General features: G+C 38.9%; 53 protein-coding genes (1 of these 53 only partly in view). 30 read left to right on the top strand and 23 right to left on the bottom strand.

The window, feature by feature from the left end:
* The first annotated feature begins 49 nt into the window (after positions 1–49).
* Positions 50–1,462, top strand: coding sequence for a Gfo/Idh/MocA family protein (locus F1E73_RS01555; protein ID WP_150450928.1), 1,413 nt, complete (start codon positions 50–52; stop codon positions 1,460–1,462).
* Positions 1,463–1,577: 115 nt separating this feature from the next.
* Here F1E73_RS01555 and F1E73_RS01550 read toward each other — a convergent pair whose 3' ends face one another.
* From F1E73_RS01550 to F1E73_RS01545, 3 genes are all read right to left on the bottom strand, one after another.
* Positions 1,578–2,396, bottom strand: a complete 819-nt coding sequence (locus F1E73_RS01550) for a DUF1853 family protein (protein ID WP_140157737.1) — start codon at positions 2,394–2,396, stop codon at positions 1,578–1,580.
* Between the two features lie 271 nt (positions 2,397–2,667).
* Positions 2,668–3,042: a hypothetical protein gene (locus F1E73_RS17830; RefSeq protein WP_223883334.1), complete on the bottom strand. Its 375-nt coding sequence runs from the start codon at positions 3,040–3,042 to the stop codon at positions 2,668–2,670.
* A 6-nt stretch (positions 3,043–3,048) separates the two neighbouring features.
* A complete protein-coding gene (locus F1E73_RS01545; protein WP_223883333.1) occupies positions 3,049–4,416 on the bottom strand; it encodes a hypothetical protein in 1,368 nt (455 codons plus the stop codon).
* A 399-nt stretch (positions 4,417–4,815) separates the two neighbouring features.
* Here F1E73_RS01545 and F1E73_RS01540 point away from each other — a divergent pair, with 399 nt between their 5' ends.
* Positions 4,816–5,964 carry a vWA domain-containing protein gene (locus F1E73_RS01540; RefSeq protein ID WP_086476788.1) on the top strand — a complete coding sequence of 383 codons (1,149 nt, stop codon included), beginning with the start codon at positions 4,816–4,818 and terminating at the stop codon, positions 5,962–5,964.
* 69 nt (positions 5,965–6,033) lie between these two features.
* A complete protein-coding gene (locus tag F1E73_RS01535; RefSeq protein ID WP_086476787.1) occupies positions 6,034–7,503 on the top strand; it encodes a sigma 54-interacting transcriptional regulator in 1,470 nt (489 codons plus the stop codon).
* 14 nt (positions 7,504–7,517) lie between these two features.
* Here the strand turns inward: F1E73_RS01535 and F1E73_RS01530 are convergent, their stop codons facing one another.
* Positions 7,518–7,922 carry a hypothetical protein gene (locus tag F1E73_RS01530; protein WP_140157736.1) on the bottom strand — a complete coding sequence of 135 codons (405 nt, stop codon included), beginning with the start codon at positions 7,920–7,922 and terminating at the stop codon, positions 7,518–7,520.
* A gap of 494 nt (positions 7,923–8,416) precedes the next feature.
* Between F1E73_RS01530 and truA the strand changes: the two genes are divergently transcribed.
* Both truA and corA read left to right on the top strand, forming a co-directional pair.
* Positions 8,417–9,202 (top strand): tRNA pseudouridine(38-40) synthase TruA, encoded by a 786-nt coding sequence (gene truA / locus F1E73_RS01525; protein WP_086476785.1) that lies wholly within the window; start codon positions 8,417–8,419, stop codon positions 9,200–9,202.
* 184 nt (positions 9,203–9,386) lie between these two features.
* On the top strand, positions 9,387–10,493 hold the full coding sequence (gene corA / locus F1E73_RS01520; protein WP_150450927.1) for a magnesium/cobalt transporter CorA: 1,107 nt from the start codon (positions 9,387–9,389) through the stop codon (positions 10,491–10,493).
* A 29-nt stretch (positions 10,494–10,522) separates the two neighbouring features.
* Here the strand turns inward: corA and cysM are convergent, their stop codons facing one another.
* Positions 10,523–11,407, bottom strand: a complete 885-nt coding sequence (gene cysM / locus F1E73_RS01515) for a cysteine synthase CysM (protein WP_150450926.1) — start codon at positions 11,405–11,407, stop codon at positions 10,523–10,525.
* Positions 11,397–12,191 (bottom strand): serine O-acetyltransferase EpsC, encoded by a 795-nt coding sequence (gene epsC / locus F1E73_RS01510; RefSeq protein WP_150450925.1) that lies wholly within the window; start codon positions 12,189–12,191, stop codon positions 11,397–11,399. The genes cysM and epsC overlap by 11 nt, the downstream gene beginning before the upstream one ends.
* Before the next feature lie 92 nt (positions 12,192–12,283).
* Between epsC and F1E73_RS01505 the strand changes: the two genes are divergently transcribed.
* Positions 12,284–12,982: a DUF2461 domain-containing protein gene (locus F1E73_RS01505; protein ID WP_150450924.1), complete on the top strand. Its 699-nt coding sequence runs from the start codon at positions 12,284–12,286 to the stop codon at positions 12,980–12,982.
* Here F1E73_RS01505 and F1E73_RS01500 read toward each other — a convergent pair.
* Positions 12,979–13,392, bottom strand: a complete 414-nt coding sequence (locus F1E73_RS01500) for a glyoxalase (RefSeq protein ID WP_086476780.1) — start codon at positions 13,390–13,392, stop codon at positions 12,979–12,981. The two genes, F1E73_RS01505 and F1E73_RS01500, sit on opposite strands and share 4 nt — an antisense overlap.
* 271 nt (positions 13,393–13,663) lie before the next feature.
* On the opposite strand from F1E73_RS01500, the gene F1E73_RS01495 reads away from it, so the two are divergent.
* Positions 13,664–14,053 carry an acyl-CoA thioesterase gene (locus tag F1E73_RS01495; RefSeq protein WP_150450923.1) on the top strand — a complete coding sequence of 130 codons (390 nt, stop codon included), beginning with the start codon at positions 13,664–13,666 and terminating at the stop codon, positions 14,051–14,053.
* Between the two features lie 167 nt (positions 14,054–14,220).
* On the opposite strand, the gene F1E73_RS01490 is transcribed toward F1E73_RS01495, so the two are convergent.
* The gene (locus F1E73_RS01490) at positions 14,221–15,510 is read right to left on the bottom strand and encodes a dipeptidase (RefSeq protein WP_086476778.1); all 1,290 of its coding nucleotides are present in this window, start codon (positions 15,508–15,510) and stop codon (positions 14,221–14,223) included.
* A 317-nt stretch (positions 15,511–15,827) separates the two neighbouring features.
* Here F1E73_RS01490 and F1E73_RS01485 point away from each other — a divergent pair, with 317 nt between their 5' ends.
* Positions 15,828–16,061: a hypothetical protein gene (locus tag F1E73_RS01485; RefSeq protein WP_140157735.1), complete on the top strand. Its 234-nt coding sequence runs from the start codon at positions 15,828–15,830 to the stop codon at positions 16,059–16,061.
* A 284-nt stretch (positions 16,062–16,345) separates the two neighbouring features.
* Here the strand turns inward: F1E73_RS01485 and F1E73_RS01480 are convergent, their stop codons facing one another.
* Positions 16,346–17,209 (bottom strand): sigma-70 family RNA polymerase sigma factor, encoded by an 864-nt coding sequence (locus F1E73_RS01480; protein WP_086476777.1) that lies wholly within the window; start codon positions 17,207–17,209, stop codon positions 16,346–16,348.
* 210 nt (positions 17,210–17,419) lie between these two features.
* Between F1E73_RS01480 and F1E73_RS01475 the strand changes: the two genes are divergently transcribed.
* From F1E73_RS01475 to F1E73_RS01445, 7 genes are all read left to right on the top strand, one after another.
* A complete protein-coding gene (locus tag F1E73_RS01475) occupies positions 17,420–17,929 on the top strand; it encodes a DUF6155 family protein (RefSeq protein WP_086476776.1) in 510 nt (169 codons plus the stop codon).
* A 284-nt stretch (positions 17,930–18,213) separates the two neighbouring features.
* Entirely contained in the window at positions 18,214–19,725 is a 1,512-nt protein-coding gene (locus F1E73_RS01470) for a DEAD/DEAH box helicase (RefSeq protein ID WP_150450922.1), read from the top strand.
* A gap of 15 nt (positions 19,726–19,740) precedes the next feature.
* The gene (locus F1E73_RS01465; protein WP_150450921.1) at positions 19,741–20,982 is read left to right on the top strand and encodes a glycosyltransferase; all 1,242 of its coding nucleotides are present in this window, start codon (positions 19,741–19,743) and stop codon (positions 20,980–20,982) included.
* An 81-nt stretch (positions 20,983–21,063) separates the two neighbouring features.
* Complete coding sequence (locus F1E73_RS01460; RefSeq protein WP_191088973.1) at positions 21,064–21,909, top strand: 1,4-dihydroxy-2-naphthoyl-CoA synthase; 846 nt, start codon at positions 21,064–21,066, stop codon at positions 21,907–21,909.
* A 214-nt stretch (positions 21,910–22,123) separates the two neighbouring features.
* The gene (locus F1E73_RS01455) at positions 22,124–22,741 is read left to right on the top strand and encodes a DEAD/DEAH box helicase (protein WP_150450920.1); all 618 of its coding nucleotides are present in this window, start codon (positions 22,124–22,126) and stop codon (positions 22,739–22,741) included.
* Positions 22,742–23,280: 539 nt separating this feature from the next.
* Positions 23,281–23,940, top strand: coding sequence for a peptidoglycan recognition protein family protein (locus F1E73_RS01450; RefSeq protein WP_150450919.1), 660 nt, complete (start codon positions 23,281–23,283; stop codon positions 23,938–23,940).
* A gap of 4 nt (positions 23,941–23,944) precedes the next feature.
* Positions 23,945–25,417 (top strand): M14 family zinc carboxypeptidase, encoded by a 1,473-nt coding sequence (locus F1E73_RS01445; RefSeq protein ID WP_150450918.1) that lies wholly within the window; start codon positions 23,945–23,947, stop codon positions 25,415–25,417.
* Positions 25,418–25,541: 124 nt separating this feature from the next.
* On the opposite strand, the gene F1E73_RS01440 is transcribed toward F1E73_RS01445, so the two are convergent.
* Together F1E73_RS01440 and F1E73_RS01435 are read right to left on the bottom strand one after the other, a co-directional pair.
* Positions 25,542–26,369, bottom strand: coding sequence for an OmpA/MotB family protein (locus F1E73_RS01440; RefSeq protein WP_086476771.1), 828 nt, complete (start codon positions 26,367–26,369; stop codon positions 25,542–25,544).
* 154 nt (positions 26,370–26,523) lie between these two features.
* On the bottom strand, positions 26,524–27,630 hold the full coding sequence (locus F1E73_RS01435) for a vWA domain-containing protein (protein WP_086476770.1): 1,107 nt from the start codon (positions 27,628–27,630) through the stop codon (positions 26,524–26,526).
* Positions 27,631–27,915: 285 nt separating this feature from the next.
* Between F1E73_RS01435 and F1E73_RS01430 the strand changes: the two genes are divergently transcribed.
* From F1E73_RS01430 to F1E73_RS01385, 10 genes are all read left to right on the top strand, one after another.
* Entirely contained in the window at positions 27,916–28,656 is a 741-nt protein-coding gene (locus F1E73_RS01430) for a 6-phosphogluconolactonase (protein ID WP_176328473.1), read from the top strand.
* Between the two features lie 97 nt (positions 28,657–28,753).
* Positions 28,754–29,215 carry a (2Fe-2S)-binding protein gene (locus F1E73_RS01425; protein ID WP_150450917.1) on the top strand — a complete coding sequence of 154 codons (462 nt, stop codon included), beginning with the start codon at positions 28,754–28,756 and terminating at the stop codon, positions 29,213–29,215.
* A gap of 90 nt (positions 29,216–29,305) precedes the next feature.
* A complete protein-coding gene (locus F1E73_RS01420) occupies positions 29,306–31,534 on the top strand; it encodes a xanthine dehydrogenase family protein molybdopterin-binding subunit (protein ID WP_150450916.1) in 2,229 nt (742 codons plus the stop codon).
* Position 31,535: 1 nt separating this feature from the next.
* Positions 31,536–31,790, top strand: coding sequence for a MoaD/ThiS family protein (locus F1E73_RS01415; RefSeq protein ID WP_086476766.1), 255 nt, complete (start codon positions 31,536–31,538; stop codon positions 31,788–31,790).
* Between the two features lie 15 nt (positions 31,791–31,805).
* Positions 31,806–32,789 (top strand): GTP 3',8-cyclase MoaA, encoded by a 984-nt coding sequence (gene moaA, locus F1E73_RS01410; protein WP_150450915.1) that lies wholly within the window; start codon positions 31,806–31,808, stop codon positions 32,787–32,789.
* Positions 32,790–32,807: 18 nt separating this feature from the next.
* Entirely contained in the window at positions 32,808–33,416 is a 609-nt protein-coding gene (locus tag F1E73_RS01405) for an NTP transferase domain-containing protein (protein WP_150450914.1), read from the top strand.
* A gap of 97 nt (positions 33,417–33,513) precedes the next feature.
* Positions 33,514–34,590 carry a HesA/MoeB/ThiF family protein gene (locus F1E73_RS01400; protein WP_150450913.1) on the top strand — a complete coding sequence of 359 codons (1,077 nt, stop codon included), beginning with the start codon at positions 33,514–33,516 and terminating at the stop codon, positions 34,588–34,590.
* Positions 34,591–34,745: 155 nt separating this feature from the next.
* Positions 34,746–35,945 (top strand): molybdopterin molybdotransferase MoeA, encoded by a 1,200-nt coding sequence (locus F1E73_RS01395; RefSeq protein WP_150450912.1) that lies wholly within the window; start codon positions 34,746–34,748, stop codon positions 35,943–35,945.
* A 2-nt stretch (positions 35,946–35,947) separates the two neighbouring features.
* Entirely contained in the window at positions 35,948–36,958 is a 1,011-nt protein-coding gene (locus F1E73_RS01390) for an XdhC family protein (protein WP_150450911.1), read from the top strand.
* Positions 36,958–37,584: a nucleotidyltransferase family protein gene (locus F1E73_RS01385; RefSeq protein ID WP_150450910.1), complete on the top strand. Its 627-nt coding sequence runs from the start codon at positions 36,958–36,960 to the stop codon at positions 37,582–37,584. The genes F1E73_RS01390 and F1E73_RS01385 overlap by 1 nt, the downstream gene beginning before the upstream one ends.
* Before the next feature lie 94 nt (positions 37,585–37,678).
* On the opposite strand, the gene recQ is transcribed toward F1E73_RS01385, so the two are convergent.
* Positions 37,679–39,802 (bottom strand): DNA helicase RecQ, encoded by a 2,124-nt coding sequence (gene recQ / locus F1E73_RS01380; RefSeq protein WP_150450968.1) that lies wholly within the window; start codon positions 39,800–39,802, stop codon positions 37,679–37,681.
* Between the two features lie 219 nt (positions 39,803–40,021).
* On the opposite strand from recQ, the gene F1E73_RS01375 reads away from it, so the two are divergent.
* The 3 genes from F1E73_RS01375 (at position 40,022) to F1E73_RS01365 (ending at position 42,865) form a co-directional block, all read left to right on the top strand.
* Complete coding sequence (locus F1E73_RS01375; protein WP_086476859.1) at positions 40,022–41,101, top strand: metallophosphoesterase; 1,080 nt, start codon at positions 40,022–40,024, stop codon at positions 41,099–41,101.
* A gap of 249 nt (positions 41,102–41,350) precedes the next feature.
* Positions 41,351–42,133: a hypothetical protein gene (locus tag F1E73_RS01370; RefSeq protein WP_086476758.1), complete on the top strand. Its 783-nt coding sequence runs from the start codon at positions 41,351–41,353 to the stop codon at positions 42,131–42,133.
* A gap of 393 nt (positions 42,134–42,526) precedes the next feature.
* On the top strand, positions 42,527–42,865 hold the full coding sequence (locus F1E73_RS01365) for a hypothetical protein (protein WP_086476757.1): 339 nt from the start codon (positions 42,527–42,529) through the stop codon (positions 42,863–42,865).
* Positions 42,866–42,981: 116 nt separating this feature from the next.
* On the opposite strand, the gene F1E73_RS01360 is transcribed toward F1E73_RS01365, so the two are convergent.
* From F1E73_RS01360 to F1E73_RS01335, 6 genes are all read right to left on the bottom strand, one after another.
* Complete coding sequence (locus F1E73_RS01360) at positions 42,982–44,919, bottom strand: CHRD domain-containing protein (RefSeq protein WP_150450909.1); 1,938 nt, start codon at positions 44,917–44,919, stop codon at positions 42,982–42,984.
* Positions 44,920–45,836: 917 nt separating this feature from the next.
* Positions 45,837–46,436, bottom strand: a complete 600-nt coding sequence (locus F1E73_RS01355; RefSeq protein ID WP_150450908.1) for a DUF6642 family protein — start codon at positions 46,434–46,436, stop codon at positions 45,837–45,839.
* Positions 46,437–46,869: 433 nt separating this feature from the next.
* Positions 46,870–47,061 (bottom strand): cold-shock protein, encoded by a 192-nt coding sequence (locus tag F1E73_RS01350; RefSeq protein WP_026814272.1) that lies wholly within the window; start codon positions 47,059–47,061, stop codon positions 46,870–46,872.
* A gap of 224 nt (positions 47,062–47,285) precedes the next feature.
* Positions 47,286–48,170, bottom strand: a complete 885-nt coding sequence (locus tag F1E73_RS01345) for a DUF4382 domain-containing protein (protein WP_150450907.1) — start codon at positions 48,168–48,170, stop codon at positions 47,286–47,288.
* 200 nt (positions 48,171–48,370) lie between these two features.
* Positions 48,371–49,417 (bottom strand): ArsO family NAD(P)H-dependent flavin-containing monooxygenase, encoded by a 1,047-nt coding sequence (locus F1E73_RS01340; RefSeq protein WP_150450906.1) that lies wholly within the window; start codon positions 49,415–49,417, stop codon positions 48,371–48,373.
* Between the two features lie 99 nt (positions 49,418–49,516).
* The gene (locus F1E73_RS01335; protein ID WP_150450905.1) at positions 49,517–50,830 is read right to left on the bottom strand and encodes a DEAD/DEAH box helicase; all 1,314 of its coding nucleotides are present in this window, start codon (positions 50,828–50,830) and stop codon (positions 49,517–49,519) included.
* A 476-nt stretch (positions 50,831–51,306) separates the two neighbouring features.
* On the opposite strand from F1E73_RS01335, the gene F1E73_RS01330 reads away from it, so the two are divergent.
* Positions 51,307–51,555, top strand: a complete 249-nt coding sequence (locus F1E73_RS01330; RefSeq protein ID WP_150450904.1) for a hypothetical protein — start codon at positions 51,307–51,309, stop codon at positions 51,553–51,555.
* 20 nt (positions 51,556–51,575) lie between these two features.
* On the opposite strand, the gene F1E73_RS01325 is transcribed toward F1E73_RS01330, so the two are convergent.
* Positions 51,576–52,958: a transglutaminase-like domain-containing protein gene (locus F1E73_RS01325; RefSeq protein WP_150450903.1), complete on the bottom strand. Its 1,383-nt coding sequence runs from the start codon at positions 52,956–52,958 to the stop codon at positions 51,576–51,578.
* Between the two features lie 363 nt (positions 52,959–53,321).
* Positions 53,322–53,861 (bottom strand): CIA30 family protein, encoded by a 540-nt coding sequence (locus tag F1E73_RS01320; RefSeq protein ID WP_223883332.1) that lies wholly within the window; start codon positions 53,859–53,861, stop codon positions 53,322–53,324.
* Between the two features lie 179 nt (positions 53,862–54,040).
* Here F1E73_RS01320 and F1E73_RS01315 point away from each other — a divergent pair, with 179 nt between their 5' ends.
* Positions 54,041–55,342 (top strand): MFS transporter, encoded by a 1,302-nt coding sequence (locus F1E73_RS01315; RefSeq protein WP_223883331.1) that lies wholly within the window; start codon positions 54,041–54,043, stop codon positions 55,340–55,342.
* A gap of 107 nt (positions 55,343–55,449) precedes the next feature.
* Here the strand turns inward: F1E73_RS01315 and F1E73_RS01310 are convergent, their stop codons facing one another.
* From F1E73_RS01310 to F1E73_RS01300, 3 genes are all read right to left on the bottom strand, one after another.
* The gene (locus F1E73_RS01310) at positions 55,450–55,974 is read right to left on the bottom strand and encodes a hypothetical protein (protein ID WP_191088972.1); all 525 of its coding nucleotides are present in this window, start codon (positions 55,972–55,974) and stop codon (positions 55,450–55,452) included.
* Positions 55,975–56,156: 182 nt separating this feature from the next.
* Positions 56,157–56,477 carry an Hsp20/alpha crystallin family protein gene (locus F1E73_RS01305; protein ID WP_223883330.1) on the bottom strand — a complete coding sequence of 107 codons (321 nt, stop codon included), beginning with the start codon at positions 56,475–56,477 and terminating at the stop codon, positions 56,157–56,159.
* A gap of 476 nt (positions 56,478–56,953) precedes the next feature.
* Positions 56,954–57,671, bottom strand: partial view of a zinc-binding alcohol dehydrogenase family protein gene (locus F1E73_RS01300; protein WP_150450901.1) — the 3' portion only. 296 nt of this gene lie beyond the right edge of the window; the window shows 718 of its 1,014 coding nt (coding positions 297–1,014); its start codon lies off the right edge, out of view — the gene reads right to left on this strand; its stop codon occupies positions 56,954–56,956.

Genomic DNA, 57,671 nt, shown 5'->3' with positions numbered 1-57,671 from the left:
CTATCTTGAGCACTTGGAATTTTGGAATAATTAACAACATAAATAGGAAATGAAGTCAAATAGGAGAGATTTTATAAGAAAATCATCCATTGCTGGTATGGGATTGGCAATGGCACAAGGATGGGCAAGCTCTTTGTCTAATAAAAATTTTAATGAAGCACCTACGCCAAGTTTAGGTGCTAAGTATATGGGTGGTTTTTCTGCTCCTAAATTGGATACAGTTAAATGTGCTTTTATTGGAGTAGGTGCTCGTGGTTCTAGTCACGCACATCAAATTGCTTCTATAGAAGGTACTGAGGTGGTTGCTATTTCCGATCTTTATGAGGATAACGCTCAAAGATCTGCAGATAAATGCAAGGAGAATGGTAAAGGTACCCGTCACCAAAAGATTAAATTATATACCAAAGGAGAAAACGACTGGAAGAAAATGCTGAAAAGGGAAAAGCCCGATGCAGTTTTCGTAAGTACTCCTTGGAAATTACACGCCCCTATGGCCATTGAGGCTATGAAAAGTGGAGCGCACGTTTTTGTAGAAGTCCCACTTGCCCTGACCATTGAGGAGATGTGGGAGATTGTAGATACTTCCGAAAAGACTCAGAAGCACTGTATGATGATGGAAAACGTTAACTACGGTAGGGAGGAGCTTTTATATCTAAATATGTGTAGGCAAGGCGTTCTTGGAGAACTTTTACATGGGGAAGCTTCCTATATCCATGAACTTCGTTTTCAAATGAATGAGGTAGAGCGTGGAACCGGTTCTTGGCGTACACCACACTATGCACATCGTAATGGTAATTTATATCCAACACATGGTTTGGGACCCGTTGCCCAATACATGAATTTAGCTAGAGGTGAGGATAACTTTAAATTTATAAATTCCTTTTCTTCACCAGCTAAAGGCCGACAATTATATGCCGCCAAAAATTTCCCAGCCGACCATAAATGGAATCAGTTAGATTATAAGGGAGGAGATATCAATACGTCTATTGTAAAGACCCACCTAGGTAGGACCATTATGGTACAGTGGGATGAGACTAGCCCTAGACCGTATACCAGACATAATTTAATACAAGGTACAAAAGGTACTATGCAAGGGTTCCCAACAAGAATTGCCTTAGAAGGCGGATTTGAAGGAGGTCCAAAGGATCACCACTCTTGGGGACAAGGTGAGCAGCTCGCAAAGATTTATGAGAAGTATGAGCATCCTTTATACCTTAGATTAGGAGAATTATCTAGGAAAATGGGCGGACACGGTGGAATGGATTTTATGATGCTCTACCGAATTGTAGAGTGTCTGCGTAATGGCCAGCCATTAGACCAAAACGTATACGAAGGTTGTTATTGGAGTGCCGTAGGTACTTTGAGTGAGGCCTCTGTAGCTCAAAATGGAGTACCGCAAGAGTTTCCAGATTTCACAAGAGGAAGATGGGAAACTACGGCGCCCTTAGATATTATAAGTTAATAGTTTAAGTGTTTTTTTTTAGTATAAGCCGTTTATTTCCTAAGGGAAGTAAACGGCTTTTTTATTTCCAATACCTATAAAGTCCGCCAGCAGTGCACCCTGTTTATGGGGATATCTAGGGAGTACGCCAAAGAATAAAAATCTTAGACAATTCCATGGCGCTTTTTTTAACCCATAACATGGGCGCACTGTTATTTTCCAAACGGGGTAAAATGCTATCCAATATATCTTTATAGGAACACCATTCCACCTCATTATAGGGTGGTAAAAGCCATTCTATTTTGGTGGGTAAATAATACTGATAGGATGTAAACTCTTCCCTTTCAAAATCCACATTGCTAATCCAGCTGCCCCTTATACAGTCGGAGTTAAATGGGGTTACATCCATCTTTGTACTATAGTAAGGAGTGAATAATTGAGATTTAAAACATACCAGCTTACTTAAGTCTTTGGCATCAATTCCATATTCCTTTAAGGTGTTTCTCCCTTCCTTATGGGAAGATAAAGGTAATTGGTGACTTATTATTCTTTCCTTCTTTTGCATGTAGGTATCCCTAAAATTAGGGCCAAGCAGTTGTTCTTCCATGGGAGTGTTTTGGACTCCCGTTACTATATAAAACTTGTAGGTGAGCTCTAAGTGAATGGGTTTTCCCGTAATCAAATCCCGGAGAATGAAGTCGAACTCCCCAAGCGTTATTTTATTCTTCCTAACGGGCACATTGGTAGCAAGTACCTTATACCTGTGATTATGCAATAGCAATTGATGAAATACAAACTCCAATTGATGACCTAGCCTAAGCTGCTTCGGAATGGGAAGCGGGGAAAAGTCCTGAAGATTGATCCCTGGAAAAACAAATTGCTCCAACCCCTCGTAGTTATCATACCACAAAGGAGGAGTTTTTTGAAAAGCATCATAAATAGAAAGTGTTTTCATGCTTGTTACCTTCTTAGCTTCTAAAAATAAGTTGGTATAATGGGCCTGCAAAACATTTTGTACCTAAACCAATCTGAGCTCACTAAAATTACTAAACGCCCCGTGGAGGCCTGGGTTCCCGCAAAAAGGTTCAATAAAACTACCTAACAAAATGGAACTCTTTTATTAAATAAAGGTAGCCCCTAGGTTTTGTCCACTAAACTAAGGGCTACCTTGTATGCAGAAATGAATCCAATCCAAAGTCAAAAGAACTGGCCGTTAAAACGTTTTCTTAAAAATCGGATTCGTCTTTTTTAGATGGTTCATCACTACCCCTAAAACGTTTATAGGGTATTGGGTTCCAGGTTCTATATTCCAAGCCTTTAGCTTGTACAGGAAGGGGAATGTCTTCTAATATTTTTTTGGCTACCTCCAATTCGCGAACAGCTTCCTCTTTATCTTGATACATAAATTCATCGGACGCCACGGGCGGGGCTTGCTCTAACTTTTCCTCCAGGTCTTGTATCACCATATTTTGTTGAGATCGTGCTGCTTCCCGGGCCTCTGTAATCCAAGCAGGCTGTAAGTTGCGATTGCTGTCCCCAAGACTGCTGTATTCATTAAATATGTCCCTATAGATTCGGTCTGCATTTAATCGGATATCCAAATTAACCTATTCCAGATCCCTTTTGGTTAAAGAATCCCAATCTAGAGGCTCACTTCGTTTTAAACCCCCTAAATTCTTCCTCTCAGAATAAAATGGAAATATGGCTTTAATGGTTTGCCCCACAGGGGAAATAGATTGGTCATTTTCGTCCAGTCCCTTGGATTGTATACCCTGTATGGCGATACGTGCCGATTCTGGCCTTATAATTTCCTTTGGCGGCAATATTCCATGACGCAGCATTTCCCTAATTCCTGTTCCGGATATATGTACTCGGTATTTTTCGTCATGTGGACAGGATTGGCCTGTTGCCAAATTACTACATCGGGTACAATGAAAAACTTCATGGAATAGTCTTATAGCTATCCCTAATTCCTTCGGGTCAAATTCATCGAAGACGGTATGACTGGCATACTTGTCATAGAATTCACCTATTCCGGCATGGTCCCGTCCAATTAACGCATGGGTACAGCCATAGTTTTTCATAATTAGTGCATGCAATACCGTTTCCCGGGGTCCGGCAAAAATATAGGTTACCCGTAAGGGAGAAAGCATGGATCTACCTTTAGGGTAATAAGTGTCCAAGACACTTCTATAGGATAACATCCTAAATTCGTGACGCGTATATTCCCTTTTCGCCATTTCCACGAGAGGTTGTATAAGTAGGCCATCAATTTCCTCCAAAGCATTCTTATGGATAAACTCGTGCCCTCTATGAAGCGGATTGGCACCGGTTATAAATCCGGCTACAGACCGGAAATTTTTCTCTTCATAAAACATCTTCCAAGTATCCTTGGGTTCTAGTCGTAATTTTTCAAAGGGACCCCAATCCATTCGTCCTAACAATTTAAGGGTACCTCCTAAAGCCGTATCGCCCATCCTACGGTAGATGGCATCTACCCCCGGATGGTTTCTACCCGTGGTGCCAAAAAGCTGTGAAGCCCTATACTCCCTATCGTAGGAGAATATATCGTTTAGGGTAAGAATGGCAATTGGGTTCCTTTTCTCGTCAATTAGGGTTACTTCTTCCCCTATGGCCAAAGATTTCACTACCTCTCGGTTTCGTTCGCCTGTAGGGGCAAAACTAAGGGGTACAGGCCAGATAAGACCATTCGTTAATCGACCTTTACTGAGGACCGACATATAGTTGGCTTCATCCATAAAACCCTCATTGGGAGATAAAACCCCGGTTGCGATCATCTCTACAGTAATCACCGCCTCCATGTCGATCATTATAGCAGGTAACTGTGCAGCTCTTTTAAGTGCCTCATCTAATTCCGCTCCTTTTAATACTAAATCGACCAATTTACCTCCATGTGGCTGCTGGGGATAGTTACCAAGCATGCCTTTCTTTGTTAGCATCATTTCTTGCTCCATTTGATATTTGATTTTAGAAGGTGATTCCCTGCCTTGTATTAGTGCTATTTTTTGCTGAAAAACACTAGGGAATCCACCAATAAATTAATAGCTGAGATCAATAGTTACCATAAGCTTAGTTGTAGTCCATAATAGCTTACGATAATTAAAAGATGAAGATACCCTATTTACTGTAGATCCCAAATTTCTCAATTTTTATGGCAGGAAACCTAGTGGGTTAGTGCAAAGAAGTTTACCTCGTGGAGGGCGAAGGTAGAAGGTTTTTAACAAGACAATCGTGAGCAAAGAAAGCCAACGGAATATTTAAAAGTTAGGGTGATCATTGTGGCCAAAGCGCCTTAATAGTTAAGTTTTCTTAAAATAGCAATGGATGTATCCCAAATGTATTAAATTTATGATATGTCAATAGAAAAAAGAAGAGGCTTTCGTTTTTCCAATTATGTTGCACCAGATCTAAGTCCGTTCGAAAAACTCTTTGAGATTTTCAAGGAATTAATCACCCATACTTCCGGGGATGTAGATGAGGCCTTAGATTGGTTACGCGAATTGGATAAGGAATATAGCCTAACCGATGAGAATTATACAATAGAAGACTTTATAGAAGACCTTAAAGCCAAGGGTTATTTACGTGAGGAGTTTGAGCTTGGGGACACAGACGGCACTGGAGAAGGCACTTCTAAGGCAGACTTGGCCATTACCGCTAAAATGGAGCGTGTAATCCGTCAAGCCGCCCTAGATCAGATTTTCGGTAAAATTAAACGCAGTGGCTCTGGAAACCATAAAACGGGAAAACCGGGTAGGGGAGATGAGCATACCGGGGAATATAGAGAATTTCGCTTTGGGGATAGTTTAGAACGTATCTCCATGACCGAAAGTCTAAAGAATGCCCAAATAAACCACGGTATCGGGAATTTTAATTTGTCGGAGGAGGACTTGGTTGTGGAAGACACGCAATACAAAGCCCAGATGAGTACGGTCCTGATGATCGATATAAGCCACAGTATGATTCTCTATGGGGAAGATCGGATTACGCCTGCTAAAAAAGTAGCCATGGCGCTTGCCGAACTAATAACCACTCGCTATCCCAAGGATACGCTAGATGTGTTGGTTTTTGGGAACGATGCATGGCCTATTTCCATAAAGGAATTACCCTATTTAAGAGTTGGTCCTTTCCATACCAACACCGTTGCCGGATTACAGTTGGCTATGGATATGCTCCGTAGAAAACGAAATACCAATAAACAGATTTTTATGATAACCGATGGTAAGCCAAGTTGCATTAAATTGCCTGATGGCACCTATTATAAAAACAGTGTTGGACTGGACGATTATATTGTGGAAAGGTGCTATAATATGGCGCAACAAGCCAGAAAATTACATATTCCCATCACTACCTTTATGATTGCCAAAGATCCATATTTAACGCAATTTGTTAGGCATTTTACAGAGGCAAATAGAGGCAAGGCGTTCTTCACAGGATTAAAGGGTCTGGGGGAAATGATATTTGAGGATTATGAACAGAATAGAAGAAAAAGATTAAAAGGTTAAATATTCTTAGAAAACCAATCTGGATAATAAAAGGATTTATTTAAACCAATAAAATAATTACTTAAACATATGAAATTGAATCACCAGGAAATTCTAACCCTAGGAGATCTTAAAAAATCGGGTTATAAAACAAAATCCATCAAGGATGAATTAAGGGATAACCTATTACAAAAAATTAAATCGGACGAAAATGCTTTTCCAGGGGTATGGGGCTATGAAAACTCCGTAATTCCCGAACTAGAGAGCGCCATCCTATCTCGGCATAACATCAATTTACTTGGACTTAGGGGGCAGGCGAAAACCCGTTTAGCGCGACTAATGGTTGGATTACTAGACGAATATATTCCCATAGTTTCGGGTTCTGAAATCAATGATGACCCTTTAAAACCAATATCGCGATACGCTTTAGAACAAATTAAAGAGCATGGGGAAGATACTCCCATCAGCTGGATTCACCGTAGTGAACGTTTTTTTGAAAAATTGGCCACCCCGGATGTAACCGTTGCCGATTTAATTGGGGATGTAGATCCTATAAAAGCAGCAAATTTAAGGTTGTCCTATGCAGATGAAAGGGTAATCCATTATGGAATGATCCCAAGGGCTAATAGAAGTATTTTTGTAATCAATGAATTGCCAGATTTACAAGCCAGGATACAAGTGTCGCTATTTAACATTTTACAGGAAGGAGATATACAAATCCGAGGATTTAAGGTGCGTTTACCCCTAGATCTGCAGTTTGTGTTTACTGCAAATCCAGAGGATTATACCAATAGAGGTAGTATTGTAACTCCATTGAAAGATAGGATAGGGTCACAGATTCTTACCCATTATCCAGAGGATTTGGAAACCGCACGTAAGATTACCGAACAAGAAGCTAAACTGGACGAACAACAGAAAGAAATGGTGTATGTTCCCGATATGGCAAAGGACCTATTAGAGCAAATTAGTATAGAAGCCCGTAAAAGCGAGTATGTAGATCCCAAAAGCGGAATTAGTGCCAGGATGAGCATCACGGCATTGGAAAATTTATTAAGTACAGCTGAGCGAAGAACCTTAAAAAATGGCGATGGTTATACCCAAGTCCGATTGATGGATTTTATGGGAATTATTCCAGCTATAACCGGTAAAATCGAGCTGGTATATGAAGGCGAACAGGAGGGCGCCGGCAAGGTTGCAGAAATCTTGATAGAAGAGGCCATTAAAACCCTTTTTGCGCAGTACTTCCCTATAATCCAAAAACTAGAACACAAGGATGAAGAAGGACCCTACGACCAGCTAGTTAGCTGGTTCTTTGATGGTGATGGATTTGAGTTGATGGATGACGACAAGGATCATGTTTACAAAGAAAAATTGGATAGCATTCCCGCTCTAAACCAATTAATACAGCAATACCAACCAGAAATGGAAGAAAAAGATATCTATTTCCTTAAAGAACTACTGCTTTGGGGGCTGGTGGGTTATAAGAAGCTAAGCAAACAGCGCTTTGTAAAAGGATATCAAATTAAGGATGTATACGGAAGTTTTATTCGCGGACTTTAGAGGAAAATAAAATCTTAATGGTCCGAATGCTCGTTTAGGTAGTCAAAATTATAGTTGCCTACTTTCTTTTTCCTGATGGAAAAAGACCAAATAGTACATACAGGAAGAAGAATTTGAAGGCTAATCTTAATAATTCCCAAGGGTAAAAAGGTAGTTGGAATTATATAGCCTTCAAATTTAGTGTATGTACCCAAGAGTAATGCTGTTTCAATTATTTTAAAGATATAGAATAACACTACCCCGTACATTGTATACTCTATATTTCTCATTATCGTATCTGGATATTCGTTTTCCGATACTTTAAACCATAGAATATAGAGATAGATAAAATGAATCACGGATATTATAGGAAATAAAAAGCGCTCTAATTGATTGAAATGAAAGTGGTTGCTGTACAAACCATAAAAACTAAATATCATCAATACCAATATAATACTAATCGATATAATGAGATTTTGCCTTATAGCCCCTATTTTTATTTTAACTCCCATATAGGTGTAATGCTTGTTAGAAAATTTTAGGCATAGTTACGGTATAATTATGGCTGACAGTTAAAATATCGACATAATGACGAAAATTAAAGTCAGAATATTCCCTTTTCCCAGCTACTCTATTCATATTTCTTCCTACAAAATAGGTAATTTAATTAATATGCTAGTTAAGAAATATCTACAAACCACTGGATAGATGATAAAAGAATATTGTAACAATGTCTTAGTCTAAGAACTGCCTTTACGAATGAGGAGGAGAGCTCACCGTTTAAATGTGTAAAATTTTTGATTGAAAGTAGTTCTTACTAAAGGTTTTTCCTTTATTATATAGGTTTCCTTAGATTGATTAGTAGTAATATTGTAATCTGGCCCTATGGAATATTACCCATAGGAATTGGACAAGAGTTTATTTAAAGGTTAATATGCATACTAAGAGATATTATTACCTAATTCGCATACAGTATTTAGGATTTAGGTTTAGTGGGTGGCAAAAACAACCCCAACATAAGACAGTAGAAGGGATGCTGACTAAAACGTTGAAATTTATTTTACCGGATACCAAGTTTAAAATTTTGGGGGCTGGGAGAACGGATGCCAAGGTTTCGGCCTTGGATATGGCCTTTGAGTTGTTTTTGTACGATGCCCCAATTGACAATGAGGAGGATTTCATTAAGGACTTTAATAGAAATCTGCCTTCCGATATTCGAGTAGTTGCTCTTAAAGAGGTAGACAAAGAGTTTAATATAATTAAGGATGGGACCCACAAGGAGTATGTTTATCTCTTTTCGTTTGGTGATAAAAACCACCCTTATTGCGCCCCATATCTCACCAATATTATAGAGGATCTAGATATTGAATTGATGAAGAAATGCGCTGAGATGTTTATTGGCACCCATGATTTCTCTGCCTTTACCGCTAGATTACAGCCCCATACCAAGGTGGTTAGGACTATTGACAGCTGTGTAATAAAAGAAAACACCATTTTAAAGGCTAACTTTTTTCCAGAGATAAGCTACGCCTTACATATTACCGGAGCTGGATTCATGCGATACCAGATTAGGATGATTATGGGAGCCTTAATCCAATTAGGTAAAGGGGAGCTTCTCCCATCAGATTTGGAAGAGGCGCTCCAAAACAAGCATTCAAAACCCTTAACTTTCGTAGCTCCAGGCTCGGGATTAATGCTTTACAATTTGGATTTCACTTAATAGCCCCATCCAAATACTTAGCTTATTGTGAGGAGCCTTGAAAGATGTGTAAGCCTTAATACGTACCATCTCGCTGTAGTACTTCGGTCATTAATGTCGTATTTATAATCGAATTCCTATATTGAAATGCTTACATTAGTAATCCAAAGACCCGCATAAGCTAGGTTATATACTAAGGAATTTTATGAGTAAAAAGAAAAAGCAGCAAAAGGCACCACCAAAACGAACCTCCAAACGCTCAAAAAAGATGGGGAAAGCTCCTGGAAGCGTCATCTATATGGGGAATAGGGAAGGGGCAAAAAGCAGTGTCCATGTGTTGGAATACAATGAAAATCAAATTGAGGAGCTAGATTTAGATGTGTATCAAGAGAAGGAATACAATAAAATTATAGCGCTCAAAGATAGTCCCTACATTTCATGGATAGATGTTATTGGTATTAGCGATGAAGCGCTGATAGAGAAGCTTGGAAAATCCTTTGATCTTAATATGCTTTCTATTGAAGATGCCGTGAATACCAATCAACGACCTAAGGTAGACGAGTACGATAATTACATTTTTAGTGTGTTTAACATGCTCTATTTAGATCAGAACAATGAATTGGTTCAAGAACATGTGGCCATTATCTTAATGGAAAATACCGTACTCGTTTTACAAGAACTTAAGGACGATGTTTTTGATGGTGTCTATAATAGGTTAAAAAATAAGATGGGTAGGATTAGGGCAAGGGGAGCCGATTATTTATTCTTTGCGCTGTTAGACGCCATTATAGATAGCTATTTTGTGGTTTTAGAGAATTTAAACGCGAAAATCGAAATATTAGAAGACGAGGTTTATGAACATCCTAGGCCCGAACACGGTAAGAATATCTTAGAATTAAAAAAGGAAGTTCTTAAAATAAGGAGGTGGATCTTCCCAGTAAAGGAAATGGTAAGTAAACTCATAGATTCAGAACACCCGCTAATCACTAAAGACACCAAGCTATTTCTAAGGGATGCCATGGACCATAGTACCGAAATAAACGAAACGCTTCAAGTATACCGGGAAATGTCCATGAGCCTTATGGATATGTACATAAGTAATATCAGTAATAAAATGAACGAGGTGATGAAGGTACTTACCATTATGGCCTCTATTTTTATCCCTATTACGTTTATAGCAGGTGTTTATGGTATGAATTTCGACTATATGCCAGAATTACAATTTAAATATGGCTACTTCTATGTATGGGGGTTAATGCTTCTGGTTTTTGTTGGCTTACTAGTTTTTTTTAAAAGAAAGCGGTGGTTGTAATAATATGCAGCCACCTAATGTTTATTAATTTACAGGAAAAGATCCGAAGATAGATAACGGTCTCCTCTATCACAGACTATGGAAACAATGACCCCACTATCTAATGTTTCTGCCAATCGTATGGCAGCTGCGGCGGCGCCTCCACTGCTCATTCCAGCGAAAATTCCTTCCTCTTTAGCTAAGCGTTTGGTTACGTCTATAGCTTCCAATTCACTTACCTCCAGTACGGTATCTACCTTATTAGGGTCAAATATTTTAGGCAGATAGGCTTCCGGCCATTTTCGTATTCCTGGTATTTTGGCCTCATCAGTGGGCTGTACACCTACAATTTGGATTTTAGAATTCTGCTCTTTTAAATAGGTAGACGTCCCCATAATGGTTCCCGTAGTCCCCATAGATGATACAAAATGTGTGATTTCACCCTGGGTAGCATCCCAAATCTCTGGTCCGGTACTATTATAATGAGCTCTCCAATTGTCATGATTAGAAAATTGGTTGATCATATGGTAACCTTCCTCTTTTACTTTTAACTCTGCATAATCCCTTGCTCCTTCAATACCTACCTCTGCTGGGGTAAGGGTTACCTTGGCTCCATAGGCCCTCATTGTTTGAATTCGTTCTTTCGTAGAGTTTTCTGGCATCACCAACTCTATATTTAATCCATAGAGTCCGGCAATCATAGCCAAGGCTATCCCAGTATTTCCACTAGTGGCTTCAATTAATTTGGAAGTAGTGTTAAAATCGCCCCTTTCCAAACCAGCTTTTATCATGTTAAAAGCGGGCCGGTCCTTTACGCTGCCACCAGGGTTATGGCTTTCCATTTTAAAATATAGGGACACGTTGGGATTGGGATTGATATTTTTGGACAATACCAAAGGGGTATTCCCAATGGTGTCCAACAAGCTATGAGACATGTGGTGTAGTTTTTATTTTAATTTCTGGTGTGTGAAATACGGTGGAGTTGGCGGGTACAGAGTCGGTTATCCATGCGTTACCTCCAATTATAGAGTTTTTCCCTATAACCGTTTCCCCTCCGAGAATAGTGGCATTCGCATAGATGGTAACGTTATCCTCTATGGTGGGATGACGCTTCGTTTTTTGAAGATTCTTGGCTACATATAAAGCACCTAAGGTTACCCCCTGATAAATCTTAACTTTATCCATAATAACAGCGGTTTCCCCAATAACCACGCCTGTTGCGTGATCAATGAAAAATGACTTTCCTATTTTTGCCCCGGGATTTATATCCACTCCTGTTATTTTATGCGCATATTCCGTCATTAATCTGGGGACCAACGGAAATCCCTTCTTGTATAACTCATGGGCTAACCTATAGATGGCAACGGCATGGAAACCAGGATAGGCCAAATATACTTCCTCAATGGATAAGGAGGCGGGATCGCAATCTACGGTTGCTTGGGCGTCCAAATTTAATTTTTCAAGGACTTCTGGTAGTCGTTTAACGTAATGTTCCCAGACTTCCTTACATGGTTTATCTGTCTTCCAGCAAGCCAACTCTACCAATTCCTTAAAATCCTGCTCTAGAAGATCTAGGTTCTTTTCTACAGGAGTGTCAATATCGAACAAGGTATAAAACAGCCGATCCGTAAACTCTTCGGTTTTCTCCTTTAGAACAAAACGTAGGTTGGGTTGCTTTTTGTGTTGTTTAATATTTTTTATGATTACTGCTTTATCCATTTGCTAGTTTGATTGTAGAAACTCAAAATTAACTATTATTTCAAAACCCTTTGATGCCAAAAAGGTTAACTTTAGCACAAAGTTAACATCAAATGAGTCGTACACAACAGGCCGTAATTACGAAAGAAGTATTTCAATTTTTAGAAGACCTTACAAATAATAATTCTAGAGAGTGGTTTGCCGAACACAAAATAGTATTTAAAAAGCAGGAAGCTGTGGCCAAGGAGTTTTTCGCGCTCCTTAAAAATAGATTGGAACAACACGATGATATTGAAAAACTAAAGATGTTCCGTATTTATAGGGATGTGCGTTTTTCCAAAGATAAAACCCCCTATAAGACCCATTTTGCAGCCTCTTATTCACGTGCTGGACTCCATTTACGAGGGGGGTATTACGTACAGCTTACTCCAGGAAATTCTTTTTTGGCAGTTGGTTTCTGGAATCCCAATAAAGAGGATCTACTTAGAATAAGAAAGGAATTTGAACAAGATAGTTCAGAAATTAGGGCTATTATTAATCAGCCTACCTTAAAAGAGGTTTGGGGGGCCCTGCAAGGCGAAGCTTTAAAAACAGCCCCAATGGGTTTTGATAGGGAGCATGAAAACATCGATTTAATAAAAAGAAAGCAGTTTATCTTCCTTAGAAAGATAGAGGATAAGGAAGTTTTCTCCGATAACTTTATGAATCTCATTGATGATTCCTTCCAAAAAATACGGCCCTTCTTCAACTATATGAGCGAGGTTTTAACCACTAATCTCAATGGGGAATCCTTAATAGACCAAAATCATTAGACATAAGGTAAAGGCTGATGGTCAAATTGTTGTATCTGATCCTGCAATCGGGCAATGACCATATTCATCATCCTTTTATTTAGAGCAGATGAGTTTTGGATATATAACTCGTATTCCTCCTCTGTAAATTGCCCTATTAGGATGCCTTTTAGGGAATTTCTGAATTTAATGTCCTTTTGAATGGAATTTTCTATAAAAAGGAGTCGTTTCTCCGGACTTAGGTCATAAAAACCGTTCTTGTGTTTGGCAATGTAATTTTTAAGAACCAATACCAGCAAGGGGTTTTGCAATTTAAGGATTGGACGTAAGGTTTTATTTTGAAATTTCTCGCCCATACTCATATTTTCGGTTACTACAGCGTTGGGGAGTACTGGTCTAATCTCCAAAAGATAATGCGATCTATACTTCATAGCAAGGGTGTTTTTTATAAAGATAGGGTTAAACCTTGATGGGAAAAGGGTAGGAGCGTTATAGTTTTTAACGAGGTTGTAAACATTTAGGATAGGATAACTATCTAAAGCTTAACAAGCTTATTATTTTCTTAGTTATGTTCCCGACAAATCTTCATTACCAATAAAATAAGGAGGTGTAATTGAGCTATTTCTAAATCTCCATACTTTTCTTCCTTGCACTTCTCTTAAACTAATTACTTTACCTATTTTTAATAAAAAATTTGAAAAAATGAGATTTCACACAAGAAAATGGGTTAAACCAGAAGATTTAAATGCTAATAATACCTTATTTGGAGGGAGGCTTTTGGCGTGGATAGATGAAGAAGCCGCTCTATATAGTATTATTCAATTAGAGAATAAGCGGGTAGTAACTAAATATATGTCGGAAATTAACTTCACTAGTACCGCTTTAACGGGCGACATTGTTGAAATAGGTATAGAAGTGGTTAAATTTGGAAAAACTTCCTTAACTCTAAAATGTGAAGTCCGAAATAAGATGAACAGGGAAACTATAATTACTGTAGATAATATTATTATGGTAAATTTAGGGGATGACGGGAAACCCAAACCACATGGAAAAACCAAAGTAGAATATGTAAGGGATCGTTTATCCTCTTAACAATAAATTTTATTCTGATGCTGTAAATAATACATAAGGATGAGGCTTAACGCTCACCTTCATCTGAAATGAGTTTTTTATATATCGATGTATAAAAAGGGTTGAACTTTTACTTAAAGTCCAACCCTTTTTGTTTTATTCTTCCACCTTTTATGGGATAATGCTATTTAATTATTAGAGCTAGCTTCAGCCACTTTCTGAACCTCATCCATTACCCTTAGTAGGTTTTCTCCCCAGAGTTTAGCAATTTCTTCTTTGGTATATCCTCTTTTCACCAATTCTAGCGTCACATTTTTGGTTTCCGAGGCGTCGGCCCACCCAATGATTCCTCCGCCACCATCAAAGTCAGAACTAATACCTACATGGTCTATTCCTATTAAATCTACCATATAATCTACATGGTCTACAAAATCGGCTACACTAACACCTTCAGGAGCATTTGGATCCTTGGCGGCCTTAGCCTTGGCAATTTCTACTACTGTGGGATAGTGTTTTCTATAATTGGCTCGCTCTTCTTCCGATAAGCCAGACAATTGCCATCTCTCATACCAATTTACACCTAGAGAATCTGCTACCTGTCTATTTAGATTTCTGGTATAGTCACGGTGTGCTTCGTTCTTTTCCGTATGAAGGTAGGCGCTAAAAGCAACGGTTTGTACCACCCCGCCATTTTCTTTTATCATTAATAACTGCTCGTCATCTAGGTTTCTACTATGATCACATAGTGCCCTAGCGGAAGAATGTGAAGCAATTAGTGGAGCCTTGGACAAGGCTATCATTTGTTTCATGGCCTCCGCGGAAGGATGTGATACATCTATCATTATCCCCAACCTGTTCATTTCTGCCACCGCTTGCTTGCCTAGTTCGCTTAAGCCATTATGGAGCCATACGTTGTCTGATTCCCCAGTATTAGAATCACAAAACTGACTGTGTCCGTTGTGGGAAAGGGATATATATCTAGCCCCCATATTGTAATAATTTTCAAATTCGGATAAATCCTCCCCTATGGGATAGGCATTTTCTACCCCAATCATGGCCACTTTTTTTCCCGAAGCAACAATTCTTCTTACATCCTCGGTATTGTAGGCCAGCTCTATTTCATCTGGTGCAATCTCGTTGCAAAGCTTATGAATAGCATCAAATTTTGACAGGGCGTTCTCCTTGGCCTTGGCATAGCCTTCAGCATTTAATTCTCCTTGACCGGTATATACAATTAACCAAGAAACATCTACGCCTCCTTCTTTCAATTTTGGTAGGTTTACCTGATTGTCTAACCGCTGCGTATAATTAACGGTGTCTGTAAAGTTGGCAACATTGATATCTATATGGGTATCAATGGTAATTACCTCGTCATGAATTTTCAAGGCTTTTTCTTCCAGGGAAACTTCTTTTTCCACTTGTTTCTCCTTACAGCCTACTATAGCCAGTAAGCATAATAGTCCGATTGTTTTTTTCATAATAATTTGGTTTAAGACCTACAAATAACGCCAATTGAAAACACAAAACGAAACCTAGGGAACATTTAATTGGGAGCATAAAGGGCTCCTAGAGTTTTAATTTTTCTTCCTTTGCAACCTGGGGCAACAATAGGACTAGTTCTAGGGAAAACCCCATAATGAGAACCTAAATAGAATGGGGTTAATTTACGAGTAGTAGGCAATACATGGTGTGGAGTAATAGGATGAAAAGGTTGCATATTCCCATTGTTAGAAGCTGTTATGATGGCTAAAATGAGGCCCTAATACCTTAATGGGGATCGGTTACCTTGGAGATAATGTATAAGGGAAGTACAATTGACAACAGAAAATGGCATTTTCACCACATTTCAATTGAAGTATTGTGGAATAGTGATATGTTTACTATAGTAATAATCAACCTAAACCTAGTATTAACAAAAACCTGTCTTACCATGCTCTATGACACCTACGGAGAAGAATACCTAGCATTTCTTCAGGATTTAAATGAAATTTTAAGCTTAAATGAGTTGGTAGAACTAGACTATATGTAGTTTAGCGCCACATTAAATCTAAAACCCCCTTATTATGGCAAATCAACATTATGACAATGCAGCCTATATGGACTTTATTGATGATTTAAACCAAATTTTATCGGATTTCAATATCAGAAACTTAACCAACCTGTAGTTGAAAAAAAAGACTATCTAAAAAAGAGCTAGTGGTACCTTGAGGGGGAGCGCCGTTGGAAGATACATTCTTCACTGGCATAAATTAAATCCTCTTTTAAACCGTAGTAATAGCTTATCTTCTTTAGATAGTCTTTTGTATTAAAGCATTATCCTAGGTAGGCTTTCAGCATTTTGTTTCTTGAGTTATGGCGTAGTTTTCTAATTGCCTTTTCCCTAATCTGCCGTACTCTTTCCCTTGTAAGATCAAATGTAAGACCAATTTCAGCTAAGGTCATGGATTGTTGATCTCCAATACCGTAATACAATTTAATAACATCCGCTTCCCTAGGGGAGAGGGTATCTAATGCTCTATTGATTTCGATATTTAGGGATTGTAACAATAATTTCTTGTCTGGCTTTGGCGATTCCCCAGATCGCAATACGTCGTATAGATTAGAGGTTTCACCTTCCTTCAACGGAGCGTCCATAGATACGTGTCTTCCAGAAATTTTTATGGACTGTTCCACTTCGGCGATAGTCATATCCAATTCCTTAGCAATTTCGTCTGCAGATGGTGGACGTTCATGGGCTTGTTCCAAATAGGAAAAAGTCCTTTTAATTTTATTGATAGAGCCAATTCTGTTTAACGGCAGTCTTACCACTCGCGACTGTTCTGCCAGTGCTTGTAGAATTGCCTGTCTAATCCACCAAACAGCATAGGAAATAAATTTAAATCCACGGGTTTCATCAAACCTTTTAGCCGCTTTCACTAATCCTAAATTTCCCTCGTTGATCAAGTCGGGCAAGGTTAGCCCTTGATTCTGATATTGTTTTGCCACCGAAACAACAAACCTTAGGTTTGCAGTGGTCAATTTTTCCAACGCCAATTGATCCCCATTTCTGATTCTTTGAGCCAATTCTACCTCTTCATCGGCCGTAATTAAATCAATCTTACTGATATCCTGCAGATACTTATCCAATGATTTTGACTCCCTATTGGTAACCTGCTTGATAATCTTTAGTTGCCTCATATATATCTGTCTTAAAAATTAAGCTGTTAATCTCTCATGATACGTTATTATTACCTATATTCCAAGTATTTAGGGGGTGTATATGCTAATTTGTGACAACTTTAAGAGTTTGATGCGTTATATCATCATTTTTTTTGCTAATTTCCTTTCTTGTGCAGTTTACAATACCAAAAAGATTCTCTTAATTTGTACGAAATCAATTTGTGATTAATGAGCAAAAGAGCATTGACAAAGTATTTGTCTGAATTAAATAAAGAGGAGCTAGAGCTGCAGGTGATGGATTTATACACTAGGTTTCCCATCGTTAAGGAATATTACAACTTTGTATTTAATCCTAGGGAAGATAAGTTGTTGCAAGACGCTAAAATAAAAATCTCTAATGAGTACTTCCCTCAGAAGAGAAGGCGGGCCAAGGCAAGGAGGTCTGTAGCCCATAAATTCATCAAACACTTTATCACTTTAGGCGTAGATCCGCCTATTACTGCCGATCTTATGTTGTATAATTTGGAAATTGCACAAACCTTTTCCATGCAAAACAATTTGCCATTGGCTTTCTATAAGAGTATGGAGAAATCTTTTAACGAATTGGTTCAGTATATCTCTATCAATGGGTTGTTACCCGAATTTAAAGAGCGCATTGTGGGGTGCTATCGTTTTGTTGAGGAAAATGAATGGCCCTTATTAGAAGATTTTTCCAAAAGCTTAGACATTCTAGATTAAATAATTAGGGCCGTTGGCCATGATGGAAAGAGCAATCTGCTTACCGTTTCCATCAAATCATAATTAAGTCATGCCCCAGTTTTATAAGGTATCAACCTTACCTCCATTCCTTCTCCTTTCTTAAATTAGATGATTTAGGAATCATTTTTTTGAGTAACTTCTATTTTTTCTAGGTTAAAATCGACCTCATTACGGATGTTTTGCCTCAATAATTTCATACAAGGTCAAAAAACGCTTAATTTTGGAAGATTTGAGTTTTTTCAACAATAAAATTACATGCCAATTTGGAGATTGCTAAAAAGAATATAGATAAAACACTTTATGATTACCAAGAGGAGGATCTTGAAAAGATATTTGACTGTCTAGATGCCTCCCCGCCAGATTTCAACCTCCTGTACCAGTTGCCAACGGGTGGGGGGAAAACCGTTATTTTTTCCGAAATAGCGAAAAGATATATTCAGAAACACCACAAGAAAGTGGTGGTTCTTACCCATAGAATAGAGTTGAGCAATCAAACTTCAAGGATGCTGCATGGCTTTGGGGTTAAGAACAAGATTATTAACAGTGAGGTAAAGGAACTGCAAGATCAAGATCAATTTATGTGTTTTGTAGCCATGGTGGAAACCCTTAACAATAGGCTACAAGAAGATAAGGTGAAAATAAATGATATTGGATTGGTTATTATAGATGAGGCCCACTACAATTCGTTTAGAAAGCTTTTTAAGTACTTTAAAAACTCCATTATCTTAGGGGTTACTGCTACACCGCTGAGTTCTAATATAAAACTACCTATGAAGGACCACTATCAGAAATTGATTGTGGGAGAATCTATTCCTTCTCTAATTGAAAAGCAGTTTTTGGCTAAGGCCAATATGTATAATTATGACGTAAGCCTTAAAAGTTTAAAACTAGGGATTAATGGCGATTATACCGTAAAATCCTCAGATGAACTTTATGGAAACCACAATATGCTTTCTAAATTGGTGAACGCCTATGAGGAAATTGCCAAGGGTACCAAAACACTTATTTTTAACAACGGTATTAGCACCTCTATTTACGTATATGAAACCTTTAAAAAAGCGGGCTATAATATTCGGCACCTAGACAATAAATGTAGTGCTTCGGAGAGAAAGGAGATCCTTAAATGGTTTTCCAAGACCCCAGATGCCATTTTAACCTCGGTAAGTATTCTTACCACTGGTTTTGATGAGCCTACTGTAGAGACCATTATATTGAACCGAGCTACAAAATCGCTCACCTTATATTTCCAAATGATCGGTAGGGGGTCTAGGGTACTGCCTAACAAAAACGAATTTAACGTGATAGATATGGGGAATAACGTTGCAAGGTTTGGCCTTTGGAATGCCCCTATAGATTGGCAGGAGATATTTCATTTTCCCGATTTCTATTTAGAAAACATTAAGAATGATGAGGAAATAGAGCGTGATTTTGTGTATGAAATGCCGCCCGAAATAAAAAAGCTTTTTAGAAACTCTAAAAACATCGATTTTGATGTTAAGGCAGAATACAAACGCATCTTTGCCCAAGGGAAAAAGTCCAAGACCGTGCTAGAAAATAGTATAGAGCAACACGCTACCATTTGTGTGGAAAATAGTGAAGATGTATTCGATGCCCGTATGCTGGCCAAGGAACTAAAGGAGGAGATTGCCTATAGGGTGAGGCAATATTCGTATTGTATTATGAACAATACAAAGAACTATAAGGAATGGCTAGAAGAGGATTACCAACGTAAACTGCGTTCTCGCATTTCTCAGAAATTTGCCCAAAAAATATAGAGCACCTCTAGTTAAATGAAAAAAGACTTATTGATTATTGGGTATGTTTGGCCAGAGCCAAACACTACCGCTGCCGGCGGTAGAATGCTCCAGTTAATTCACTTTTTTTTGAAAGAGGGGTATAAAATTACCTTTGCCAGTACGGCCGCTAAAAGTGAATACTCCTTTAATTTGGAATCTTTAGGGATAGATAGGGAGGAAATACAACTGAACGATCCCAGTTTCGAAACATTTATAACAACTCTTAATCCTAACATTGTCCTTTTTGATCGCTTTATTACCGAAGAACAATTTGGATGGAAAGTGGCCCAACAGCTGCCCAATGCGCTAAGAATCTTAGATACCGAAGACTTACATTCCTTACGAGCGGCCAGGGAACAAGCACATAGGAAAAAAATCGACTTCTCGGAAGGGGATTGGTTAGAAATGGAAATCACCAAAAGGGAAATAGCTAGTATATACAGGTCCGATCTCAGTCTCATTATCTCTCACTATGAAATGGAGCTTCTAGAAGAAGTAGTTAAGGTGAGTGCAGACATCCTTCTTCATCTACCCATGATGTTTCAGACCATAGAAAATCAAGATCGTGCCCAGTGGCTGGATTTCAATGATAGGTCAGACTTTATTTGTTTGGGAAATGGAAAGCACGCTCCAAATGTTGATGCAATTAAACGGCTAAAGAAGGAAATATGGCCTTTAATACGTAAAAAACTTCCCAATACCAGTCTATATATCTACGGAGCCTACATGCCTATAGGAATTTCGCAATTGCACAAACCTAAAGAGGGGTTTTATATTATGGGACATGCCAAAGACAGTAGGGAGGTGGTATCTAAATCCCGACTAAATCTGGCTCCCATTAGTTTTGGTGCTGGTATTAAAGGAAAGCTTTTAGAGGGAATGCGCTGTGGTACGCCAAGCATCACCACTTATATTGGTGCCGAAGGAATTTGCAAGGATTTACCCTGGAGCGGAACAATCGCCAAGGATGATCTTTCATTTGCCGAGGCTGCTATTGACCTATATAGCAATAAATTGAAATGGGAGGAGGCGCAGGAGAATGGGGTGGCTATAATTAATACGTTTTATGATAAAAAACTCCTTCAAAAGCGATTGTTAACAAGGATTTGTCAAATAGAGCTGAATTTAAAGAATCATCGGGCACAGAATTTTATTGGGTCTATGTTATGTCATCATAGTATGGCCAGCACCAAATATCTTTCCAAATGGATAGCGGAGAAAAATAAAAAGGTTTAAATAGGTATCAAGCTATCCTTATTACCGCCTAGTGGTTTGTGAAAGTGTATTATCTTTGAAAAATATTAAACCAATGTAATCATGCAAAATAAAATCGACTGGAAAGTCGCAAAGGAATTTGAGGATATCACCTATAAAAAATGTGGCGCGGTAGCAAGAATAGCATTTAACAGACCTAATGTAAGGAATGCATTTAGGCCTAAAACTACCAGTGAGCTATATCAAGCTTTTTATGATGCTCAGGAAGACGCTAGTATCGGGGTAGTTCTTCTTTCGGCCGAAGGTCCGTCTACCAAGGACGGAGTTTATTCTTTCTGTAGCGGTGGAGATCAAAAGGCAAGGGGACACAAGGGCTACGTAGGAGAGGATGGAATGCATCGTTTAAATATATTGGAAGTACAACGGTTAATTCGTTTTATGCCAAAAGTAGTTATAGCCGTTGTCCCAGGTTGGGCAGTTGGAGGCGGACATAGTTTGCATGTTGTATGCGATTTAACCTTGGCTAGTAAGGAACATGCCATCTTTAAACAGACCGATGCCGATGTTACCAGTTTCGATGGAGGGTATGGATCGGCTTATTTGGCAAAAATGGTGGGACAGAAAAAGGCTAGGGAAATATTTTTCTTAGGACGCAACTACTCCGCGCAGGAAGCCTACGAGATGGGAATGGTAAACGCTGTGATTCCTCACGACGAATTGGAGGATACCGCCTATGAATGGGCCTTAGAAATCTTGGAGAAATCACCCACTTCTATAAAGATGCTGAAGTTTGCTATGAACCTTACCGATGATGGAATGGTAGGGCAACAGGTATTTGCAGGTGAGGCTACTAGATTGGCTTATATGACAGAGGAGGCCAAAGAAGGAAGGGATGCATTTTTGGAAAAAAGAAAACCCAATTTCGGAAAAGATAATTGGATTTCATAACCCTTGAGGTTTAGTTAATTACAATAAAAAAAAGAGCCCCTCCCTTAGGAGTAGGCTCTTTTCCGAGAACACTACATGAAAATGAAAGCTGCTTATCGTTAGCTTCCCTACCAAAGTAGGCTACAATTCCACTTTTTGAAAGAAATTGTTGTCAAAAGGTGAAAGTCTGTGGTGTAATGAGAGAAAACTGATAGTTCACAAAAAATAAAGGAAAATGGCATTTAAAAAATTACTGCCCCCATTAAACGAAGCCTTGGAGCGCTTAGAGGTTACCTCCCCAACGGAATTTCAAAAAAAAGTACTCCCTAAAATTAAGGGAGGGGCCAATTTATTTGGGATTGCGCCAGACGGAGCAGGGAAAACTACCGCCATGATCATTGGAACATTGCAAAAACTTAACTGCGATCAATTTGAGGATGCTCCTCGTGCCTTAATACTTGTAAAGGATAAAGCTGCTGTTCTGGCGTTGCAAGAGGCGTTTGAGCGGTTTACTTTTCGGATGGATCTGAGGGTTTACTCCGTGTATGAAGAAATGCACATAGATACGCAGCGAAGCGAAATTTTTGCAGGTACCGATATTGTAATTGCAACTCCAAAGAGATTAAACAAGCTGTTTTATCTCAACGGTATTAACCTGGGTAGTTTAAAACTATTCATGGTAGACGATGCTGAATTTTTATCGAATCCCAAGGAGTTTTCTTTTATGGCACGAATTCCGGAAAGCTTAAATCGCTGTCAATATGCTATTTTCTCCTCTGAACGACATAAGCGTATGGAACGGATGCAGGAGCTATTTATGCCAAACGCCCAATTTATTGAACAAAAAAGTTAGAGGGAAGCAGAGGTCTCAATAGAAGCCCTTATTATATATAGTGAATAACTAAAAAGAGCCTTATCTGTAAAGACAAGGCTCTTTTACGAGAACACTATATGAAAATGAAAAATCTTATTTTTTAACTACATTGTGAATATAGGTTTCAATCCCATCTATATTGAAATAATGTTGCGTAAGCACCTAAAATGATGGTGAAAATGCCATTTGCTGTGGTGAGTGATTCTAAAACAGGCGTAAGCACTCAACATTTTCCATCTTTTTTAAGTAGGTTGTTTCTAATTATACCCTGCCTTCAGAGCGAAACTCCCGAATACCATTAACAATTTTTATTCTATTAAGGACCATTTTGACCTAGAAATAAATAGAGGTGCTAGTGCAACGGCTACCTCCTTCTCTATTTAAAAGCGGTTTCTAGCTAATAGGACTTTTTGTAGTCTGAAATAACTATAAACTACTTTGATTTTTAATGAGTTAAGAAAGATTCCCTAAAACTGGAATGATTTTGTAGTTTTAACCACAGCAAAATGATAAATACTATGCGATATATAATTTTGAGTATTGGGGCTCTGCTAATGATGTCCTGTGCAGTAAAAAGGGAAATTGTAGACACGCCCATTATTTTTAACGATGAACGCAAAGCCCTTAGCTTGGAGTATTTATCAGAAAGGTATGGATTGGATCAGAATGAACCTACCATAGTCCCCAAAATGGTAGTGCTACATTGGACGGTAATCCCTACGCTGGAAAAATCGTTTCAGGCTTTCAACAACCCTAAATTACCCAATTGGCGGCCCGAAATTGCTTCGGCAGGTGCCTTAAATGTATCTGCCCATTTTTTGGTAGATCAGGATGGTACTATTTATCGGTTAATGCCAGAAACGGTAATGGCAAGGCATGTGATAGGGCTTAACCACTGTGCTATAGGGGTAGAAAATGTAGGAGGAACCAAGGAGAAAAAACTAACTAAGGCGAAGTTGAAATCTAACATATGGTTGGTTCAATATTTAAAAGAAAAATACGACATCGATTATGTAATCGGGCATTTAGAATACACTCTTTTTGAAGAAACTCCGCTCTGGTTGGAGAAAAATGCCGACTATCGCACCATTAAAACAGACCCTGGTGACAAATTTATGAAAAGAGTAAGAAGAGGCACAAAATCACTTAATCTAAAATCATTACCCAACACTAAATAATACCATGAAAAAAAAATTCTACTGTATCAGTATCTTGACGATTTTTACTTTTTTTTCTGTCCTGGGGCAGGAAAGAGATATTACTGATAAGCTCTTCTCTAGCTATGAAAATTATAAGGAACCTTCCCTAGGCGAAAGACGTATAAAACATGCGGACATTCAGCCTCTTATCGCCAAGATAGGGGAGGACCCAAGGTTTGAAGTCCGTAAAGTAGGGAAGTCCATAGAGGGTAGAAGTCTTTCCTTGATAAGTGTAGGGACAGGTAGTACTAATGTCTTCTTATGGTCGCAAATGCATGGAAACGAACCAACGGCAACCCAAGCTATTTTTGACATCCTTAATTTTTTGGCCAGTGACGACCTACGGTCCGAAAAAGAGGAGATTCTTAAGAATTTAAAACTTCATTTTTTGCCCATGTTAAACCCTGATGGAGCTGAAAAATATAATCGCAGAAATGCCTTGGGGATAGATATTAATAGGGACGCCTTAATGCTACAGTCCCCGGAAGGGGAGACCTTAAAAAGGGTTCGCGACAGTTTAGATGCTAGATTTGGCTTTAATTTGCACGATCAAAGTACTTATTACAATGCAGAGCGTACCGATAAGCCTGCTACGATATCCTATTTAGCACCAGCATTTAATTATGAAAAGGATATTAACCAGGTACGAGGAGACGCCATGAAGGTAATTGTCTTTATGAATCGCATTATCCAAAAATATGCCCCTGGACAGGTAGGTAGGTACAATGATGATTTTGAGCCTAGAGCCTTTGGGGATAATATCCAGAAATGGGGAACCAGTGCTATTTTAATCGAATCTGGAGGCTTTAAGGACGATGTGGAGAAACAGTTTATAAGGAAGTTAAATTATGTTTCCATCCTTTCAGCAATTTATACCATAGCCAAAGAAACCTACAGGGAAATTCCCCTAACGGAGTATGAGGAGATTCCGCAGAACGATAGAAAGTTATTCGATCTTAAGTTAAGAGGGGTTAGCTATGAGTTATTGGGTATGAAATATACCCTGGATATTGGTATCCATCGCTTAGAAGTGGATAACGCCAGCAATAGTGATTTTTATTACAGCAGTAGGGTAGCAGACCAGGGGGACCTCTCCACCTTCTATGGTTACGATGTTTTGGAAGCGGAAGGCTATACTATTAAACCAGGTAAAGTATATACGGACACCCTGCAGCACATCAAAGAACTGGACCAATTAAAAGTTAAGGATCTTTTAAAAGCGGGATATACCTACGTTCGCGTCAATAGCATCCCAAAAGACAAACCCTTTGGGCAATACCCTATTCATATTCTAGGTCCCAAGTACCAGCTGCCAAATTTTAATTTGCAAGTGGGAATTAACCCCACCTTTTTATTGGAAAAGAATGGAAATATAGAATATGCGGTGATCAATGGCTTCCTAATAGATCTAAATACTGGGGAAGGAGAGGTCAAAAATGCCTTGATATATAGATAGGTTACTACTTTTATTTCCCTCAGGCTTGTAAGAGAACCTATGATCTAGAAAATAATTCTGGAAAAGCATAAAAAAAGGGAGGATGCGCAAAGCGTCCTCCCTACTTAATTTGGTATAATTTAATTTAGATACTTTCTGAGTCCAACAAGGCAAAGAATTTGTCTAAATTAGGAATGATAACTATTCTAGTGCGTCTGTTTTTAGCTCTATTTTCTTTGGTGTCGTTATCTACCAAAGGCAAATAGCTACTTCTCCCTGCAGCAATTAAATTAGCCGGATTCACTTTGTATTTATCCTGCAACAATCTTACTACGGAAGTGGCTCTTTTTACACTAAGATCCCAGTTGTCCTGAAACATAGCCGTATTAATGGATCTAGAATCGGTATGACCTTCTACCATAACTTCCATACTGGGTTCGGAGTTGATCACTTCTGCAAGCTTCCCTAAAATAGAATGGGCTTTGTTGCTTACTCTGTAGCTCCCTGTATTAAACAATAGCTTATCGGAGATATTGATCATCACTACCGTTTTGTTGATATCCACTACCACATCGTCTTCCTCATCGGAGATAGATTGTTTTAGGTTGTAGGAAATTGCAAGGTTAATAGAGTCTTCCAACGTTTTTGCTTCAGCCAATAAGCTTGGATCTACCTTGGCTAGGGTAGCTCTCATTTTAGCTTTGGTATTGTTGCTCATTACAGCAACATCACCAACGGGTGTAAGTTGCGCATCGTTTAGTTCTTGTAAAGAATTTATTTTTTCGTTGTATTCGGTAACCCTTGCTTCAATTTTGGCCATTTTAGATTGTAGCTCCTCTTTTTCCACCTGTGTTTTCATTAAAACACTTTTTGTATTGGAAAGGTCACTTTCCAAGGCTACATACTTTTTTTTGGATACACAGGAAGCTAGTACTGCTGTTCCCAATACACCTACTAAGATCGTCTTTTTCATTTTACTTAATTAAAGTTTACAAATTGTTCTCTGTCTAGTTATACGTACACTTTGCCAAAATAGTTGTTGGACTTGGCGTAAAATCGGACAAAAAAATAGGGCATCGTTCTAATTACATGCCCTATTTCTTGAGTATCAGTAAACTAATGCGCTATTATTTGCAACCTCCGGTAAAGCCTTTTGCGTTAAATTTTGTCTGTACCGCTCCATGTCTGTTACCACTTTCCACTTTTATGGCCAAATTATTCTCTCCACTTCCATCTCGTTTTGGACTACAGTACTCAAAAAGATAGAAGCTATTGGCCCTTTCGGAAACACGATCTGATATTTCGTTAAAGGTAGTTTCCAGCTCCTCTTTATCCCTGGCAAATACACTATAGGTCTTTCCAATACTTTTAAGAACGGTAGGTTCTATCTCATCCCCAAGACCAATACTGAAAAACGCGATGTTTTTATTAGCACCATTCACCTTTTGAAGTGCCGCGTTTTGGGTGTAACGTGCCGCTTGGTCCGATCCATCCGTGAATATAACTACGGAAGCTGCTCCAATCTTATTGTTGGTATTGCTATCCTTTAAAAGTTTTTCGGCAATGTCCGTCGATTTTATTACTGCGCCATAAAGATCGGTGGATGGATCCTTACTAATGTCTTTGGTAATACCATCGATAGAACTGATCAAGTCTTGCCTCACATGGGTCAAAGGAGTTAGGGAATGAAGCTTATCCTCTCCATTAAACCAATAGATAGCCATTTTAATAGCCTCAGAATCTTCAGTAGGCATTGTATTATTGATAAAGCTGATGGAGGCTTGCTTCAACTCTTCCAAACTATTATCCAATACACTATTACTTAAATCGAGCACCAAAACAGTATTATTGGAAAAAATCTGTGTGTTAGGGGAGATCCGAGCAAAAGATTCGGAGGTAGAAATGGTATTGAAACAAGCATCGTTCCTTCCTTGTTCGTAAATAGTAAACTGATTGGCCTCTAAGCCTGCCACCGGTTTTCCTTCAGTATCGGATACCCTGAAGAAAATAGAGATCTTTCCTGGGAGGGTAGTGTATTGATCCTGAATTGATAGCACCAATTCCCCATCCTCTAGATTTAAACAATCATCTACGGGCTTCCCCAGGCCTAGGTCACCACTAACCTCATCTTCTCCCGGGTTTACTCCGTATCTAACATCATCATCCGCATTTCCGCAGGATATAAACAAGGCTATAATAAAGCTTATAGCAGCAATTTTAGTGTAAAATTTCATTTTCAAATACATATTAGGTTCATCTAGCACAACGATCAAAATTATTTAAAATTATAATCGAATAAAAATACGGTGTTAATAATTGTTAAGACGATTATTCGCATAATTTTTTGTAGCTTACATACACAATGGCGGTATGTCTTAACTACAAGGCCATACCTTCTGTAGCGATAAGCTAAAGCTAAATAATTGATCAACCTGTCCTTATGATGTAACGGAAGACTATTTTTAATGATTGGGGTAATTTCACCAGTACATTGCTGGACATTAAATCATGGACCAACTATGGAAATACATTATTGTACCGACTATGATGAAATGAGTCAACGCGCCTGCGACCGATTAATAACTGTACTAAAAGATAAACCGAATACCCTTCTTTGTCCCACAAAGGGAGCTTCTCCCATGGGATTCTACCGCCAACTAGTAGCCCATTACAAAAAGGATCCGCATATATTTAAGGAATTAGCCATTATTAAACAAGACGAATGGGGCGGTATTCCAGCTTCCGATCCCAATTCCTGTGAAACCTATCTAAAGACCCTTCTTATAGAGCCTTTAGGGATTTCTGAGGATAGGTACATCTCGTTTGAAAGCAGTCCTGTAGATGCCAAAAAGGAATCGAACCGGATGGATAATGAAATACAGGAAAGGGGCCCTATAGACGTGTGTATTTTGGGGATGGGAAAAAATGGTCATCTAGGGTTTAATGAACCAGCAAAACATCTTATTCCACATTGTCATATTGCAGAACTAAGTCCCACCTCCCTTATGGGCAGCATGACAAAAAACATGACCCACCCACCAAATTATGGACTTACATTGGGAATGGCAGCAATTCTGCAATCCAAGGAAATCATATTTCTGCTTAGCGGTGAAGGCAAAAAAGAAGCCATTAAAGAGCTATTAAAAAAAGAAGTTACGCCATACTTGCCAGCCTCCTTTTTATGGCTGCATCCCAACGTACATTGTTATTTGGATAGGGATAGCGTACAATGGGAGGGAACACCTTACAACAATAAGTAGAAATTATGCCATATATAAGAATCTGTTAAATTGGTTATTTTTATTTTTAAATTTGGTAACTTGTAAGGTATTGATGAAAACTAACTAAATAAAAGCTATGCCAACTATCAACATAACAGTAAACGGAACCCCCCAGAGTATAAATGTAGCAGGTGACACCCCTTTACTTTGGGTGCTACGGGATCATTTAAATTTAGTAGGCACAAAGTTTGGTTGCGGAATAGCCCAATGTGGTGCTTGTACTGTTCATATGGACGGGAATGCCGTTAGGAGTTGTTCCCTGCCCATATCTAGTTTAGACGGAAAAGAAATAACTACTATAGAAGGCTTGTCCCAAAATGGCGATCATCCGGTTCAATTGGCTTGGAAAGAAGTTGATGTACCCCAATGTGGCTACTGTCAGGCCGGACAGATTATGACCGCCTCTGCATTTTTAGGTAAAAACTCGAGTCCGGACGAAGAAGAAATAAAAACTGCAATGCACGGAAACATTTGTAGATGTGCCGCTTATAGCAGAATTCAAAAGGCGGTAGCACTAGCAGCCAGTAAAATTGGTTAAATTCAAGATACGGCAATTGTTAATTCTTGCGCAATCAATAACTTCAAAATCATAGATCCTTTTTAACCAGGGGATATAAATCTAAGCACTATGTCAAAATCTGCAATATCATTTAATAGAAGGGACTTTATTAGAACGTCTTCCCTAGCTAGTGGCGGACTCCTAATAGGTTTCAACCTTTTTACGGCCTGTAAGCCTAAAGTAAAACCGCCCATAGACATATCACAACTTAATTTCAATGATTTTAATGCCTATATAAAAATTGCAGACAATGGTGCCGTAACCATTTTTGCTCCCAATCCAGAAATTGGGCAGGGGGTAAAAACGGCTATGCCTATGCTAATTGCGGAGGAATTGGATGTGGCATGGAAAAATGTATACGTACAACAGGGAATATTGGATACTGAAAACTATACCCGCCAACTCGCTGGAGGGAGTCAATCTATCCGACTTGGTTGGGATCCCTTAAGACAGACAGGGGCCACAGCAAGACAAATGTTGGTAAATGCCGCTGCTGCTAGATGGGGAGTAGATCCATTCACTTGTACAACCTCCGAAGGAGTAATTACCAATAGCCAAGGGGAAACCTTGGGATATGGCGACGTAGTAAAAGACGCAGCCCTGTTGGAGGTGCCAGAAAACGTTACCCTAAAAGATTATAAGGACTTCAAAATTATTGGAACCGATGCTCCTAATGTGGACCTAGACGCCATTATTACCGGGAAACCACTGTTTGGTCTAGATTATAAGGTAGATGGGATGGTATATGCAGCAGTGTTAAGACCACCTGCTTTTGGTCAGCAATTGGAATCCTTTGATGATACAGCTGCAAGAGCAATGCCGGGAGTTATAGATGTAATCAGAATAGGAGAGAAGGCGAAACAATTAACTTCTGGCGAAAGTAATAACTGGACCGTGGCCTTAGCAAATAGCGACAAAGTGGTTGTTATTGCAAAAACTACTTGGGAAGCCCTTAAGGCCAAGGAAGCTATAAAAGCAAAATGGATTAAAAACACCCCTTTGGAAAGTACGGAATATCAGGACAAACAACTTCTAGGATTGTTAGATGGGAAAAAATTTGAGACCTTAAGGAAAGACGGCGATATAAATAAAGCATTTGCCCAAGCCGATCAGATTCTTGAGCGTACCTACGAGTCTCCTTTCTTGCCCCATAACTGTATGGAGCCTATGAATTACTTTGCCAATGTTACCGATGAAAAAATTCATTTGGTGGGTCCGGTACAAACCCCTGAGTTCGCTGCCACCGCTGTAGCTGGTATGTTGGGAAGGGATGTAAAGGATGTGCATCTAGAAATGACCCGTATGGGAGGCGGATTTGGAAGAAGGCTGTATGGCGATTTCGTTTATGAAGCAGCAGAAATTTCCAATGCTATTAAGAAACCGGTTAAGTTGATCTATTCTAGGGAAGATGATATGACAGCCGGAACCTATCGCCCTGCAATAAAATATAGAATAAAGGCGGCTATTAAAGATGGAGCGGTTACTGCCTATTATTTAAAGGAAGCTGCTATCAATGCAAATATGTACGGATTAATTCCCAATTTCTTTCCTGCAGGGGCCATAGATAATTACCAGGTAGATGTTGCCAATTATAAGAGTAATATTACTACGGGGGCATGGAGGGCGCCTTACACCAATTTCTTGGCGTTTGCAGAGCAAAGCTTCTTTGATGAATTGGCAGAAACCATGGAGGTAGACCCTATACAATTGCGATTAGATCTTTTGCAAAAAGTAAAGGGCACTACCGACCAGCGTATAGAGTATTCGCCGGAACGCTTAGCAAATGTTATTAATGTAGCCGTTGAGAAATCCGGGTGGGGAAAAAAGGAAGCTGGAATCTATCAAGGATTTGCCTCCTATTATTGCCATAATTCACATGTTGCCGAGGTGGCAGATGTAGCAATAGAAAATGGAATTCCCGTTGTAAAGAAAGTAACTTGTGTAGTAGATTGCGGGATAGTCGTAAATCCACTAGGGGCCATTAACCAGATTGAAGGTGGCGTAATAGATGGTGTTGGCCATGCAATGTACGGGGATTTGGAGTTTTTGGATGGAAAACCCAATTCACAAAACTATGATAGCTATCGTTTAATAAGAATGCGGGAAGTACCTGTAGTAGAAACACATATGATTAAGAGTGATGTAGCTCCCACAGGTTTGGGAGAGCCCACTTTACCACCAGCTGGAGCTGCAGTAGCTAACGCTTTAAAGGCTGCAACAGGTAATAGATTTACCGCGCAGCCATTTTCAAAATTCCCGGAACTAATGAAAGTCCCGGAAAAATCAATTATTGGTTAAAATGACGATATTACTTTTTGGAATTACCAAGGACATCGTAGGTAGTGCTACTTTATCCATGCCTAGTTCCAGTGAATTTGGTGCAAAAGACACCAAAACCGTTAAAGAATTAAAAGATTATTTGGGTAAAATGTACCCGGAATTAAATAAATTATCCTCTTTGGCCGTTGCGGTAAATAATTCCTATGCGGATGATGATACTATTATCAATAGTTTTGATGAAATTGCCCTCATTCCGCCAGTAAGTGGGGGATAAGAAAAAAGCAAATACATGTTAATAGATAATCATAATAGGAAAATCAATTATTTACGGCTGGCAGTTACAGACCGTTGTAACTTGCGTTGTAATTATTGTATGCCTTCCGAAGGAATAAATTTTGCCCAGAAAGATCACCTTTTCACCATTGCGGAATTATGCCAATTATGTGAAATTATGGTAGCTCAGGGCATAGATAAAATTCGAATTACGGGAGGGGAGCCATTTGTACGGAAAGATTTAATGGTGCTGTTGCGTAAGCTTTCACAATTAAAGGGGCTAAACGATATCTCTATCACCACCAATGCCACTTTGATTGGGCCTTATATTGAAGAGCTAAAATCCCTGGGTATTCTTAATGTAAACGTTAGCCTAGATGCTATAGATAAGGATACTTTTGAAAAGGTTACGCGTAGAAATCAATATGATACGGTTTATAATAACCTTACCCGGTTAATTGCCGAGGGTTTTAACGTACGCATCAATTTTATAGCGCTTGAGGGACAGAATACACAAGATATTATTCCAATGTTAAATTTGATGCGGCATTATCCGGTATCCGTTCGATTTTTGGAAGAAATGCCTTTTAACGGGGGGAGTAAATCCTTTAATACCATTGCATGGGATTATAAAAAAATACTGGCCCATATAGAAACGGAATTTCCTGAGATCACTAAATTGGAATCGCCAAAAACTTCTACCTCCATCAATTATCAAATTAAAGGGCATAAAAGCACCTTCGGACTCATTCCTTCTTTTTCTAGAACTTTCTGTGGGAGTTGTAACCGACTAAGGATATCAGCTACCGGGGATGTAATTACCTGTCTTTACGGAAAACCTCGACTTAATTTAAGGGATATAATGAGAGGCGACAATGTGGAGGAGAAAATTAAAGAACACATCCTAAAGGCTATTGGAAGCAGGTCTAAGACGGGCTTTGAAGAACAGGAAAGATACACTGGAATATTCCAAAATTCCATGACCTCCATTGGGGGGTAATTATTGAATAAGAATACTATGTTAAAAGTCGATAAAATTTACGGACTTGTACTTTCCGGAGGTAAAAGTACTAGAATGGGTGTGGATAAGGGTATGATAGATTATCATGGGATGCCACAACGCGAATATCTCTACAACTTACTAAAACCACTGTGTACTTCTACTTATATGAGTGTTAGGGAGGAACAAGTACCCGAATTCTCTGAAGAATATAAACTAATTGTAGATAGAGATGAATACAAGGGGCCTTATAATGGGCTCCTAAGTGCTCATCATATGGATCCTACGGCAAGTTGGTTGGTCTTGGCCTGCGACTTGCCATTAATGGACCAAAATGCATTGAAATACTTAATCCAAGAAAGAGATTCCAATAAACTGGCTACTGCTTTTGCTACCAGAGATAGCGGTTTGCCCGAACCACTTTGCGCCATTTGGGAACCTGCAGGATTAGAAAAATCCATAACCTACTTAAACGCTGGGAATGGATCTTGTCCGCGTAAATTTTTAATCAACGAGGACATCCTTTTGCTATACCCTGAAAATGAGGAGGTGTTATTAAATGCCAATTACAAGGATGATTACGAAAAAGTAATGACAAAATTATCACAGATTCCAACCGATAAATAATCAATTCGGATAATGGGAAAAAGAATGAAAATTGAGCAGTAACTATGCTATTCTCCTTCCCATTTCGCCCATTAAAACACCACAAGTATTGCTATAAATGGAATTCAACAGATATCTAAGGCAGACCAATTTAGCGGATTTTGGTCCCCAAGCGCAACAAAAATTAAAAGATGCCCGTATTTTGGTCATTGGGGCTGGCGGACTGGGAACTCCGGTTCTGTCTTACCTCAATGCCATGGGAGTGGGAACCCTAGGTATTATTGAAGAGGATGTCATAGAACTTACCAATCTACAGCGACAAGTACTGTATACAGAAGCAGATGTAGGGAAGTCTAAATTGCCAACATTGGTAGCCCATTTAAAATCCCAGAATTCTGCAACCCATTTTATATCGTTTGATACTTTTCTAAACAGGGACAATGCTTTGAAAATTATTTCATGCTTTGACCTTGTAATAGACGGATCGGATAATTTCGCTACAAGATATTTGGTAAATGATGCCTGTGTTATTCTTAAAAAACCCTTTGTCTCTGGCGCTATTCAGGGTTTTGAGGGACAGCTTAGCGTATACAACTATCTGGGCGGACCTACTTATAGATGTTTGTTTCCCAATATGCCGTCCCCAAATGAAATCCCTAACTGTAATGTAAATGGGGTGCTTGGGGTTATTCCAGGAATTATCGGGTCGCTCCAAGCCTTGGAAGCCGTCAAGATAGTTACACAGATAGGTGAGGTTATGGCAGGTAAGCTGCTATTGTTCAATGGGTTGATGCATAGCTTTCAAACTGTAAAATTTAAAGCAAATCCGGAAAACATCAACATCACCGAATTAAAATCAAGCTACGGAAAGGATAGTTGCGATGCTATTCCCACCATAAGTAGTGAAGCCTTTTTGAAATTGATGGAAGCCAACAGCAAAATTCAACTTATAGATGTAAGGACAAAGGAGGAGTTTAAGAATGATAAACAGGCTGTAGTCAGGGCGATAAACATTCCCTTGGATGAACTGTTGGAGGTTCCATTGGGTATGGATCCTGATACACCCATTTACCTGGTCTGTCAATCAGGGAAAAGAAGTAGAATTGCCTTGAAACTCCTAGATAAAAAATATGAAAATCTTTCCTTCTATAATGTAGAAGGGGGAATGAATAAAATATGGATGCATCAGGAATAATATGGGGGTAAAGCCTTGGATAAGAAGCTGTGAATTCTCTAAGGGCATACCCAGGAGGTATTAGGTAGGAGTTAGTGATAATATTCAATCCGCCGCCCTGATAGGACGGGCAGGTGTAGAACAATCAAAATTCATTTAGTGAGTAAATTGCAACTATGATTTCATTTAAAGAAGCCCTCAAAAAAGTACTAGATCATACACAAGATTATGGAACAGAGGAAATCCCACTAAAAAACGCCATGGGAAGGGTTCTTGCCCAAGAAATTACTGCCGATAGGGATTTCCCACCATTTAACCGGGCAACCAAGGACGGCATTGCCATAAATTACGAAGCTATTGCTAGTGGGCAGACCACCTTTAAATTAGAAGGAATACTTCCAGCGGGCGTGGCACCAAAGTTATTGAGCAACGAGGAGCAGGCAATAGAAATTATGACTGGTGCCGTTGTTCCGGATAATGCCGACACCGTAGTAATGTATGAGCATTTGGTTATTGAAAACGGTTGGGCATCCTTAATTAAAAATCCAACTAAAGGCCAGGATATCCACAGACAAGGCAGCGATCGAAAAATGGGTGAGACAGTGTTGCAAAAAAACACCAAGATTTCCGCTTCGGAGATAGGAGTTTTGGCCTCTGTGGGGAAATCTACCGTTGTGGTGAAAAAGCTTCCTAAAACTGCGATTATATCTACTGGGAACGAATTGGTAGAGGTAGGGGAGCAGCCCTTGCCATATCAAATACGGAAGTCCAATATACATACCCTTTATGGCGCCTTGTCGCAGGAGGGCATTGTTCCGGGTGAATTTCACCTTAGGGATGATAAAGATATAATTAGGAAGGAGCTCAACATTGTCCTAAATAATTTTGATGTGGTACTGCTTAGTGGTGGGGTGTCTAGGGGTAAGTACGATTATATTCCAGAAGTGTTAGCGGAGTTGGGAGTAGAAAAAGTGTTCCATAGGGTGCTGCAAAGACCAGGAAAGCCCTTTTGGTTTGGGTTACAGCCTAAAAAGGAAACGTTGGTGTTTTCTTTTCCTGGGAATCCGGCATCTACCTTTGCCAATTATCAGGTGTATTTTAAGGACTGGTTAAGAAGTTCTTTAGGCCTTCCCAATCAAATATTCACTGTGGTTTTGGAAGAGGATATACCTTTAAAGGGCGATTTAACTCTCCTATTAAGGGTGAAAGTAAATTGTATAGACGGACAACTATTGGCTTCCGAGGTTAGGGAGAATGGCTCTGGAGACCTCACAAGTTTAGCGCTTACGGATGGTTTTATTATTTTAGATCCAGAGCAGGAAGTTTACAAAGCTGGAACACCAGTTTTGTTTGTCCCAATAAAACAACTTTGGTGATTATGACACACGAACTCAAAAATATTATTAAGGAGTATCAGCAAGCCACTTTAAAGGGGCAAGAGTGCGTATTGGCAACGGTAGTGGCCTTAGACGGTTCTTCTTACCGCAGACCAGGGGTTAGAATGTTAATTCTACAAGATGGCCATATGGTAGGGGCTGTTAGTGGTGGGTGTGTAGAAAAGGAGGTGGTAAGACAGGCACAATCGGTGTTTAACGATCATACGGCCAAAATTATGACGTATGATGGTCGATATCGACTGGGATGTGAAGGGGTTCTTTATATTTTATTGGAACCTTTTCGCCCTGACCTAAAATATTTAGAAGCCTTTACAGGAATCCTAAAACAACGTCGAGGAATTAAGGTAACCTCCTATTTTGAGAAGAAGGAAGCTTCCAATAAGCAGTTTGGCTCTACGATAGATTTTGGGGATACGGTGCTGCCAATGCATCCTAATTTTGAACCAGGGGAGGGATTGGAATTATTTAAACAGGAAATGGAACCCTGTTTTAAGCTTTTTATTATTGGTGCAGAGCACGATGCCGTGCAGCTAAATGCCTTGGCCTCTCAAATTGGTTGGGAAGTCACTATAGTTGCTCCTCCCGCTGAAGAAAAGAATATTCTGGACTTTAAGGGTGCTCATGAATTTTTAGGAATAGTCCCCGAACAATTTCCCATCCATAGTATTGATGACCGCACCGCAATTGTTTTAATGAACCATAGCTACTCCAAGGACCTAAACTATCTTATGACCTTAAAAGAGGCGCAACCCATATATCTTGGCCTTTTAGGACCACATAGCCGTAGGGAGAAGCTTTTTAACGAATTATTGGAGCGCAGTCCCGAACTTTCTTATGAGTTTTTGGATAGTATCCACGGTCCGGCCGGACTCAATTTAGGGGCAGAAACACCCCAAGAAATAGCAGTTGCTATAATCGCCGAAATATTGTCGGTGAAAAGAAAACAAGATCCGATTCCTTTAAAGAATAAAAAAACAGGGATTCACGACTAATGGAACAGGATAAATCCAAAATTGCTATAATGATTATGGCTGCCGGGGCATCCTCCCGTATGGGAAGGACAAAACAGCTCTTGCCTTGGGGGACGACTACCTTAATAGGAAACGCCATTAAAAATGCCAAAGCTTCCGAAGCATGCGAGGTGTTTGTAGTGTTGGGCGCGTATGCCGATGTCATTAAAAACAGCATCGAACTAAAGGAAAAAGACCTTATTTATAATAAGGACTGGGAATCTGGATTGGGCAGTTCCATAGCGCATGCCACCAAAGCTATTTTGACACAATCGGAGGATTATGATGGAGTTTTAGTGATGTTAGCAGACCAACCATTGATTGATGCGTCCTATCTAAACCAAATGATTACCGAATTTTATTATTCGGACTTTAGTATAATAGCTACCAAATACAAACAGGGAAATGGCGTTCCTGCCATTTTTGGAGCCTCACATTTTCTAGAACTACAACAATTAAATTCCGAACATGGGGCAAAGGACATTATTAGACTTAATAAAAACAAACTCCTAAGCCTAGACCCCAAGGGGAAGACTGCCGATGTGGACACCTATGAGGAATATCTAAGGATGGGGGGGAAAGAGTATATAGTACAACGTATTAAGTAGTTAGTATTGTGTATGAACTTCCCTGATTAGCGTTGACCGATTTCTGTTAATTGCTAATTGTAATCACCTTAATCAGGGGAGTTCATTGTGGCCATTATCCTAACTTTTCCTTCTCTATTACGCTTAGAGCCAATCGGATGGTGGAATACTCCATTTTCTCCTCAAAATATTCATAATAAGGCTTTAAGGCATCCGGACTTTCCAAATCTTTTTTTGCCTTGGCCACTTTTTTTACTTCCTCCTTATCCACAAACTGGTAGATGTCTACCTCCTTCCCATCGGTATATAATTTTGCAAGGTGAGAAAATATAGTGGTCGACTTCAATTTTCTGATTTTTGAAATTTCTGCGATACTTTTCCCTTGTTTATACAACTCAAAAGTCTCGTTCACGGTATTGGATTTACGCTGCTTCTTTTTGGTCTTCTCAGCTTGGAAATCCCTTATTTCCTGAAGAAAGAGATCCCCATACACTTCCAGTTTTCGTTGGCCCACCCCATTAATCTGTTTAAACTCTTCTTCCGAGCTAGGGCGTTCTGCCTCCATTTCCTTTAAAGTAGCATCGTTAAATACCAGGTAGGCTGGAATATTTTCCTCCAAGGAAATTTGAAACCTCAATTTTCGCAAACGCTCAAACAAGGAGTTCTCCCCAATTGGTTTAGCTTTTTTGGTTCTATCAATTACTGTTCTAGCTTCTTTCTCCATGGGTTTGCTAAGTTGTAATTTAGCCTTACCAAATAATATAGGCTTGGAGAAAGAAGTTAGTCGCAGCGCATTGTTTTGATGAAAGGCTATTTCGGCAAATCCCTGATTAATCACTTGAATAATATAATGCTGCCAATGGTTCCATGAAATATCCTTACCAATTCCAAAAGTGCTTAGTAGATGATAATTCTTGTCCAAGATGGCTGCATTTTGTGCTCCCCGCAATACGTCAATGACAGTACCCGTAGGCTCTGATTGTTTTAAGCGTGCAATGGTAGATAATATTTTTTGGCCCAGAATAGTACCGTCAAAGAACTGAGGTGGATTTTCACAGACATCACAATTGCCACAATCTTCTTGTAAAAATTCACCAAAGTAGCTTAGCAAAATTTTTCTTCTACAGGTAGGTGCTTCCGAAAACTGTTTCATTCGTTCTAACTTCGCTATCTGAACCTCTTCATTGCTGGCCCCTTCGGCAAATTTTCGAAGCTGTATCACGTCGGCATAGCTATGGAAAAGTAGGGCGTGCGCCGGTAATCCGTCCCTCCCAGACCTACCAATTTCCTGGTAATAGCCTTCAATATTTTTAGGCATATTATAGTGTATTACCCATCTCACATTAGATTTGTCTATTCCCATCCCAAAGGCTATGGTAGCACATACCACCTGTACCTTATCAAAAATAAAGTCTTCCTGCACCTTGTTTCTACTATCAAAATCGAGTCCCGCGTGATAAGCACTGGCCTTTATGCCACTATTCTTCAATTTAGCAACTAAGTTTTCTGTCGATTTTCTGCTTAAACAATAGATAATCCCAGATTGGTTAGGACGCCTTTGTATAAAACGCAATATATTAGACACCCTATCGTGTGCTGCCCGTACCTCTAGGGATATATTTTTTCGGTCGAAGGAAGAAAGGAATTGTTGGGCCTCTGGAATACTAAGTTGTTCCAAAATATCTTGTCGAGTTGCCTTGTCTGCCGTAGCAGTCAGCGCTATAATCGGGGTTTCTGGCAAGCTCTTCTTTAAAAAACCCAACTGTTGGTAAGACGGTCTAAAATCGTGTCCCCAAGAAGAAATACAGTGTGCTTCATCTACTGCAATGGCACTGATATAGGACTGATTAAGAACAGGGGAGAGTCCGGCTAAACTTTCTGGAGCCACATACAGCAATTTCAATTCTTTTTTAGCTACCTGATCTAAAATTTTCTGCTGCTCTTCGGCAGATTGGCTACTATTGAAAAAGGCGGCAGGAATACCATTGGCACGCAATCCATCTACCTGGTCTTTCATAAGTGCTATTAAAGGTGAAATTACTAAAGTAGCACCTTCAAATAACAAGGAAGGCAATTGGAAACAGATGGATTTACCCCCACCTGTTGGCATAATCACCAAGCAATCACGCTTTTCCAAAAGAGTGGTTATTATGGCTTCTTGCTGGCTTCTAAAATGGTCGAAACCAAAATATTTTTTTAAATGGGAATGCAAAACGTCCTTGGATGGGGTAATAGACATCATATAAAGTTTAGAAATGGACAAGTGGACAAAAATATAAATTATATAAGCTTATAGCCCTAATAAAAGAGGGGATTTAATTTATAGGAGTTGCTACCCCATTATCATTTACAAAGGGTTGGTTGGGAACAAGCTTCCGCTGTGTTAGGAATGTTGTAATTGCAAAAAATTGTATGTTTAGATACTTTTATAATAATCCTCACTTAATCGATGAAAATAATGAAGTTAATTCACTCCGGTTCCCTGCTGTTTTTGGCAATACTCTTTGTTTTTCAATCTGCCCTAGGGCAAGAATCCTACGCTCCTCCAAAATTGTCACATCCAGACTCCTGGTCCATTATTTTACTTCCAGATACCCAAACGTATGTGAAATTTAAAAGAAACCATGGAATTTTGGAGAGCATGACTGGGTGGATAAGTGAAAATATTGATGAACTAAATATTAAAATGGTCTTGTGTACGGGCGACCTTGTAGAGCAAAATGAATTACTGGTTCCCGATGGAAAAAATGGGAACCTTCCAAGTAGGGACCAATGGCGGGCGATATCCCGAGCCTTTGAAAACCTAGATGGGAGAGTTCCTTATATTTTAGCTGCTGGAAATCACGATTACGGATATAAAAATGTGGAAAATAGAAATACTAACTATAACAAATATTTCCCAGCCCATAGAAATTTATTAAATGAGAAAGCCCTAAGGGTGGTTGGCAAAAACAAGGATGAAATGCCTTCCGTGGAGAATGCTGCCTACGAGTTTGTTTCTCCACACAATCGTAAATTTTTGTTTTTGAACTTAGAATTTGCCCCTCGTGATACCATCTTGGGATGGGCTAAGGAAGTGCTTGCACAAGATCGCTTTCAAGAGCATACTGCAGTGGTATTAACCCATTCCTATTTAAATGCAGAACACCAACATATAGAAAAAGAAAACTATCCTATACAGGATGGAAATTATGGAAAAGCTATTTGGAAAAAATTGGTAGCACCTTCCAAGAATGTGCAAATGGTTTTTTCTGGACATATTGGAGCGGTGGATGATTTTAAGGCTCATACCGCCTACAGGTTGGATAGGAATGCAGCTGGAAAAAAGGTGAATCAGATTACCTTTAATGCCCAAGCGATGGGCGGAGGATGGCATGGGAACGGCGGAGATGGATGGCTGCGAATTATGGAATTTTTGCCCGATGGAAAAACAGTGATTATGCGCACCTTTTCTCCGCATTTTGCCCTGTCGCCCAGCACCCAAAAGCTGTCATATAGTAAAGAGGCTTATAATAATTTTGAAATTCAACTCGACTAACATTTATAGCCCGTCACTTTTATTGAATAAATGGAGCGTAGGCTAGGGGATAACTGGCACTCCGTAAACCCAAGTAGGAATTACTCTATTTGTACCAGGGATGCCTACAAAAGAACCAAGTATAGCGAATTGTTTTGCAGGTATAATCGGACAAAATAACGCATTAGGTCGAATATCTTTAGTTTTTGACAGAAGATTTATAATTCATTTTATTTTCACACGTTTAAAGAAGTATAAAACCAAAAAGCAATGAAAAAATATTCTAGTTTACTTCTGGGATTAGGGATACTCTTATTTATTGGTTGTAGCAAAGATGCTATGAACGACCCAAATAATGAAAGTCTATCTTCCCAGGAGGTACAGGCTCAAATGAAAGTAAATGAAACTACCGAAGGGTTAGATGAAATGCTTGCCCAACTATTGATTAACAACAAATCTGGGTCTACTAATAAAACCAGTTCCGAATGTGTTAGTATTACTTTTACCGAAAACAACATTTCTGTAGTCTACGATCAATGTGTTATTGACGGCAAGACCCTTAATGGCAGTATAATACTCACCGCCATGGAAGGTGATGAGGAAGGAACTACGGGGCGTTTCGCCATTAGCTTTAAGGCCTTTACCTATAATAATTATGTATTGGAAGGTACCAAAAGTATGGTATTTGATTTTTCTGAACCTAGAAAACCTACTATCACTATAGATACCGATATGGCCTTTGTAGACCAAGACGAAGTGGTTACTACACATAAAGGAAGTAAGATATTTACCTGGCATATGGATAATTTTAACACAGAGGAGCCAGATTTTACCTGTGTGGGAGCATGGGACATTATGCATAAAGACATTACTTATCAATTTGAGGTTACTTCCCCGTTAGGAGGGAAATTGCACTGCCCCTACATTATAAGTGGTGTAGTTGCCTTGGAGGTACACGGATTGAAAGCTTCTTTAGACTTTGGAACGGGAGAATGTGACCAAGCAGGCACCATTATTTTCCCCAATGGAGATACCAAGGATGTAAGCTGGTAAATTCAAAATGTAAGCGAATTTATAACCCGAGCATTGCCTCGGGTTTTTTTATTTATTTAACCAAAATTCTCTCTATGCCCACTAAGCATAGCAAGGGAAGAGGGTACCAAAAACATGGGATTTTGTGTAATTGCCTCAATTCTTAAAAATCATATTAAATACCAAAATGGGATAAAAAATAGGGGGTGAGTGACAAAAATCACGGTTTTTAGAATTGAATGGTTAATTTTTAGGGGGTTAATGGTGACAATGTTTGTAATTGTGAATTTTCAAAATGAATGTTAAAAGGCGGTGTGAACTCATGGTAATGAAATTTTTATCGTATATTATATAGCATTTGTAATGGTTTATCCTTATGAATATGAATCATGTTTAACTTCAATATTCTTCCCTATGAAAACGACGCAGGCTACCTACATAAACCTATCCACTAGATACACAAAAAACTACTGTATTAAAAAACTGGAAAAGAACTATAAGGCCTTACAGGAAATGGAAAGGCAGTTTTCCTCTTATATATATGAACCAAATACGTATAGCCTATTTACTAAACTGGAGACTATAAGAACCAGTTTGAGTAATTTAAAAAAAGGGAATGCTGAGTTATTGGCTAATTTGCAAAAGAAAAAAGCATTAAAAATTCAACAAATTCATAAAACAAAGGAACAGATCTATTCTTTTATGGAGCTTAAAAAACTGTTTGACGATTACACCAAGCAATTAAGGTATTAAGAGGGGTACAGGGATAACCAAGTTCTTCATAGTAACGAGTATTGATTAGTTATAAAAAAAGTGAGCCTTGAATCCAACTGGACTCAAGGCTCATTAATTAATGGGAGGGAGGGGACTTATTCTACATTTACACCCACATTTCCTTGGGCTATTATAGTTCCCAGATCGTCGGTACTTAAGTGCACATTTATATACCCATCTATGGCTAACATTGCTTCGTAATCCAAAGCATCACCTCCATTAAGTTGGGTTACATTTGTATGGCTCACTCCTGTTTCTCCTACAACAGAGTTTAAGGTAACCATAATTGCTCCTGGAGCATCGGCAACACTTCCCATATGGATATGCGCCGGGTGAACTGCACCAGTAGTGGTACCAGTTAACTCCAAGGTAACCAAGGTTTCCTTATTAACCCTTTCATAAAAGGTAGCGGTCCCAGAAATAGCAGTATTGCTTACGCTTGCCAAGTCGTAGGATTTTTTATTCCCAGTAAGAGCATTTGCACCAATATCACCTTGAGCTACAATCACCCCAAGTTCTTCGGCCGATAAGTGTACGTTTATATACCCGTCGTACTCCAACAACTCTTCATAGGTAAGGGCCGTACCGTCATCGGAAGCCTCTATATGAGTCCAGCTTTTCCCAGTTTCTCCAATTACAGAGGCTAGGGAGATGGCAATATCACCACCTTCGGCGGCCGTATTGGCATGGATATGGGCAGGGTGCACCCCTTCTATGGGAGTTCCTTCTAATGCGATCTCCAAAAGGGCAGCCCCGCTTACGCGTTGGTGAAAAGTAGCGGTACCATTAATAGAGGGAAGGGCTACGCTGTTAAGAGCATATTCCTTAGACTCTCCGGTTAGTGCATTAATTCCTATATCACCTTGAGCTACAATCACCCCAAGTTCTTCGGCCGATAAGTGTACGTTAATATAGCCGTCAAATTCCAACAAGTCCTCATAGGTAAGCGCGGTACCGTCATCTGAGGCTTCAATATGGGTATAACTTTTCCCGTTTGTACCATTTACGGAATTAAGGGAGATAGCAATATCGCCACTTTCTGCGGCTGTATTGACATGGATATGTGCAGGATGCTCACCAGCATTAGGAGTACCTTCCAATTCAATCTCTAAAAGGGTAGCACCACTAACACGCTTATAGAAGGTGGCAGATCCTTTAATAGAAGGTGATGCCACGCTATTAAGATCGTATTCCTTGGATTCACCAGAAAGCTCGTTAATACCTATATCACCTTGAGCTACAATCACCCCAAGTTCTTCGGCAGATAAATGAACGTTTATATAACCGTCAAACTCCAATAAATCCTCATAGGTAAGCGCGGTACCATCATTTGAAGCTTCAATATGGGTATAACTTTTCCCATCGTCACCATTTACGGAACTAAGGGAGATAGCAATATCACCACCTTCAGCAGCAGAATTGACGTGAATATGCGCAGGATGTTCACCACCTTCGGGAGTACCTTCCAGGTTAATTTCTAAAAGAGCTGCTCCGCTGACTCGCTTACGTAGGGTAGCAGTTCCTTCAATATCGGAATCATCCCCGCCGTCTATTTCATATTCCTTGGACTCACCAGAAAGCTCGTTAATACCAATGTCACCTTGGGCGATAAGTGTACCCAAATCGCTAGAGCTTTGATGCACGTTTATATAGGCGTCTAGTTCCAAAATCTGGGCAAAAGTTATGTTACTACCATCCTTCCTGGTAGAAACTGTGGTAGAACTTTCTCCTGTAGCTCCATCTACTGGATTTAGATCTACAATAATATCTCCGCCTTCCGCAGCAGAATTAGCATGGATATGTGCTGGGTGGCTACCAGAAGTAGTACCATTAAGCTTTAGGTTAATAGTAGCGGTACCATCTGAGTTTTCAACTACAGTTGCGGTCCCGGTGATAGAAGAATTAGAACGGGCTTCTAATTGGTATACTTTGTTATCACCATTAAAATCCTCTGGGATAACGTCATCATCGTTGCTACAACTTGTGGCAAAAATTGCCGTAGCTGTCATAAATAAATAAAGAATCTTTCTCATAATTGGGGTTTTACGTTAATTAATGAAGTAAAGCTACTCTTAATGAATTCCCCGGATTAGTTGAGAAAAAAGAATTATTAACGCAAATCATGTACGTGTACTGGAGTCGGCGAAACGATGCGGTTACCAATCTTGGAAATAAGGTAGTTAGCTGTTTTGTTCATTTTCTATTTTACATACGCAATCCATTAAGATTATTCTGTGGATAATTTTAAGGGGCGGCGAGATGAAGCGGCGGACCATGTAGCTAGAAGGTAATAATCAATCCTATTTTACATAATGTAAATTATAGAACAAATATGCTTATAGTGTAAAACGGCGTATGCTTGCATTTTACATAATTGCAGATATAACTTACGCGCTAGCGTATTATATCGTCAGCCATTATGTAATAGCCGTTTTACTAGAGTGTTCGTTTCCATTAAACATTTTGTATACTAGGCCAACGGCATCAACCCGCCGAAAAAATTAATCACCCACAGGGTCATCAATTTTTATCGCGTATGTAAAAGCCGTTTTACTAGAATGTTCTTTTGCCAGCACGCCGTCTCGCCGTCAAATAAAATCATCCGCCGGATAATTTTATTTAACACGTGTTAGCTATAATTCCATGAAACATCACCTCAGATCCTTTAAAAATCCTTAAATAAGACGCTGCTCATAATTCTCTTATTCCGTACCAACGCCCATAATTTTTCAAATACGCGATTCTCAGGAAGGCAAAAATTTGGAGGATCTATAAAATTTAGGATTTTGAATGAGATTATTTGGATGGCAATTAATAGGATAAATTTATCCTCAGAAAGCAATTATCCAAAGATCGACATCCTGCTCGTACATTAAAACAACATTCTAGCGGGCGCCAAAATAATAGTTAGCTTTTTATATTCTATTTATATATCAGTCGCTTTAAACGTTTAATAATATAATCTAAAATCAAGTAATTTGCAGATATTGTAATGTCTTTGATGCAATTCTTCTACAACATCCAACATATTGTCATCTTCTTTAAATAAGTTAAAGAATGCTATATCAAGATTTGAGCTGCTTATTCCATTAAATTCATTTCCATAGCCAGAAACACCTTTTGCGCCTGTGATATCTAAAAAATATTGTGATTCCTCTTCGTCTAAATCTAGAATTTTTGCATTTGAAAAATGTAAAATCTTTCCTTTTAACCTTCCTTCAAAAATTTCTGCAATTTCCTGTAAACTATAATAGTAGTCATTTAAACAAATACTATTTGATTCACCTGTTATAACCAAGTAGATTATTTCATAGTCTTTAAAATTATGATCATCCAGAATTAGTGCATTTAAGCTATCTTCCAGCCCTTCTATGGTGTCGCATGTTTTATATATACTAGCTATTCCATATTTCATGGCCAATTGTTCCAAGTTTTTTTGGGCTTCGGTAACCTTGTCTGTTTCTATTTCATGAACCCCTTCTAAACAATAAATGAAATACTCTGCATTCGTAAATTGTTCTTGGGGTAATTGTTGTCTTTTCTCTAACAAGTTTCTGATTTTATGTAAAATATACGAAATACAAAATTAATGTAACTCTTCTATTCTTTTCTGTGTTTTTCATATAAAGAAGAAAAACATCTGTATCCTTTTTTAGCACTCTCCTTTGTATCAACACATTCTAGATACGCATCTATTATTATGTCAAATAGGAAGTAAACCTCAAAGATTAAGTCTGGCTGAATCTTTGCCCGTTTTCAAGCATTGGCTACTAGTGCCATAATTTTAGTAAATGGTTATATTCTTTAAACGAATTAACGAGGCTGAGTAAAAAATATAAAGGCTAAAGCTAAATATTAGCATAAGTGATCCTCTTTTGGGGATCACTCCCCTCCTACTGTGATCTAGGTAAGTTGACTTACCCCATAGTAAAAAAGCCCATCTAAATAAATAGATGGGCTTTATAAAACTTGAAGTATATGTATTAGATAACTTTTACGTTTACTGCGTTTAAGCCTTTGTTACCCTCTTGAAGATCAAACTCAACTTCGTCGCCTTCGCGTACTTCGTCAATTAATCCTGAGATGTGTACAAAGTGATCTTTTTCAACTCCTTCTTCAGTGATAAATCCAAATCCTTTAGTGTCATTGAAAAATTTTACTGTTCCTTTATTCATCTTAATATTTATTAAATTATAGTGCAAAGGTGATGCGATTTTTTCAATGAACAAGCTTTTATTTTAAGTTTTTTTTAAAATAATTCAGATTCGCTTTTCAACCACTAAATATTGGCGGTTTATTTCCATCTAATTATTATAGATAGTATCAAAACTACTACGGGGACCAGAGGCGTCATAAGTTCTTTAGAATCTTTCAAATAAATGAAATTCATATGTTGCATTTACTCCGAACCTAGCTCCAAATCTTTTACCGTTATGTTGGCTGGGTTTATTATAACTTCTTGGGTGGATGTTGTTCTAAATCCTTCTTTTTCAATTTTAAGGGTGTAATTGCTAGCCTCCAAGCCCATCATCATATAACTACCACCTACATCGGAACTAGTGGAAGCATGGATCGTATCGGCAGCATAAACCGATATTTTAGCTTCCCTAACACCTACTTGTACTCCGTTCCGGTTTTCTGTGATTACCCCCATGAGTGTGCCCGAAGTAGTTCTATTACTTGCTTTTATTTCTGGATTAAAATTAAATCCTGTAATGCTATCTAGGTTCCTGGAATTATATTTAGGAACAAACGAACTTTTTAGGTCAAAATCCAGTAAAAGATCAGCTGTAAGTCCGTCCTTAATTCTTAAGCCAGGTGTAACGGCTACGTTAATTCCGGTATGTATGCCGTTGGGAACTTCTAGATTGAAGACTGTACCGTCCGTAAGTACCACCTTAACCCCGGCAACATATACCCGGATCATATCATAATAGCCTGCCATCACCTCAGTATTTACAAGTGGTTTGGTAATACCATTGGTAAACTCTAACAAGTTTATGGGTATTTCCTCGGTCATCAGTATTACAAAATTATCAACTTGATCCTTAGCCATTATTTGCTCCCCTTTCCCACTGTCTTCCTTGTACCTTGCATCTACCTTAAAAATGGTTATATTAACTTCAGATACTAAATGATGGGGAAACGGGGCATCCGTTAATTGAATGTTAAGTTGACCATAACCTACTTTTTCTTGAGGGTTCTCTGAGCATCCTATGTAAAAGAGGTTTAAAGTAACTAATACGATTGACCATATGATGAAATTGGTTGGTTTAGTCCCCATAAGGTTTATAGTGTAGTGTTACACCCTAAACAACTAGGAGTAATTAAACCCTACTCAGTTTTGGTTTTATTCGATAAGTAACATATAGGAAATAGTACTTATAATTCAGAAAAATCCTTGTTATGCTAGATGTTTATAGAATCTTTTTTATGTGTAGTATTATACAGCAGGTAAGAAGATGCTCCCTATGACTTATAGTATCAAACCGATTTTAAGTAAGCTTCAATTTCCCTTGCCGTGTCCCTGGCTGTTTTTCCCACACCATAAATGGTAGCAGAGGCAAAGCCGGTCCAATTGCCATAGCCAACCAACCAGAGGCTAGGTTCTATTACGGAGCGGGTTTTTTGGGTTCTTACGCGATTATTTTCCATAACATTTAATCCTTTTAAATGCGGTAGGAATGGTCTAAATCCAGTGCACCAGATGACAGCATCAAATTTCTCTTTTTCCCCGTTTTCCCATACTACTCCCTCTTTATAAAAAACTTTAAATGGTCTTACCGACTGGTAAACGCCTCTATTTAATCCGTCTTTTACGCTTTCTACTTGAACAATATCGCTTAGAGATACTTGTTGCTTAAACGTATCCGTATCCTTGTTAAGGTAGCTATGGGTGGCTTGGTTAAATAGGTGGTGGCCATCAATATCTGCAGGAAGAAAATGTGGCGGTTGCAAGCTTACCCATTTCGTTTCTGCTACCTTGGATACTTCCGCCAATATTTGAGCTCCCGAATTTCCCCCTCCTACCACCAAAACTTTTTTTCCTATAAAGGGTTGCGTATTTCTATAATCCACTGAATGGATTTGCAGTCCGTTAAAATCAGTCTGTCCTGGATACTGGGGGATTAATGGGTTTTGGGCTGTTCCGGTTGCACTTACCACCGTTTTAGCATAAAAGTGCCCTTTTTGGGTATGTAGTTTAAAGGTGCCTTCTTCCTTTTCAATCAACCTCACTTTATTAGGTCTTTCTACTGGAAACTTATAGCGCTCCTCGTAGGCCGTAAGATAATTGATAAACTCATTTCTAGTGGGGTATTCCCGTTTTCCCATAGGCATTTGCCATCCAGATAATGAGTTGTATTGGGTAGGAGAAAATAACACCAAACGCTCCCAGGTCTGCAACCAAGCCCCTCCTGGTTTTTCTTGATCGTCCAAAATGAGATAGTTTAGACCGCTCCTTCTTAAAAAGTAAGCCACCGAAAGTCCGGCCTGCCCCCCACCAATGATAATGGTATCATAGATTTTCAAGCTTGTTGTATTGTTTAAATATTTTGAAATATTGTTTTAGTGAATGTACGGATGGTAAGGTGTATGTGAAGCTAGGAGGCATCTACCTACCCTACCGTATTACAAAACCGAGATACGTACCTTTTTATTTTTTAATCGGGTATTATTTAGTTTTGTCTCTAATTCCCTGGCCATAGATACGGGTACAGCAACAAAAGCACAGTCTTGTTTTAATTCTATAGTTCCCAATTCTTCTTTTTTCAAGCCTCCCCGTTTAAGGAATAAACCTGCAATATCCCCTTTGGAGATTTTATCCTTTCTCCCACCAGAAATAAATAACGTTTCCCAAAACGGAGGGATGTATGCAGTCTTATTGGATATATCAATACCGGTGGACGCTTTAATAAATAGTGGTAACAACTCGTTTTTCCACTTTAACACATAGGCTGTTCCTTTGGAATTAACCCTTGCTGTTCTTCCATTCCTATGCGTAAATTCTTCCTCATGCACCGGTAGTTCATAGTGGATAATAAAGTCTAACTCCGGAATATCCAATCCCCTAGCAGCTAAATCTGTGGCAATTAGTAACTGAACAGTTCCGTTTCTAAATTTTATAAGCGCCCGTTCCCGTTCTTTTTGCTCTAACCCACCGGAAAAACATGCATGATCAATGTTGTGTTGGTTTAAAAAGCTACTCACCAAATCTATGCTATCCCTGAAATTACAAAATACTATTCCGGATTTATTTCCGATATGTTGTAGCAAAGTTACCAAGGTTTGAAATTTGTCCTTGTCTGGGGATACTACCGTGCTAATTGATAATTTTGAGGGAGTACCTACTGTTAAATAGTTTATTGCGCTCGGCTTATCAAAGTTTACAAAACCTGGGATTTTAACTGCCTGTGTGGCAGATGTTAATATTCTTTTTTCTATATGAGGCAATTGATTGATAATAGCTCTCATCTCCTCTTCAAAACCATCTTCAAGCGACTTGTCAAACTCGTCTAAAACAAGGGTTGTAATAGATTTTTTTGAAAATCTATTGGCGTCAAAATGGTCTAAAACCCTACCTGGGGTACCAATTAATATTGCAGGGAGATGCTTTAACTCTATCTTGTCCTTAGACATGGGTCTTCCCCCATATACTGCGTTAACCTTATACCCAGACCCCATGGAACGGATCACCTGTTCTAATTGTATGGCCAACTCCCTAGAAGGAACCAGTATCAAGGCTTGGATCTCTTGTGCTTCCGGCTTTAAACCCTTTAATAAAGGCAACAAAAAAGCGATTGTTTTCCCTGTTCCTGTGGGAGATAATAACAGCGTGTTAGCGGTTGAATCAATTACTGAAATCGTTTCTAGCTGCATAGGGTTCAAGGCAGGTATATTTAATTTCGATAAAATTTCTTGTTGTGTCTTTTGGTTAATTAGCATACTGCTTATTTATATTAAATTTCTGGGAGGACTTTTTAAATTATTAAATTACCAACTTGCCCATAGGTTACAGGCTCCCTCCCCTCTTAGTTGTTCCCACGCTTCTTCCCATTAAAAGGATAACTAGGGAATCTAACTTAAGTTTATACTCTTACTAATTTAGGACATGGAAGATATCCAATTTTCATAGCGTCAACCAAACCCTATTGAGCATCTAGATAAACGGAAGTTCTACTAATCTGACCAACCTAATGATTATTTTTACAAGAACTAAATTTAGTCAAAGATATACTCCCCGCTCGAGCTAACTTGAATAATATGGAAAATATTAAAATAAGTGCTGTACCCTAGTCGAGGTCAGACTATTATTAATTCATCACTTCTACCCTGAATCTGTTAAAATTCCCTATATTTAACATAATTAAGTGCTTAATTCAGGAGGTACCTGAAGAATTTATTACTAAAACTTAAATGTTATGAGCCAGTTAAAAAAATTTAAATCCTACCTTTTGGTAATGCTCTTATTCACTTTTGTTGCTGCAGTATCCTTAAGCTCTTGCAGAGACCAAAAGAAGAAGGAAAACACGCAAGTGCAGTCAGATCACCCTGAAGGTGAAGAGCAGCACATGGAGGACGAACACCCCGCCAAAAAAGCTGATGAGCATCCCGCAAAAGATAGTACAGATCATCCTACCAAAGAGGAAGGAGAGCATCCAGAAGGTTAGGAAAACCCCATCCTGATTTATTATCTTAGGCTTAATGTTTTGGGCGTGGCATCTGGCACCACTTTCCTATAAAATGAGAAAAACGTTTTAGGGAAAGCGGGGCTATTGCCTATCTCCATAACTGGATATGCCAAAAAATTAATGGGGCCAGAAGAAGGTCCAGGTTCCAAAAGAAGGTCCCGTCCCTTACTGAATTCGATTCTATTGGCTGGGTGTCGGCCAAAGTAGTAGGTGGCAAGTGCTGTGTATTTATTAGCTTCACTAATATCTACAGGCCACCATTTTCCTTCCGCAAAAAATTCTGCCCAACAATGATACCCGTCTATTCCTCCTTCATCCCGATCTGATGGAATGGAAGCTCCTACAGCAAATCTAGATGGAATTCCTGCAGAGCGTGCCAAGGATATAAATAAGGAGTGAAACTCTGTACAATTTCCACTAAGGGCGTCACAGGCATATACGGCATCCCCAGTACCATAGGTGCCCGACTTCATATAACGCATATTATCTATAACATAGTCGTACAATGCTCTGGCCTGCATTATTTTGCCCTCCGTACGTTTGCTTCCAATAATAGAATCGGCCAAGATTTGGAATCGGTCACCCACCGGCATCAATAAACTTGGATTTAAATATCTAGAGGGAGACGCACTCTCTTCATAAGGCATTTTCTCTAGCCTTTCTACCTCATAGACTAATTTCATTGTCTTTCCGCTATGCTCCGGGGACAAGGCTAAAAAAAGCACGGAGTTGTCGTACTGTTTATCACGCAATTGCTGGGGTTCTACTGGAGTATCTATACGTAGCAATTTTACCGTTTGAAAGCGATCTGTCTGGGGCATAGGTACCCATATTCTAGCAGCCTCCTTAATCTCTGGAAATGTTACTTCGTAATGAAATTCAAATTGATCTTTACCTTCCTTTACACCCAATAAATCTGGAGAGGCATCTTGCACCGGAACCCTGTACCAAGTTTTATCCTCCCGCTGTTTCCAACTGTAAAATGGTTTTCCATTTAGTTTGTGTAAGGTGGTTTCTGTTACTGACATATTTCCCGGATCCCCGTCCAAAAAGAAGTCAACATCGTATACATCGCCACTAATATCGGCTAGATCTACACAAGCAAAATGCCGCTGGGGACCTAAATTAGAAAGATATTCCGTATGTACACGTACCAATTGTAGGCGTAACTCCTTATCCTCTGTAGACATATGAAAATAGCCATCCCCTTCGGCCACTTTTTTAGCAATATTCGCTTTAATACCTTCTTCTATATCTGCTGTAACCACCTTGGGAGCCTCCCTTACTACTGTCGGATTATCGCCTTTTTTTTGTTTTTCGGAGGAATTACAAGCAGTGAAAATGGCAAGGAACAATGCCCAAAATAGTGGATGACGTTTCATAAGCGATAGATATTTGTCTGAATTTACAATAATTCTACGGTTCTCCCAATAGAAATAGGTTGCAACCGCTTCATTTGCTGGCGCTATTCATAAACGGCTGAATTTGAAGGTGGGTACGATGAAGTTTAGCAGATGAAGTTTAGCAGAAGTATTTTGTGAAGTTTTGTTTATTATAACTACCGAAAAATGAATTATTTGAATGGATTAATCAAGATATAAACTACAATAAAGGTCCTCTAAAATTGGTAGAAGGTCTTTACTTTATCCTGTAATAAACTAATTCTATGGCATCACAACCGCGTCTAGTTCATGGATTCCCCTTGTGATGGTAATACTTTATATTTAAATCTCTTTTTAGAACAGCTAGTGGGCATACAGCAATATTTTCTCAATTTCCAGTGAGAAGGACTCCTCAATTTTATTACCGATTAAAATTGAAATCGCTTGCATTTCCTTTCCGGAATATTTAGGAATGTCTAATCGGTTTCCCCTAAAACCCGGATAAAATTCAGAGAAAGGGATAGTAATAGTTTCCCATTCTCCAGAGGTGATAAAGTTTTGGATATAGGAATATCGTTGGGAGCTTTTTTCCTTTATCCGGAACTGAAAGGATTTTCCGTCTCCCTTAATTCTAAGTTTAACCCCCTTAAAGTTAGAAACTTCCATTAAGGTAAACTCATAACGCATAGAGGAGAATCCGCCATTATTTTCTAAGCGAACCGTACCTGTAAAAATTGCATTCCCCGCAGCACTCATTTTTATTGACCCCTGCGACAATCCGCCCATAACCCCATCATCTACTACAACCCAATTTGAAAGATCCTTGGTGTTCTTAAAATCAAAGATAAGCATGGAGGTTACTTGAGACATGATACTAACCATTAGAACTATTAAAATTTTCATCTGAACTTTGATTAGTTTAATATATTGATTACTAGAAAGATATCATAACATATTTACTTGAATAATGCGTCTATATGTGCATTTAAAGTTTCTACCGTACGGGTAAGGGTCAAATGCATTAATTTTAGGGCGAATTTAAAATATAGCTACTTTACCATTTTACTTATCAAATGAACAAAATGCGTTGGACCGAAGATTTATATGATTACTTGAATAACGAGGAGGATGCACGATCTTGTAAAGAGATCAATGAGGAAGCTTGTCAATACACGCCCAAAAATTATTTTTTAATAATGCTCAGCAATACCTTTACCAAACTTGGTGATACCCTAAGCAATCCCAAAACGGTCTTAACTTGGGTAATGAGCTATGTGAATGCCCCGGTTTATCTAATCAGTTTTATTGTACCAGTACGTGAATCGGGTTCTATGCTTCCTCAGATTGTGATTGCAAGTTATATTAGAACCAAAGAAAGAAGAAAGTGGGTCTATGTGATGGGTAGTATTTTGCAATGTCTTAGTGTAACGGCTATTGGTTTAGTTACACTTTATACTACGGGTAGCAAGGCCGGTTGGATAATTATGTTGTTTCTAATCCTTTTCAGTTTGTCCAGGGGACTGTGTTCTGTTGCCTCCAAAGATGTATTGGGAAAGACCATTCCGAAACAAAAAAGAGGGAAGCTAAAGGGATATACCGCTTCCGCCTCTGGGATTTTGGTATTGTTGGCCGGACTCTATTTAATGTATCAATCCGAAAATGGCGCAGACATTACCTTTTATAGCTACACCCTATTTTTCGCAGCTAGTATGTGGTTGATTGCTGCAATAATCTATGCCATGATCAGGGAGTTTCCCGGAGAAACTTCAGGAGGGAAAAACGGATGGAAAGAAGCTATGGAAAGATTGAATATTGTACGCAGCGATAAAAAATTCAGAAACTTTATGATTGCAAGATCGCTTTTACTTTGTTCTGCGCTAACCGCGCCCTTTTATGTGTTGCTTGCACAAGAAATATTGGGAAAGGAAGGCTATTTATTGGGGTTATTTATCTTGGTAAATGGACTAGCTTCCATATTAAGTGCTCCTATCTGGGGAAGGATGGCCGATGTTTCCAGTAAGAATGTAATGGTGGTTTCTGCCATAATTGCTTCCATGCTAGGAGTAATAATGTTCTTCCTAATCTCTTATGTTCCCTTCCTAAGAAATGCCTCTTGGCTATATCCTACGGCATTTTTTTTATTGGGAATAGCACATAGTGGAGTACGCCTGGGACGGAAGACCTATATTGTGGACATGGCAGGAGGAAATAAACGTACCGACTATGTATCAGTAAGTAATACCATTATAGGCCTTATTCTCTTGGTAACAGGGGGAATTAGTGCTTTAGCATCTATAATTTCCACAGAAGGAGTGGTTTTAGTTCTTTCCTTGTTCGGAATTTTAGGCGCCTATAAAAGTTATAAACTTCCAAACGTAGAATAAGTGAAGTCAGCTAACTTGTTTATTTAAGGAATGACCTATGTTAACCTTATCCCTTCCCTTAACATTGATGGGTGCACCTGATCTTCCTAAGGAATAGGTGCAATTAATCAGATGCCCAAAAATGTCTTCGAATGTTTATCCCCAGTTTGAGACTCAATATTTTGGATGGAATCTAATTGAGCCCCATATCTTTTCATGAATTGACGCTGCAAAGTCTCCATACGTTCCCTAACCCTATCCAAGTCCATGAAATCTTTACCAAATTCGCTTTCAAAGAACCCTTCGTTAAAGAATTGATTGGTAAAGAGGGAATCTTCAACAAATAGGTTTCCAAATCCCTCCCACTCTTTAAAGCTCCTATTGAACTTGGAACGGAAAGACTGTAATATACTATCCGGATGGGTTTGGGGCCAGCTTCCATAATTATCTATGGACGACCAAGAATAAATGGAATCGTATCGTATTAGGTTTCCATGTTCATCAAATTCCTTATCTACCCTCCAAGTTCCTTTTGGTTGTTCAGTAATTTTTTCGATTTGTTCTTTTTTGTGGTCGGCAATTTTGTTTTTCTCTTGTCCTTTACAAGCTGTAGTTAACAATGCGAATACTATTAGTACGATTATTTTTTTCATAATAAATTATTTTAGCATTACGTATCAAAGGGGTCTATTCGATATACTTTTAAACGAGTGAAGCAGGTGGACTAAACTCCCCAATTACTTCCTTGTCACCTTTAAAATTAGTACCGATTAGGGTAAAACATTTTATAAAAGAGGGAAAGGGAGCTTCAGTAGCTCCCTTGAATCCTCTCTTCTTAGGAGATTTTGATAGTTCTTACAGGTTTTTGTTTTGCCTCTTCCTTTTTTGGGAGATGAACGCTTAAGATTCCCTCGTTATACTTAGCCTCTATATGTTCTTCGTTTACAGTTTCGGGCAAGTTAAAACTTCGCTTAAAGGAGGAGTAACCAAATTCACGACGGGTGTAATTCTCTTGTTTATCCTCACTCTCCTCTTCTAGTTCAGCGGAAATGGAAAGTACTTGATTATCGATGTCTATTTTAAAATCGGATTTATTTAGACCAGGTACGGCCATCTCAACAAAATATGCTTCAGCAGTTTCTTTGATGTTTACCATAGGAAGACTTATACCCGAATTGAAATTTTGGGAAAGTACTGAAGGTAACCCACCGTTAAAAAATTCGTCGATCCAAGAAGACCAGACTGGAAGGTTTGAAGTTTTAGATGAATTTCTGCTTGTCAAACCTCCGTTCTTAGGAACATTAACTAAAGTGCTCATAATAATTAAGATTTAAGTTAAACAATAAATTCATTACTATTACAAGCAAAATAAATACCAAATTGGCATAGGACGGAAACGGATACGGATTTTAATATTTCTTTAGAGTTGAGCTGACTTAATTGCAGAAAATACCGGTGTAATTAAGACATAAAAACCTCGTAACACTGTCATTTTGACGCCTTTACAGTTTCTTCCTCAAAACAAATTGCCTATTTGAGATATTGACGTATACCTAACCTTTCTAGGCTAAACTTCTTTGAATGATAGGATTAATAAAAGCCATCTACCTTAATAGAGAAGATGGCTTTATATTAGTATAGAATCACAGTTTTTCCGATACTTTTACCAGATTCCTGTAGTTGATGTGCTTTTTTTAGATTAGCAACAGTAAAACCTGTTAGGGTAGTATTTAAGGTGGGCTTTAATTTACCAGCATCTAATAGTCGGCCAATTTTATTAAGAATCCGATGCTGCTTGTCCATATCATCGGTGTGGTACATAGAGCGGGTGTACATAAACTCATAAGAGAAAGTAACACTTTTATTTTTCAGCAGATTTAAATGCAAGGGTTCAGTACTACCGGTAATGGACACTATATGTCCCTGAGGCTTAATAATTTCTGCGGCCACTTCCCAATAGGCTTTTAGATCAACAAAATCTAAAATATAATCTACTTGGCTATGCCCTAATTTGTCCAACTCTTCCTGTAACGAGCGGTGATCTACTACATGGTTAGCGCCTAGAGCTGTACACCACTGTGCAGACTCGGGCCTAGATGCGGTAGCAACTACGGTTAAATTTCCCACCTTTCTGGCTAATTGTATACAAATAGACCCTACGCCACCGGCACCTCCTATTATCAATACAGTTTTCCCCTGATCGGTTATTGGGTCTACCCTTATACGGTCAAATAGCGTTTCCCATGCCGTTAATCCGGTTAATGGGATTGCAGCAGCTTCTGCAAGGCTTAGCTTTTGTGGTTTAAAACCAGTAATTCTCTCATCTACCAATTGATAAGTAGCATTGCTT

The organism is Arenibacter lacus (assembly GCF_008711145.1).
In the GTDB taxonomy this organism is placed as follows: Bacteria; Bacteroidota; Bacteroidia; order Flavobacteriales; family Flavobacteriaceae; genus Arenibacter; species Arenibacter amylolyticus.
Note: the sequence above shows the minus strand (reverse complement) of the source record. Positions and strands in the feature narration are given on the sequence as shown.

Excerpts from the sequence above, each read along its gene's own strand:
- F1E73_RS01325 (WP_150450903.1), bottom strand. The coding sequence starts at position 52,958 with ATGAAACGTCATCCACTATTTTGGGCATTGTTCCTTGCCATTTTCACT.
- F1E73_RS01390 (WP_150450911.1), top strand. The coding sequence starts at position 35,948 with ATGACACACGAACTCAAAAATATTATTAAGGAGTATCAGCAAGCCACT.
- F1E73_RS01500 (WP_086476780.1), bottom strand. The coding sequence starts at position 13,392 with ATGAAGTATAGATCGCATTATCTTTTGGAGATTAGACCAGTACTCCCC.
- F1E73_RS01350 (WP_026814272.1), bottom strand. The coding sequence starts at position 47,061 with ATGAATAAAGGAACAGTAAAATTTTTCAATGACACTAAAGGATTTGGA.
- F1E73_RS01435 (WP_086476770.1), bottom strand. The coding sequence starts at position 27,630 with ATGAAATTTTACACTAAAATTGCTGCTATAAGCTTTATTATAGCCTTG.
- F1E73_RS01345 (WP_150450907.1), bottom strand. The coding sequence starts at position 48,170 with ATGGGGACTAAACCAACCAATTTCATCATATGGTCAATCGTATTAGTT.
- F1E73_RS01305 (WP_223883330.1), bottom strand. The coding sequence starts at position 56,477 with ATGGTAAACATCAAAGAAACTGCTGAAGCATATTTTGTTGAGATGGCC.
- corA (WP_150450927.1), top strand. The coding sequence starts at position 9,387 with ATGAGTAAAAAGAAAAAGCAGCAAAAGGCACCACCAAAACGAACCTCC.
- F1E73_RS01495 (WP_150450923.1), top strand. The coding sequence starts at position 13,664 with ATGAGATTTCACACAAGAAAATGGGTTAAACCAGAAGATTTAAATGCT.
- F1E73_RS01480 (WP_086476777.1), bottom strand. The coding sequence starts at position 17,209 with ATGAGGCAACTAAAGATTATCAAGCAGGTTACCAATAGGGAGTCAAAA.
- F1E73_RS01465 (WP_150450921.1), top strand. The coding sequence starts at position 19,741 with ATGAAAAAAGACTTATTGATTATTGGGTATGTTTGGCCAGAGCCAAAC.
- F1E73_RS01460 (WP_191088973.1), top strand. The coding sequence starts at position 21,064 with ATGCAAAATAAAATCGACTGGAAAGTCGCAAAGGAATTTGAGGATATC.
- F1E73_RS01430 (WP_176328473.1), top strand. The coding sequence starts at position 27,916 with ATGGAAATACATTATTGTACCGACTATGATGAAATGAGTCAACGCGCC.
- F1E73_RS01475 (WP_086476776.1), top strand. The coding sequence starts at position 17,420 with ATGAGCAAAAGAGCATTGACAAAGTATTTGTCTGAATTAAATAAAGAG.
- F1E73_RS01555 (WP_150450928.1), top strand. The coding sequence starts at position 50 with ATGAAGTCAAATAGGAGAGATTTTATAAGAAAATCATCCATTGCTGGT.
- truA (WP_086476785.1), top strand. The coding sequence starts at position 8,417 with ATGCATACTAAGAGATATTATTACCTAATTCGCATACAGTATTTAGGA.
- F1E73_RS01445 (WP_150450918.1), top strand. The coding sequence starts at position 23,945 with ATGAAAAAAAAATTCTACTGTATCAGTATCTTGACGATTTTTACTTTT.
- F1E73_RS01455 (WP_150450920.1), top strand. The coding sequence starts at position 22,124 with ATGGCATTTAAAAAATTACTGCCCCCATTAAACGAAGCCTTGGAGCGC.
- F1E73_RS01440 (WP_086476771.1), bottom strand. The coding sequence starts at position 26,369 with ATGAAAAAGACGATCTTAGTAGGTGTATTGGGAACAGCAGTACTAGCT.
- F1E73_RS01375 (WP_086476859.1), top strand. The coding sequence starts at position 40,022 with ATGAAGTTAATTCACTCCGGTTCCCTGCTGTTTTTGGCAATACTCTTT.
- F1E73_RS01405 (WP_150450914.1), top strand. The coding sequence starts at position 32,808 with ATGTTAAAAGTCGATAAAATTTACGGACTTGTACTTTCCGGAGGTAAA.
- recQ (WP_150450968.1), bottom strand. The coding sequence starts at position 39,802 with ATGTCTATTACCCCATCCAAGGACGTTTTGCATTCCCATTTAAAAAAA.
- F1E73_RS01540 (WP_086476788.1), top strand. The coding sequence starts at position 4,816 with ATGTCAATAGAAAAAAGAAGAGGCTTTCGTTTTTCCAATTATGTTGCA.
- F1E73_RS01360 (WP_150450909.1), bottom strand. The coding sequence starts at position 44,919 with ATGAGAAAGATTCTTTATTTATTTATGACAGCTACGGCAATTTTTGCC.
- F1E73_RS01535 (WP_086476787.1), top strand. The coding sequence starts at position 6,034 with ATGAAATTGAATCACCAGGAAATTCTAACCCTAGGAGATCTTAAAAAA.
- F1E73_RS01310 (WP_191088972.1), bottom strand. The coding sequence starts at position 55,974 with ATGAAAAAAATAATCGTACTAATAGTATTCGCATTGTTAACTACAGCT.
- F1E73_RS01365 (WP_086476757.1), top strand. The coding sequence starts at position 42,527 with ATGAAAACGACGCAGGCTACCTACATAAACCTATCCACTAGATACACA.
- F1E73_RS01485 (WP_140157735.1), top strand. The coding sequence starts at position 15,828 with ATGTATAAGGGAAGTACAATTGACAACAGAAAATGGCATTTTCACCAC.
- F1E73_RS01395 (WP_150450912.1), top strand. The coding sequence starts at position 34,746 with ATGATTTCATTTAAAGAAGCCCTCAAAAAAGTACTAGATCATACACAA.
- F1E73_RS01320 (WP_223883332.1), bottom strand. The coding sequence starts at position 53,861 with ATGAAAATTTTAATAGTTCTAATGGTTAGTATCATGTCTCAAGTAACC.
- cysM (WP_150450926.1), bottom strand. The coding sequence starts at position 11,407 with ATGTCTCATAGCTTGTTGGACACCATTGGGAATACCCCTTTGGTATTG.
- F1E73_RS01490 (WP_086476778.1), bottom strand. The coding sequence starts at position 15,510 with ATGAAAAAAACAATCGGACTATTATGCTTACTGGCTATAGTAGGCTGT.
- F1E73_RS01425 (WP_150450917.1), top strand. The coding sequence starts at position 28,754 with ATGCCAACTATCAACATAACAGTAAACGGAACCCCCCAGAGTATAAAT.
- F1E73_RS01550 (WP_140157737.1), bottom strand. The coding sequence starts at position 2,396 with ATGAAAACACTTTCTATTTATGATGCTTTTCAAAAAACTCCTCCTTTG.
- F1E73_RS01450 (WP_150450919.1), top strand. The coding sequence starts at position 23,281 with ATGCGATATATAATTTTGAGTATTGGGGCTCTGCTAATGATGTCCTGT.
- moaA (WP_150450915.1), top strand. The coding sequence starts at position 31,806 with ATGTTAATAGATAATCATAATAGGAAAATCAATTATTTACGGCTGGCA.
- epsC (WP_150450925.1), bottom strand. The coding sequence starts at position 12,191 with ATGGATAAAGCAGTAATCATAAAAAATATTAAACAACACAAAAAGCAA.
- F1E73_RS01415 (WP_086476766.1), top strand. The coding sequence starts at position 31,536 with ATGACGATATTACTTTTTGGAATTACCAAGGACATCGTAGGTAGTGCT.
- F1E73_RS01530 (WP_140157736.1), bottom strand. The coding sequence starts at position 7,922 with ATGATATTTAGTTTTTATGGTTTGTACAGCAACCACTTTCATTTCAAT.
- F1E73_RS01385 (WP_150450910.1), top strand. The coding sequence starts at position 36,958 with ATGGAACAGGATAAATCCAAAATTGCTATAATGATTATGGCTGCCGGG.
- F1E73_RS01420 (WP_150450916.1), top strand. The coding sequence starts at position 29,306 with ATGTCAAAATCTGCAATATCATTTAATAGAAGGGACTTTATTAGAACG.
- F1E73_RS01400 (WP_150450913.1), top strand. The coding sequence starts at position 33,514 with ATGGAATTCAACAGATATCTAAGGCAGACCAATTTAGCGGATTTTGGT.
- F1E73_RS01545 (WP_223883333.1), bottom strand. The coding sequence starts at position 4,416 with ATGGAGCAAGAAATGATGCTAACAAAGAAAGGCATGCTTGGTAACTAT.
- F1E73_RS01370 (WP_086476758.1), top strand. The coding sequence starts at position 41,351 with ATGAAAAAATATTCTAGTTTACTTCTGGGATTAGGGATACTCTTATTT.
- F1E73_RS01315 (WP_223883331.1), top strand. The coding sequence starts at position 54,041 with ATGCGTTGGACCGAAGATTTATATGATTACTTGAATAACGAGGAGGAT.
- F1E73_RS01335 (WP_150450905.1), bottom strand. The coding sequence starts at position 50,830 with ATGCTAATTAACCAAAAGACACAACAAGAAATTTTATCGAAATTAAAT.
- F1E73_RS01505 (WP_150450924.1), top strand. The coding sequence starts at position 12,284 with ATGAGTCGTACACAACAGGCCGTAATTACGAAAGAAGTATTTCAATTT.
- F1E73_RS01330 (WP_150450904.1), top strand. The coding sequence starts at position 51,307 with ATGAGCCAGTTAAAAAAATTTAAATCCTACCTTTTGGTAATGCTCTTA.